Origin of the sequence: Catenulispora sp. EB89 (assembly GCF_041261445.1) — a bacterium.
Taxonomy (GTDB): Bacteria; Actinomycetota; Actinomycetes; order Streptomycetales; family Catenulisporaceae; genus Catenulispora.
The window spans coordinates 114,736-172,034 of record NZ_JBGCCU010000020.1 but is presented as its reverse complement, the minus strand read 5'-3'; the positions used below and the strand labels follow the sequence as shown (position 1 = coordinate 172,034).

General features: G+C 70.9%; 51 protein-coding genes and 2 pseudogenes (2 of these 53 only partly in view). 26 read left to right on the top strand and 27 right to left on the bottom strand.

Annotated features, from left to right (window positions below):
• Positions 1-947, top strand: the 3' portion of a protein-coding gene (locus tag ABH920_RS34415) for a GNAT family N-acetyltransferase (RefSeq protein WP_370353424.1). Its footprint begins 10 nt before the window's first position; 947 of the gene's 957 nt are visible here — the last part of the coding sequence; its start codon lies off the left edge, out of view; it ends in the stop codon at positions 945-947.
• A gap of 179 nt (positions 948-1,126) precedes the next feature.
• Positions 1,127-2,440 (top strand): cysteine--1-D-myo-inosityl 2-amino-2-deoxy-alpha-D-glucopyranoside ligase, encoded by a 1,314-nt coding sequence (gene mshC, locus ABH920_RS34410; protein WP_370353423.1) that lies wholly within the window; start codon positions 1,127-1,129, stop codon positions 2,438-2,440.
• Between the two features lie 22 nt (positions 2,441-2,462).
• On the opposite strand, the gene ABH920_RS34405 is transcribed toward mshC, so the two are convergent.
• The gene (locus ABH920_RS34405) at positions 2,463-4,040 is read right to left on the bottom strand and encodes an MFS transporter (protein ID WP_370353422.1); all 1,578 of its coding nucleotides are present in this window, start codon (positions 4,038-4,040) and stop codon (positions 2,463-2,465) included.
• A 23-nt stretch (positions 4,041-4,063) separates the two neighbouring features.
• On the opposite strand from ABH920_RS34405, the gene ABH920_RS34400 reads away from it, so the two are divergent.
• Positions 4,064-4,936, top strand: coding sequence for a winged helix-turn-helix transcriptional regulator (locus ABH920_RS34400; RefSeq protein WP_370353421.1), 873 nt, complete (start codon positions 4,064-4,066; stop codon positions 4,934-4,936).
• A gap of 201 nt (positions 4,937-5,137) precedes the next feature.
• On the opposite strand, the gene ABH920_RS34395 is transcribed toward ABH920_RS34400, so the two are convergent.
• Positions 5,138-6,046 carry a PAC2 family protein gene (locus ABH920_RS34395; protein ID WP_370353420.1) on the bottom strand — a complete coding sequence of 303 codons (909 nt, stop codon included), beginning with the start codon at positions 6,044-6,046 and terminating at the stop codon, positions 5,138-5,140.
• Between the two features lie 323 nt (positions 6,047-6,369).
• Positions 6,370-7,743 (bottom strand): C39 family peptidase, encoded by a 1,374-nt coding sequence (locus ABH920_RS34390; RefSeq protein ID WP_370353419.1) that lies wholly within the window; start codon positions 7,741-7,743, stop codon positions 6,370-6,372.
• 334 nt (positions 7,744-8,077) lie between these two features.
• Between ABH920_RS34390 and ABH920_RS34385 the strand changes: the two genes are divergently transcribed.
• The 3 genes from ABH920_RS34385 (at position 8,078) to ABH920_RS34375 (ending at position 10,215) form a co-directional block, all read left to right on the top strand.
• Positions 8,078-8,590 carry a SigE family RNA polymerase sigma factor gene (locus tag ABH920_RS34385; RefSeq protein WP_370353418.1) on the top strand — a complete coding sequence of 171 codons (513 nt, stop codon included), beginning with the start codon at positions 8,078-8,080 and terminating at the stop codon, positions 8,588-8,590.
• Between the two features lie 32 nt (positions 8,591-8,622).
• Positions 8,623-9,546 carry a hypothetical protein gene (locus ABH920_RS34380; protein ID WP_370353417.1) on the top strand — a complete coding sequence of 308 codons (924 nt, stop codon included), beginning with the start codon at positions 8,623-8,625 and terminating at the stop codon, positions 9,544-9,546.
• 279 nt (positions 9,547-9,825) lie between these two features.
• The gene (locus tag ABH920_RS34375) at positions 9,826-10,215 is read left to right on the top strand and encodes a hypothetical protein (RefSeq protein WP_370353416.1); all 390 of its coding nucleotides are present in this window, start codon (positions 9,826-9,828) and stop codon (positions 10,213-10,215) included.
• A gap of 19 nt (positions 10,216-10,234) precedes the next feature.
• On the opposite strand, the gene ABH920_RS34370 is transcribed toward ABH920_RS34375, so the two are convergent.
• Together ABH920_RS34370 and ABH920_RS34365 are read right to left on the bottom strand one after the other, a co-directional pair.
• The gene (locus ABH920_RS34370; RefSeq protein ID WP_370353415.1) at positions 10,235-13,561 is read right to left on the bottom strand and encodes a CHAT domain-containing protein; all 3,327 of its coding nucleotides are present in this window, start codon (positions 13,559-13,561) and stop codon (positions 10,235-10,237) included.
• A gap of 45 nt (positions 13,562-13,606) precedes the next feature.
• Positions 13,607-14,566, bottom strand: a complete 960-nt coding sequence (locus ABH920_RS34365) for an NAD(P)H-quinone oxidoreductase (protein WP_370353414.1) — start codon at positions 14,564-14,566, stop codon at positions 13,607-13,609.
• A gap of 92 nt (positions 14,567-14,658) precedes the next feature.
• On the opposite strand from ABH920_RS34365, the gene ABH920_RS34360 reads away from it, so the two are divergent.
• Positions 14,659-15,246, top strand: a complete 588-nt coding sequence (locus ABH920_RS34360) for a TetR/AcrR family transcriptional regulator (RefSeq protein ID WP_370353413.1) — start codon at positions 14,659-14,661, stop codon at positions 15,244-15,246.
• A gap of 23 nt (positions 15,247-15,269) precedes the next feature.
• Positions 15,270-15,938, top strand: a complete 669-nt coding sequence (locus ABH920_RS34355) for an HAD family hydrolase (protein ID WP_370353412.1) — start codon at positions 15,270-15,272, stop codon at positions 15,936-15,938.
• A 36-nt stretch (positions 15,939-15,974) separates the two neighbouring features.
• Here the strand turns inward: ABH920_RS34355 and ABH920_RS34350 are convergent, their stop codons facing one another.
• From ABH920_RS34350 to ABH920_RS34320, 7 genes and pseudogenes are all read right to left on the bottom strand, one after another.
• Positions 15,975-16,118 (bottom strand): hypothetical protein, encoded by a 144-nt coding sequence (locus tag ABH920_RS34350; RefSeq protein ID WP_370353411.1) that lies wholly within the window; start codon positions 16,116-16,118, stop codon positions 15,975-15,977.
• Positions 16,119-16,151: 33 nt separating this feature from the next.
• The gene (locus tag ABH920_RS34345; RefSeq protein ID WP_370353410.1) at positions 16,152-16,436 is read right to left on the bottom strand and encodes a hypothetical protein; all 285 of its coding nucleotides are present in this window, start codon (positions 16,434-16,436) and stop codon (positions 16,152-16,154) included.
• Positions 16,437-16,440: 4 nt separating this feature from the next.
• Positions 16,441-16,812, bottom strand: coding sequence for a hypothetical protein (locus ABH920_RS34340; protein ID WP_370353409.1), 372 nt, complete (start codon positions 16,810-16,812; stop codon positions 16,441-16,443).
• Between the two features lie 164 nt (positions 16,813-16,976).
• Positions 16,977-17,465 (bottom strand): annotated as a pseudogene (locus ABH920_RS34335) (transposase); the annotation flags it as partial.
• Between the two features lie 26 nt (positions 17,466-17,491).
• Complete coding sequence (locus ABH920_RS34330) at positions 17,492-17,629, bottom strand: hypothetical protein (RefSeq protein WP_370353408.1); 138 nt, start codon at positions 17,627-17,629, stop codon at positions 17,492-17,494.
• A 94-nt stretch (positions 17,630-17,723) separates the two neighbouring features.
• Positions 17,724-17,966, bottom strand: a complete 243-nt coding sequence (locus ABH920_RS34325; RefSeq protein WP_370353407.1) for a hypothetical protein — start codon at positions 17,964-17,966, stop codon at positions 17,724-17,726.
• Positions 17,950-18,480, bottom strand: coding sequence for a hypothetical protein (locus ABH920_RS34320; RefSeq protein WP_370353406.1), 531 nt, complete (start codon positions 18,478-18,480; stop codon positions 17,950-17,952). The genes ABH920_RS34325 and ABH920_RS34320 overlap by 17 nt, the downstream gene beginning before the upstream one ends.
• Positions 18,481-18,664: 184 nt before the next feature.
• On the opposite strand from ABH920_RS34320, the gene ABH920_RS34315 reads away from it, so the two are divergent.
• On the top strand, positions 18,665-20,158 hold the full coding sequence (locus ABH920_RS34315; RefSeq protein WP_370353405.1) for an MFS transporter: 1,494 nt from the start codon (positions 18,665-18,667) through the stop codon (positions 20,156-20,158).
• A gap of 112 nt (positions 20,159-20,270) precedes the next feature.
• Here ABH920_RS34315 and ABH920_RS34310 read toward each other — a convergent pair whose 3' ends face one another.
• Entirely contained in the window at positions 20,271-23,231 is a 2,961-nt protein-coding gene (locus ABH920_RS34310; protein WP_370353404.1) for a PKD domain-containing protein, read from the bottom strand.
• A gap of 221 nt (positions 23,232-23,452) precedes the next feature.
• On the opposite strand from ABH920_RS34310, the gene ABH920_RS34305 reads away from it, so the two are divergent.
• Together ABH920_RS34305 and ABH920_RS34300 are read left to right on the top strand one after the other, a co-directional pair.
• Complete coding sequence (locus ABH920_RS34305) at positions 23,453-24,265, top strand: phytanoyl-CoA dioxygenase family protein (protein WP_370353403.1); 813 nt, start codon at positions 23,453-23,455, stop codon at positions 24,263-24,265.
• Complete coding sequence (locus tag ABH920_RS34300; protein ID WP_370353402.1) at positions 24,262-25,245, top strand: AraC family transcriptional regulator; 984 nt, start codon at positions 24,262-24,264, stop codon at positions 25,243-25,245. Before ABH920_RS34305 ends, ABH920_RS34300 begins: the two co-directional genes overlap by 4 nt.
• Here ABH920_RS34300 and ABH920_RS34295 read toward each other — a convergent pair.
• Positions 25,242-25,742: a metallophosphoesterase gene (locus ABH920_RS34295; RefSeq protein WP_370353401.1), complete on the bottom strand. Its 501-nt coding sequence runs from the start codon at positions 25,740-25,742 to the stop codon at positions 25,242-25,244. The genes ABH920_RS34300 and ABH920_RS34295 overlap by 4 nt on opposite strands.
• Before the next feature lie 47 nt (positions 25,743-25,789).
• On the opposite strand from ABH920_RS34295, the gene ABH920_RS34290 reads away from it, so the two are divergent.
• Together ABH920_RS34290 and ABH920_RS34285 are read left to right on the top strand one after the other, a co-directional pair.
• Complete coding sequence (locus ABH920_RS34290; protein ID WP_370353400.1) at positions 25,790-26,638, top strand: DMT family transporter; 849 nt, start codon at positions 25,790-25,792, stop codon at positions 26,636-26,638.
• 74 nt (positions 26,639-26,712) lie between these two features.
• Positions 26,713-27,978, top strand: coding sequence for a cytochrome P450 (locus ABH920_RS34285; RefSeq protein ID WP_370353399.1), 1,266 nt, complete (start codon positions 26,713-26,715; stop codon positions 27,976-27,978).
• A 7-nt stretch (positions 27,979-27,985) separates the two neighbouring features.
• Here the strand turns inward: ABH920_RS34285 and ABH920_RS34280 are convergent, their stop codons facing one another.
• The gene (locus tag ABH920_RS34280; protein ID WP_370353398.1) at positions 27,986-28,555 is read right to left on the bottom strand and encodes a TetR/AcrR family transcriptional regulator; all 570 of its coding nucleotides are present in this window, start codon (positions 28,553-28,555) and stop codon (positions 27,986-27,988) included.
• Between the two features lie 94 nt (positions 28,556-28,649).
• Here ABH920_RS34280 and ABH920_RS34275 point away from each other — a divergent pair, with 94 nt between their 5' ends.
• Positions 28,650-30,116, top strand: a complete 1,467-nt coding sequence (locus tag ABH920_RS34275) for a DHA2 family efflux MFS transporter permease subunit (protein ID WP_370353397.1) — start codon at positions 28,650-28,652, stop codon at positions 30,114-30,116.
• A 9-nt stretch (positions 30,117-30,125) separates the two neighbouring features.
• Here ABH920_RS34275 and ABH920_RS34270 read toward each other — a convergent pair whose 3' ends face one another.
• Together ABH920_RS34270 and ABH920_RS34265 are read right to left on the bottom strand one after the other, a co-directional pair.
• Entirely contained in the window at positions 30,126-31,307 is a 1,182-nt protein-coding gene (locus tag ABH920_RS34270; RefSeq protein ID WP_370353396.1) for an AAA family ATPase, read from the bottom strand.
• 123 nt (positions 31,308-31,430) lie between these two features.
• Entirely contained in the window at positions 31,431-32,594 is a 1,164-nt protein-coding gene (locus ABH920_RS34265) for a hypothetical protein (RefSeq protein WP_370353395.1), read from the bottom strand.
• Between the two features lie 330 nt (positions 32,595-32,924).
• Between ABH920_RS34265 and ABH920_RS34260 the strand changes: the two genes are divergently transcribed.
• Positions 32,925-33,689: a G1 family glutamic endopeptidase gene (locus ABH920_RS34260; protein WP_370353394.1), complete on the top strand. Its 765-nt coding sequence runs from the start codon at positions 32,925-32,927 to the stop codon at positions 33,687-33,689.
• A gap of 80 nt (positions 33,690-33,769) precedes the next feature.
• Here ABH920_RS34260 and ABH920_RS34255 read toward each other — a convergent pair whose 3' ends face one another.
• Together ABH920_RS34255 and ABH920_RS34250 are read right to left on the bottom strand one after the other, a co-directional pair.
• A complete protein-coding gene (locus ABH920_RS34255) occupies positions 33,770-34,720 on the bottom strand; it encodes a hypothetical protein (protein WP_370353393.1) in 951 nt (316 codons plus the stop codon).
• 184 nt (positions 34,721-34,904) lie between these two features.
• A complete protein-coding gene (locus ABH920_RS34250; RefSeq protein WP_370353392.1) occupies positions 34,905-35,879 on the bottom strand; it encodes a helix-turn-helix domain-containing protein in 975 nt (324 codons plus the stop codon).
• A 58-nt stretch (positions 35,880-35,937) separates the two neighbouring features.
• On the opposite strand from ABH920_RS34250, the pseudogene ABH920_RS34245 reads away from it, so the two are divergent.
• Positions 35,938-37,104, top strand: a pseudogene (locus ABH920_RS34245) (MFS transporter); the annotation flags it as partial.
• Between the two features lie 66 nt (positions 37,105-37,170).
• Here the strand turns inward: ABH920_RS34245 and ABH920_RS34240 are convergent.
• The 5 genes from ABH920_RS34240 to ABH920_RS34220 are packed head-to-tail and all read right to left on the bottom strand — an operon-like array spanning position 37,171 to position 41,461.
• Complete coding sequence (locus tag ABH920_RS34240; protein ID WP_370353391.1) at positions 37,171-38,106, bottom strand: sugar kinase; 936 nt, start codon at positions 38,104-38,106, stop codon at positions 37,171-37,173.
• Complete coding sequence (locus tag ABH920_RS34235) at positions 38,106-38,747, bottom strand: bifunctional 4-hydroxy-2-oxoglutarate aldolase/2-dehydro-3-deoxy-phosphogluconate aldolase (RefSeq protein WP_370353389.1); 642 nt, start codon at positions 38,745-38,747, stop codon at positions 38,106-38,108. Before ABH920_RS34235 ends, ABH920_RS34240 begins: the two co-directional genes overlap by 1 nt.
• Positions 38,748-38,755: 8 nt before the next feature.
• Positions 38,756-39,901 (bottom strand): galactonate dehydratase, encoded by a 1,146-nt coding sequence (gene dgoD, locus ABH920_RS34230; protein ID WP_370353388.1) that lies wholly within the window; start codon positions 39,899-39,901, stop codon positions 38,756-38,758.
• Positions 39,898-40,629 (bottom strand): FadR/GntR family transcriptional regulator, encoded by a 732-nt coding sequence (locus tag ABH920_RS34225; RefSeq protein WP_370353387.1) that lies wholly within the window; start codon positions 40,627-40,629, stop codon positions 39,898-39,900. Before ABH920_RS34225 ends, dgoD begins: the two co-directional genes overlap by 4 nt.
• Positions 40,630-40,675: 46 nt before the next feature.
• Positions 40,676-41,461 (bottom strand): SDR family NAD(P)-dependent oxidoreductase, encoded by a 786-nt coding sequence (locus ABH920_RS34220; protein WP_370353386.1) that lies wholly within the window; start codon positions 41,459-41,461, stop codon positions 40,676-40,678.
• 127 nt (positions 41,462-41,588) lie between these two features.
• On the opposite strand from ABH920_RS34220, the gene ABH920_RS34215 reads away from it, so the two are divergent.
• The 10 genes from ABH920_RS34215 (at position 41,589) to ABH920_RS34170 (ending at position 54,945) form a co-directional block, all read left to right on the top strand.
• Positions 41,589-42,632, top strand: coding sequence for a substrate-binding domain-containing protein (locus ABH920_RS34215; protein WP_370353385.1), 1,044 nt, complete (start codon positions 41,589-41,591; stop codon positions 42,630-42,632).
• Between the two features lie 5 nt (positions 42,633-42,637).
• Entirely contained in the window at positions 42,638-44,437 is a 1,800-nt protein-coding gene (locus ABH920_RS34210) for a sugar ABC transporter ATP-binding protein (RefSeq protein ID WP_370353384.1), read from the top strand.
• On the top strand, positions 44,434-45,480 hold the full coding sequence (locus ABH920_RS34205) for an ABC transporter permease (RefSeq protein WP_370353383.1): 1,047 nt from the start codon (positions 44,434-44,436) through the stop codon (positions 45,478-45,480). The genes ABH920_RS34210 and ABH920_RS34205 overlap by 4 nt, the downstream gene beginning before the upstream one ends.
• The gene (locus tag ABH920_RS34200) at positions 45,477-48,050 is read left to right on the top strand and encodes an NPCBM/NEW2 domain-containing protein (protein WP_370353382.1); all 2,574 of its coding nucleotides are present in this window, start codon (positions 45,477-45,479) and stop codon (positions 48,048-48,050) included. Before ABH920_RS34205 ends, ABH920_RS34200 begins: the two co-directional genes overlap by 4 nt.
• A 233-nt stretch (positions 48,051-48,283) precedes the next feature.
• A complete protein-coding gene (locus ABH920_RS34195; protein ID WP_370353381.1) occupies positions 48,284-49,714 on the top strand; it encodes an ATP-binding protein in 1,431 nt (476 codons plus the stop codon).
• 87 nt (positions 49,715-49,801) lie between these two features.
• Positions 49,802-50,290, top strand: a complete 489-nt coding sequence (locus ABH920_RS34190; protein ID WP_370353380.1) for a heme-degrading domain-containing protein — start codon at positions 49,802-49,804, stop codon at positions 50,288-50,290.
• Between the two features lie 67 nt (positions 50,291-50,357).
• Positions 50,358-51,836 (top strand): FAD-dependent monooxygenase, encoded by a 1,479-nt coding sequence (locus ABH920_RS34185; RefSeq protein WP_370353379.1) that lies wholly within the window; start codon positions 50,358-50,360, stop codon positions 51,834-51,836.
• A 27-nt stretch (positions 51,837-51,863) separates the two neighbouring features.
• A complete protein-coding gene (locus ABH920_RS34180) occupies positions 51,864-52,403 on the top strand; it encodes a DUF4240 domain-containing protein (protein WP_370353378.1) in 540 nt (179 codons plus the stop codon).
• A gap of 63 nt (positions 52,404-52,466) precedes the next feature.
• Entirely contained in the window at positions 52,467-53,450 is a 984-nt protein-coding gene (locus ABH920_RS34175) for a GNAT family N-acetyltransferase (RefSeq protein ID WP_370353377.1), read from the top strand.
• A gap of 61 nt (positions 53,451-53,511) precedes the next feature.
• Positions 53,512-54,945, top strand: coding sequence for a PQQ-binding-like beta-propeller repeat protein (locus tag ABH920_RS34170; RefSeq protein ID WP_370353376.1), 1,434 nt, complete (start codon positions 53,512-53,514; stop codon positions 54,943-54,945).
• A 23-nt stretch (positions 54,946-54,968) separates the two neighbouring features.
• Here the strand turns inward: ABH920_RS34170 and ABH920_RS34165 are convergent, their stop codons facing one another.
• The 3 genes from ABH920_RS34165 to ABH920_RS34155 all read right to left on the bottom strand — a co-directional run.
• Positions 54,969-55,892, bottom strand: a complete 924-nt coding sequence (locus ABH920_RS34165) for a hypothetical protein (protein ID WP_370353375.1) — start codon at positions 55,890-55,892, stop codon at positions 54,969-54,971.
• 79 nt (positions 55,893-55,971) lie between these two features.
• A complete protein-coding gene (locus tag ABH920_RS34160; protein WP_370353374.1) occupies positions 55,972-56,301 on the bottom strand; it encodes a hypothetical protein in 330 nt (109 codons plus the stop codon).
• A 286-nt stretch (positions 56,302-56,587) separates the two neighbouring features.
• On the bottom strand, positions 56,588-57,299 hold the final stretch of the coding sequence (locus tag ABH920_RS34155) for a carboxypeptidase regulatory-like domain-containing protein (RefSeq protein ID WP_370353373.1). The gene runs 3,488 nt beyond the window's last position; the window shows 712 of its 4,200 coding nt (coding positions 3,489-4,200); the start codon falls outside the window, past its right edge — the gene reads right to left on this strand; the stop codon is at positions 56,588-56,590.

The following is a 57,299-nucleotide window of genomic DNA, read 5'->3' as shown; positions in this document are numbered from 1 at the left end:
CTCCGGAATTGCTCGCGGCACATCAGGCGCGGCGTGCGGCATTCGATCCGTTGTTGGCGCGGTCGGAACCGCTTCCCCCGCCCGGGAAACGGGATACGGCACTGAGCTGCCCCGGCGGCGTGGCGCTGGTGCGGAACGTGGACAGCGATCCGGACACCTGGGGCTACACCTTCTTCGCGGCCCACGAGAGCAAGCTGGTGCCGAAGGTCGACGGACCCGGCGCGTTCGCCGAGCTGTTGGATCTGTGGGCCGAGCAGGACGAGTTCCGGCCGGGCCCGGACAGCATCGCCACCATCACCTGGCCCTCGCGCGACACTGAGATGTCGCGGGCCTTGGTCGAGCGTGGATTCACGCCGCAGGCGATCCTCGCGGTGCGGCTCGCCGGGCAGCCGATACCCGGGCCGTCGTTCCCCGGGAACACCGGCTCCGGCGTCGTGGTCCGGCGCGCCAAGCCCCGGGACACTGAAGCCGTGACCCGGCTGTGGCTCGAGCAACTGCGCTGGGACGCGCAGTTCGGTTACGTCGCGATCCGGCCCTCCACCCCGTCCGGCCTGGCCGAGCAGGTCGCGCAGGCCGTCGGCGGCGAGGAGAAGCGGGCCTGGATCGCCGAGCGGGACGGGGCGGCGGTCGGGCTGATCGTGGTCCAGCCGCCGGAGAACGCCAGCTGGGCCGCGCACCTGATCCGCGTCGCTCCGGCCGCATACCTGAACTGCGGAGCCGTCACGGCGGGGGAGCGGGGCGGCGGCGTCGGGAGCGCGCTGGTCCGCCACGTCCACGCCGAGCTCGACGCCGAGGGCATCGGCGCGGTCCTGCTGCACTACACGGCCACGAATCCGCTGTCCGTGCCGTTCTGGAGCCGGTGCGGATACCGGCCGCTGCTGACCGCCTGGACCCGGGGGACGGTCGGACCCGGCGGAGCCGGCGAGACCGGCGAGACCGTTGGCTGAGACGCGCTGAGACGCCCCGAGTCCGTCCCTCGACCTCCCGCCGCCTCTGGAACAAACGCCACCCTTCGCTCCGTTGCCCCTGGTGCCTGCCCTGCCCGAGGGCGGCAGGCTGCGGCTCCGTGCCGCCGTCCGCACCCGCACCCGGCACCGTCCGCGCCGATCCCGATAGGATCATCCGCATGCACGCATGGCCCGCCCCCGAGGTTCCTGACCTGCCCGGTCACGGCTCTGCCGTCCGGCTCCACGACACCGCCGCGCAGGGCCTGGTGCCCACGCCGGCGGCGGCCCCCGGCGAGGCGGCCCGCATCTACGTGTGCGGCATCACGCCCTATGACGCGACCCACATGGGACACGCCAACACCTACCTGGCCTTCGACCTGATCCAGCGGGCGTGGCTGGACGCCGGGCACCCGGTGTCCTACGTGCAGAACGTCACCGACGTCGACGACCCGCTGCTGGAGCGCGCCCTGGCCACCGGCCAGGACTGGGTCCGCCTGGCCGAGTCCGAGACCGCCCTGTTCCGCGAGGACATGACCGCGCTGCGCATCCTGCCGCCGCAGCACTACGTCGGCGCGGTGGAGTCCATCCCGCTGGTCGTGGACCTGGTCGTGAAGCTGCTGGAGCGCGGCGCCGCCTACGACGTCGACGGCGACATCTACTTCTCGGTCCACGCCGACCCCGCCTTCGGTTCCGTGGCCCACCTGGACACCCCCGAGATGCTCACCACCTTCGGCGAGCGCGGCGGCGACCCGGGCCGTCCCGGCAAGAAGAACGCCCTGGACTGTCTGCTCTGGCAGGCCGAACGCGAGGGCGAGCCGTCCTGGGAGCCCGGCGAGGCGGCGCGCGCCGCCGGCCTGAAGCCGGGCCGCCCCGGCTGGCACATCGAGTGCGCCGCGATCGCCCTGGAGCACCTGGGCATGGGCATCGACCTGCAGGGCGGCGGCAGCGACCTGGCCTTCCCGCACCACGAGATGGGCGCCTCGGAGGCGCAGGTGGTCACCGGCGAGCGGCCCTACGCGCACACCTACGTGCATTCCGGCATGGTCGGCCTGGACGGCGAGAAGATGTCGAAGTCCAAGGGCAACCTGGTCCTGGTCTCCAAGCTCCGGCACGCCGGCGTCGACCCGATGGCGATCCGCCTGGCACTGCTGGCGCACCACTACCGCACCGACTGGGAGTGGACCGACGCCGACCTGGCCGCCGCCGAGGTGCGCCTGGCGCGCTGGCGCGCGGCGGTGTCGCGGCCGGACGGCGTGCCGGCCGACGACGTGCTCGCCGCGGTGCGCGAGCGGATCGCCGACGACCTCGACACGCCGGGGGTGCTGGCGGTGATCGACGGGTGGGTGGCCCGGCAGGAGGCCGCGGACGCTGCGGATTCCACGTCGGCTTCGGCTTCCACGTCGGCTTCCGCTTCGGCTTCGGCCGAGCGGAACATGGCAGCGCCGGGCCAGATCAGCCGGATCACCGACGCGCTGCTCGGCGTAGCGCTCTAAGCAGTTTGCCTTCGGGCTCCCCTCACCCCTCAGCGATGTCTCGCCGCGCGCGGATCGGACTGGTCAGCACCACCGCCGGCACGGCGAGAGTCGCGGCGGCGGTCCACCACAACGCCGCGCGCGGCCCGTACCAGGACGCGACGGTCCCGGCGGCCAGCGCGCCGACCGGGATCACGCCCCAGGAGACGAAGCGCACCGTCGCCATCACCCGCGGCAGCAACGCGGTCGGCGTCGCGATCTGCCGGTAGGTGCGCGTGACGATGCTGGCCACGACGACCGTCCCGGCGAACGCGGCGTTCCCGAGCGCGAACACCCCCGCGGCCCAGCCGTGTCCGGCCAACGGCATCAACGCGTAGCCGAACGGCAGCGCCAATGACGCGAGGAGCAGCGCCCGCCCGGTCCCGATCCGCCGCGTCAGCCGCGGCGTCAGCGAGGCCCCGAGCAGACTCCCCAACCCCTCCGCCGCCATCATCGCCCCGACCCACGCGGCACCCAACCCGAGCGTGCGCACCAGGAACAGCGGCGTGAGCGCCATCAACGCGCCGCAGATGAAGTTCATGGACGTCGCGATCCACAGATTCGCCCGCTGAACGGGCTCGCGGATGAGGAAGTGCCAACCCTCCCGAATCGAGGCGCGCACAGTCACCCGGACCGCACCCGGATCGGCGACGACCTTCGGCGGCCGCGGCACGTTCCACAGCAAGAGCGCTGATATCAGGTAACTGACGACGTCCACGACGATGGCGACCGCCGCCCCGACCGCCTGCACCAAAGCCCCGCCCAACGACGGCCCGGCGAGCGTCGTCACCGCCTCGGCCCCCGAGGTGAGGCTGTTGCGCGCAGTGAGCTCCTCCTTGTCCACGAGGAACGGCAGCATCGTGGCGTTCCCGACGTCGAAGATCACCGACGCCACCCCCACGACCAGCGCGACCACCACCAACTGCGTCACCGTCACCGAACCGAACCACCACGCCAACGGCACCGAAGCCAAAGCGAGCGCCCGCACCAGATCCATCGCCACCTGCGTCCCCCGCAACGGCAGCCGCCCGACGAGCACCCCCGCAGGCAACCCCACGACAGCCCACGCCGCGTATCCCGCCGCGGCGACGGCGCCGACCTCGAAGCTGGTCGCGTGCGCCGCCGCCAACGCCGTCAGCGGCAGCGCGACGGTGGTCACGGCGGTGCCGACGCGGCTGACCGTCGAGCCCGCGAAGTAGCGCCAGAACCAGGAGCGGGTGGCGTCCGGTGGCGCGCTGGGCGGCGGTGCGGCGCTCGCGTGATCCGGTGGGGCGCTGACCTGCGGTGCGGCGCTCGCGTGATCCGGTGGGGTGCTGCGCGGCGGTGCGGCGCTTGCGCGATCCGGTGGGGTGTTGGCCTGCGGTGCGGCGCTCGCGTGATCCGGTGGCGCGCTGGCCTGCGGTGCTGCGGCCGTGTCGCCTGCGTGTGCCCTGTCCGGCGGCGGGGCCGTGCCATCTGGCTGTGCGCTGGCCGGCTGTGTGATGGCAGACCGTGTGCTGTTCTCGCTGTCCGTCTGCGCGTCGGCGCTCACGTGTGCCCCTCCCCAGAGTTGGTTCCCATTGTGAACTGACTGAGTTCCCATTGTGAATCGACTATACTGGCCCCGTGAAGTACACCCGCATCGCGGACACCGACTGCTCCATCGCGCAGGCGCTCGACGTCGTCGGCGACTGGTGGACGCTCCTCGTCGTGCGCGATGTCGCCGGCGGCGTCACCCGCTTCTCCGACCTCGCCGACGAGCTCGGCGTCAGCCGCAAGGTGCTCACCGAGCGGCTGGCGATGCTCGTCGAGCGCGGCGTCCTGGAGCGGCGTCAGTACTCTGATCGCCCGCCGCGCTTCGAGTACCACCTCACCGACGCCGGGCGCGGGCTGCTCCCGGTGCTGATCGCGCTGCAGAACTGGGGTGCGCAACACGTGATGGGCGACGGGACACTCACCGGCACCTCCGAACCCGCCTCCGCCGAGGCGCGCCGGGTCCGGGCGCTGGTCGGCGCCGGTATTCCGGCGCTGACACTCCCGGCCGGCGACGGCACGCCGACCGATCCGGTGTCCGCCGGCGCCAAGTGGACGGTCCTGTACACCTTCCCCGGCTCGCCGTCCGTCGAGCCCGGCCTGGCTCCCGGCTGGTCCGACGTCCCCGGCGGCCCCGGCTGCACGCTCGAAGCCCGCACCTTCCGCGACCGCCTGCCGGACTTCGTCGCGGCCGACGCCGCCGTCATCGGGGTCTGCACGCAGCGTCCCGAGCAACTGGCCCGGTTCGCCGAAGCGGAGAACCTGCCGTTCCCGCTGCTGTCCGACCAGGCGCTCGATCTCGCCGCCGCCCTCCGCCTGCCCACGTTCCGGGCCGCCGGCGCCGACCGCCTCAAGCGCGCGACGCTCATCGTCGACGCGTCGCGCACCATCCGCGGCACGCTTTACCCCGTCCCGGACCCGGCGGCCTCCGTCGACGAGGCGCTGCGCCTCATCGCAGGATTCTGAGGTACCTCAGACGAAAGCGTGCCGCGGCCGGCTCGCGATCCGAACGATCCGGATGATTCGAACGTTCCGAACGTTCCGGATCCCTCGCGAGCCGGCCGCAGCGCGCACGGCCTTCAGTCCAGCAGTCCATCAGTCCAGCGGTCTTTCAGCCCAGCAGCCCGGCGGCCCCAGCTCGGTTTCCCGCTGGCCGCCGAACAGGCCCTACCCCTCCTCCGACGACCCCCGCCGCCGCTCCTGCCGTCGCAGATACCGCTCGAACTCCCGCGCGATCGCCTCGCCGCTGGCTTCCGGCAGATCGGCGGCGTCCTCGTTGTCCCGCTGCTCCTCCAACGTCCGCACGTACTCCCCGACCTCGGCGTCGTTCTCCGCCAGCTCGTCCACGCCGGCCTCCCATGACTGCGCCTCCTCGGCCAGCCGCTTGGTCGGCACCGACAGGTCGAGCACGTCTTCCAGCCGCCGCAGCAGCGCCAACGTCGCCTTCGGCACCGGCGGATGCGCCACGTAGTGCGGCACCGCGGCCCAGAACGACATCAGCGGGATGCCCGCGAAGTGGCACGCCTCCTGGAACACCCCGGTGATCCCCACCGGGCCCTCGTACGTCGGCGGCTCCACGTCGAACAACGCCTGGTACGCCTCGTCCGAGCTGGTCCCGGTCACCGGCGTGGCCCGGGTGTGCGGCACGTCGGCCAGGTACGCGCCCAGCGTGATGACCTGCCCCACCCCCAGATCCCGCGCCAGCCCCAGGATCTCCTCGCAGAACGACCGCCAGCGCATGTTCGGCTCCACACCGTGCACCAGCACCAGATCCCGCGGCTCCTCATGAGCGTCCCCGGGCAGCAGCCGCGCCGGCGCCCGCACGACGGAGAACCGCGTCGTCGGCCAGACCACCTGCCGCCGATCCTCCACCGAAGCCACTATCGGCCGATGCACCTGGTAGTCGTAGTAGTCCTCCCCGTCCAACGCCGCGAACACCCGCCCGCCCCCGGCATAGGCCTCGGCCAGGTGCTTCACCGCGTTGGAAGCCGCCTCCCCGGCGTCGTTCCACCCCTCGAACGCGCAGATCGCCACCGGATCCACCAGGCCGGGCACATCGCCACTGAATTCGATCATCGACCTGGCCTTTCGCCTTGTGCGAACCTGTCGTTCGAGCCGCCAGGGCCGGCATCCCGCGTGGTGTCCGGGTTGAGGTCTTCTCTGGTCAGCATGGTCGCCCCCTCGAGCCGTCGTCGCACCGCTTTGCGGTTGGGCCGCAGGTGGTCATCCAAAAGGCAGTGCACGTCTCAAGCCTACTGGGCCAGGGGTTCGGGGGGCTGTTCGCAGCGGTCGGCGGGGCGGAGGTGGCGATGGTCACGTCGGCAGTGCCGACGACTGAGGCCTCCCGCGCGGCCGGCGCGGGAGGCCTCGATCAGCGCTCATCCCCAGGGGATCAGCTCTCAGCCCCAGCTATCGGAAGGCCAGCTGGGGTTGCGCGGATCGACGACGTCCGGCAGCCCCTTGTCGTGCGGCTTGATCAGGTACGCGACGCCGCCGGAGCTGTACCCGGGCTTCCCGTCGGCCTTCGTGAAGTTGGTCCGCAGCCACACGTTCTCGAACGTCCGGCGCGGATACACCGTGTACACCCCGGCGTCGGTCTGGGCGGCCGGGTCGTTCACGATCACGTCGCCGGTGTCGGTGAAGCCGATGACGAGCCACAGGTGCCCGTTGCTCGCGTAGCGGCCGTTCTCCGCCAAGGTGAACGACTGCGCGGTCACGATCGGGAACCCGGCCGCGATCAGCACTTCCAGCTCGGTCATCGAGTTCAGCCGCACGACCATCGCGTCCAAGCCGTACGACGCCGCGTACGCACAGGTGAACGGCCAGTTCCCAGTGCCCTGATACCCGTAGTCGTAGCTGTACCGAGCCGCCTGGTCCACCGCCGGGTCGGCATAGCTCGGATCGATCCAGGACAGCTGATCGGCCGTGGGCTTCTTGCCCCAGTACTCGACCACCATCTCCGTCGACGTCGGGCTGCACCACGCCTCACCGCCGCCGCCGTACACCGGGTACTGCCCGTCGTGCACGTACTGCGCGTACGGCTTGACCGGCAACGTGACCCCGGTCGCCGGTCCAGGCGTGCTGGCCGGCACCGTGGTCCGCGTGGGGACGTCGGACGCGGCCGCGCCGATCTGCCAGACCCGCGGCGTCACCGGCGAACCGGGGTGGCGCAACAGGGTCAGGCGCAGCTGGTAGGCGCTCATCGAGTGCCCGGTTTCGCTGCTCCAGGTGTCGGTGTCGACCTCGCCGTAGGTGTTGCTCTGGCCGTTGACGGAGGTGCGGTTGAGCTCGCTGTCGTCGAATGCCCAGATCCCCATCACCCAGGTGTCGACGTGGCCGTCCTCCATCGTGGCCAGGAGCTCCACCTTCAGGAACGTGCCCTTCGGCGTGTCCGCGTTCCAGTGCGCGGTCAGCTGCGTGGCGCCGAAGTCCAGCCGACGCAACGGGGAGGTCCAGGTCGCGTACTCGTACTCCGTGGTGGTGTTCAAATAAGGGTCGGTATACGACGTGGTCCCCACTGCCTCCGCGATGACGACGCCCAACCGCGGCCCGGGCAGCTGCAGCACGCCGTCGGACGTCCCGCACTGGAAGTCAGCATGCGTGGTCCACCGGTCGAACCGGACCCGTGCCTGGTCTGTGTCCGTTGCTGTAGCGGTGTTCTTTGCCGCAGCGGTGGTCGCTGCTGCCGCCGTCCCGGCTCCCGTGATCCCCAATGCCCCCACTACCGCCGCGCCGACGACGGCCCCGCCGGTGAGTACCACCCGCCTGCTCACCGAACCGCCCGCGTCCTGTCGATCCGATGGAGAGTTCGCTGACATCTGTCCTCCAAGTCCCCGCGCCAGAATGCCGCCATCGTTCCGGGCGTGTTTGCTCGGAACGATGTGTTGAATCATGTTGAATCCTAGCTCGGTGACATGATCGGAAGTAAGTCAACGGAGAATCCTGACGGATACGCGCCAATGATCTTGGAATGTGACGGCGCGCCACCCGCTATGCCTGATAAATCCCCGCCGAGACCTCCCACCCCCGAACCGTCGTCTACTACACCGAGAGGGGATGCCGGTCCGCGGCGGGCATCCCCACCGGACGACCACGGGGAGGACAGGCTTGAGCGTCGACACGGAGTTCACCGCCTATGCCGTCGCTCGTGCCCAGCGCCTCCGTGACACGGCATACCTGCTGTGCGGAGACTGGCACGCCGCGCAGGACCTGACGCAGGCCACGTTCGTGAAGCTGTACCGGGCCTGGAAACGGGTCGAGCGCAGCGAGAGTATCGACGCCTACGCGCGCCAGGTCATGCTGCGCACGTTCCTGGACTCGCGGCGGCCGAAGCGCTCGACGGAGCGGCCCATGGCCGACGTGCCGGAGGGTGCCGCGCCGGTGGGCGGCGATCCCGCGCTTCGGGTGACGCTGCTGGCGGCGTTGGCGCGGCTGCCGATCAACCGCCGGGCGGTGTTGGTGCTGCGTTTCTGGGAGGACCAGAGCGTCGAGGCCACGGCCGCGGCGATGGGGCTTTCCGGCAGCGCGGTCAAGACGCTGACCCAGCGGGCGCTGGCCGAACTGCGCGAGGTCCTGCGGGACGACAGCGCGTTGGCCGAGCTCGACTTCCTCCTGGTCTGACGGCCTGAAACCACTTCACGGAGCGAGGAACGATGATTCCGGAAGACTCGATGCGCGAGCGCATCACCGCGGAACTGGAGGCGACGCGCCCGCCGCTCGGCGACCTGGTCGCCCGGTCCGCCGCCGAGGGGCGGCGGCAGAAGAGGCGCACGCGGATCGGCGCCGGCGCCCTGAGCGCGGTCGGGGTGCTGGCCGTCGCGGGCGCCGTGGCGCGGTTCGCGCCGTCCTCGCCGGCCCCGGCCCACGACGTCGGCTCGGGCTCGAGCTCGGGGGCCGCCCCGGGCGTCCACCCGACCGCCACGACGCCGACGAAGGCCCTGGGGAAGACGTCGGGCGGCACGTCGTCGTCGCCCGAGCCGACCACCCCGACCGCCCCCACGACCCCCACCACCCCGACATCCCCGTCGTCGCCGACCACGACCAGGCTGCCGGTCTCCTCGATCGTCCAACACGTCGATCCCGGCCCCGTCACCCTCGCCAAGGGCTTCTACCTCAGCTACGGCACCAGCTCGATGTCCTGGTGGACCTACGAGGGCGGCCTGACGATGCAGTACGGCGGCTCCAACACCTGGGGCTCCGACTTCGTCGGCGGCGGCATCTCCGATCGGCTCGTCACCGGCATGTACGTCGGCGACAAGGACATCGTGGCGGCCGCCATGACCGTCGACGGCAAGGTCTATCCGGCCACCGTGGTCAAGGTGAACGGGAGCCACGGCTGGTGCGGCCTCTATGTGCTGCGACCGTCGGGGACGACGTCGTGGAACACCTTCCGGATCGACGTCTACGACAGCAGCGGCGCACTGGTCGCCACCTCCTTCAGCGGCGATACCACGGGTCCGCCGCCTACCAGCCAGCCGACCGCCCCGCCTCATGGGGCGCCGCCGTACACCGACATCCCGCTCGGCACGCCGTTTCCCGGGGCGACGAGCGTGCCACCGCCCGGCGGAGGCACGTGACAGGCAACTGAGACGGGGCCCGGCGGCGGCAGCCGCCGGGCCCTACCTGTTTTCCCTACAAGGAACCAAGGGAACGCGCGGCGCACAGCGCGCGTCCAAGGTGGCATGATGCGCCGAGGTTCAACCCAATGGATAGTCGCATTCGGAGTCGCCCTGACCGTTGCAGGGTGTTCCGCAGCCGCTGCGTCGCCGACCGGCAGTGCCGGCAATACGAGCAGCACAGGCAGTACGAGCAGTACGAGCAGTGCCGGCAGCAAAGGAACCAGCGGTCCCGCCCCCGTGCCGGCGACCGCGTACCTGAGGGTCGTCCAGAACTACAACGTGCCCGTTCAGAGCACACGTACCGCCGGTCCCTATTCGCTGACCTACGACGTCACGGACAAGAAGGTCATCGCCCGGCTGGCCGCGATGATCAGCGCTCTGCCGGTGGCACCCGACCAGAACATCGCGGTTCCGTGCACATCCTCGATGGGGCCGGCCTACGAACTGGACTTCCGGGACTCGAAGAACGCTCCGGACACCGCCGACGCCGCGATCGTGTGCTTCGGCGTGGACGTGACCGTGGGTTCCCACCTGGAGCCGACCCGAACCATGGGACCGATGGGCGACACTCACTTCCTGTCGGAGGTCGAGGCGTTGTTGGATCCTTTTATGCCCAAGGCCGGCTAGGCGGTCGGGCGGCTGACCACTAGGCCCCGGTGTGCGTGTGCGCCGCCCACAACGCCGGGTCGTCCGGGTACCGGGCGCGAAGGGCACGGATCGCGTCGTGCAGCGCGCGGGCACTCGTATCGGTCCGTGGCGGAAGCGTTCCGCCGCTGGTCAGGCGATCGTAGAAGGCGGTCGCCAGGTCGGCGGCGACCTGGTCGTCGACCGACCACAGCGTGCCGATCACGTGCCGGTAGCCGGCGAGCTGGAACGCCCCGGTGAAGTGCAGGAACTGGTCGGACAGCCGCACCGGCGCGATCCCGGTGTCGCAGGCCGACAGGTAGGCCAGATCAGCGGTCAGATTCAGGTGGCTGACGTCGTCCAGGGTCAGCGGCGCGACGTCGTGGTCGGTCAGGATGAGGTGGCTGCGCGCCGGATCGGTCCGGTCCGCGTGGCCGTGGCACGCGAAGTGCGCGATCTGGTAGCCGGGCAGCGCGTCGAGCACGCCGGCCCGCGACGGCCGCAGCAGCGGCCTGGCGTCCGGGACCATCCGCAGCAGTGCCTGCGTCTCGGTGACGACGCCGGGCAGCCGCGCGCCGGGCGTGTCGGGCACCGGGACGATCAGCGTCGCCGGAATGCTGCGCCGGGGCCGCTCCCGCTGGGCGAGCGCGCCGATCGTCGTCGTGTACGACGACACGACGCGGTCCAGGACGGACAGCGCGGGCGACGGTGATGGCGACGGCGACGACGGCGCCGACCCCTGCTCGCGATCGCCACCGGAAGCCGACCGGTACCGGCCGGCGGCGTGGAACGGCAGGAAGGACAGCACATGCGCCGGGCACCACCACAGCCGCGGCCACTCCTGTCCCTCCGGCGGCGTACCGGTGAAGCCGAGGTGATCCAGCACAGGCGCCGCCGCGACCTCCCACAACCACTCCAGGACGTCGACCACCTCGTCCCGAACCTGTCGATGCTTCTCGGGGGACAGATCGCGCCGCAGCGCCGCACGGCCGGCCCCGGCAAGCCGCTCCGCCTGCCTGGCCGCCTCCACGCGATCGAGATCCGGGAGCCGAACCAGCTCCACAGGGGCGCTGCGGCCAGGACCGTCGCCGTTGCCATCGCCGGTCAGGACCAGCGCGTCAGAGCGGAACAACCCAGCGCTGATCATCACGACCGGCCCACTCCTCGCGAGCCGCGAAAGCTGCTCGATCCGCGGCGGACGCTGAAAGCCCTCGAACCCCGGAACCCCTCTGATTCGATCGAGTAGTGCTCCAAGCTCTCGATACGCCGCCCGCGCAAGCTTCGGCGAACTCAACTGCGTACGCACCCGAGCCAAATCCGCCGCCCACCCCGGCGCCGCCGTCCGCAGCCGCTCCAACTCACCGCTGCGCTGGTTCAGCGTGTCGGCCGCGAGCACACCACGCGTGCGTTCCAGCAACTCCACAGCCCGCGACGGCTGCCCCGCCGACAGCGCGGCGCTCGCCGCCTGCCCGGGCAGATCCACGAGCTCTCCCAGACGATGCGCACGGTCGGCTTCCGTGACCCCGTCCAGGGTCAGAACCTCCGCCAACTCCACGGCCCGCTCGATGGCCGCAAGAGCGGCCTCTCCGTCTTCAAGACGTTCGGAGATGGAGGCCAGATGCATGTAGCTCTGTACGCGCATATCCAGCGGCACCATGGTGGAGTCGGCAATCTCCTGGCTGTAGCCCCGAGCCTCCCTGAGAAGTTCGCTATCGGACCGGGCCATGGAGAGCCCTTGAAGCGTCAGCCCGAGCTCGCCGATGCACTCCTGGCGCACGGGATGGTCCGCCGGGATGGCCGCCACGCTTTCCCGCAGTATGGAGACCGCCTTAACGAGCTCACTCTCATCTCTGCTGTGCAGGTAACGCACGCGGTACAGGCTGCCGAGGATCGCCAGCCGGTGTCCGTACGCGATCGGCTCGGTCCCGGTGTCGACCGCCTCCTGGGCGGTCTCGATCGCTTCGTCCAATACGCGCACGTCCTTGGTGCACAGATAGAGCTGCCTGAGCCGGCGCGCGAGAGTGCTGAGGTAGCGCGGGCGATTGAGCAGCCCCGGCGGCGTCATCGCCAACACCTGTCGGCTGATGCGTACCGACTCCTCCAGAACGCTGAGCTCTTCGGTGCGTTCGTAGAGGGCGTGCAACGACGCCGCGAGCTCATCGAGCTCGACGTGGGGAGCGCCCTGGTCGGGCCGCTTCGCGGCAATCGCTATACGAAGGGTCTCGATGGACTCCTCAAGCGCGTGGAAGTCGCGGGTCAGGTCGTACCGCACACGGAGAAACGTGCCGAGCCGATAGAGGTACGGGGAATCGGCTCGAACGCCTCCTCTCCGGCTCTGCACGTCTGTATCGACGGCCTCGCGCAGATACTCAAGAGCCTCATCCAACCGATCCACATCACCGGTCGCTTCCGCCATCTCAGCCAGGGCGTCACCCAGAGCGGCGACACTCGTTGCCCTGTTCGGGTGGCCCGGCGGCGACACGGAGACAGACTCTTTAAGGAGTGTCAGTCTCTCGTCCATATACGACTGCTCGTCGGTGGATATGTACATGAACTTCAGAACCCTGGCCAGGATGTTGATCCGCTCTGCGCGCCCGGCATCATCGCGCGGAGTTATAGCTACCGCCTCCCGGCACGTCTTTAGGGACTCCTCCAGAGCGCTCATGTCGTTCGTGGCCTGAAAGCGCGATCGCAGCAGCGAACCGAGCACGGTGAGATAGACCGCATAGGAGACGTGCGTAAGCGGAATCTCTCTGAGTACTTCGCGCACGTACCGGATCGCCTCATCGAGGTACGTCAGCGTATACGTGCGCGCATAGAGTGCCTTGTTGATGTCGGAGCCGAGCCCCGCGTGCAGATAGCGATCCGGATGCCCGGACGGGACCACCTTTAGCGCCGCCTCCACTAACGCGAGCGCGTCCAGAAGTGGCTGCGTATCGGCGCTGCGCTCGGACTCGGTGATCAGGGCCGTGGCCCGCGCGGCAAGCCCGAGCGGGTCAGCGGCCGGAACGGGATCCCTCTGGAGGTGCACGAGGACCCTCTCCCGCAACTCCTGCGGCACGACTCCCGCCACGAGCCCATGCATGCGCGAGAACATCCGCACCGCCTCGGCCACCTCACCTTCGGCGCTCCGACCGTCCGGCGCGCGTCCGGCCCCGATGGCATTCGCGCACGCCCACCGATACCGCCCGAGTGCGATGGTCGCAGTGGCGTCCGGATAGGGCCCCGTCGCCGTCTGCAGAGCCTGTGCCGCCCGCAGCGCCTCCGCGTCGAGGATCCGCGCAGGCGCTGACCGGGCGTCTTGAAGCCGTCGCTGGAGCTGTTGGAGCGCATCGTCGCGAGCTGACACAGCCACCTCCCCGCCTCGCCTGCCGTCTGACGGACCACGGTACCGTCAGCCGTTGACCAGGATGATCTTCCCCGTGTGCCCGCCGGCCTCCATCAGCCGGTGTGCCTCCGCGGCCTCGGACATCGGCAGCGTCCGGTCGACGACCACCTTCACGGCGCCGTTCTCGATCATCGGCCACACGTGCTTCTGCACGTCGGCGATGATCTCGGCCTTCTGCTCCTTGGACCGGCTGCGCAGCGTCGTGCCGATCACCGACAGCCGCTTGTACAGCAGCTCGGTGAGGTTGAGCGACGCCTCCAGGCCGTCCTGGAGGCCGATGACGATCAGCCGTCCGTCGGCGGCGAGTGAGCGGACGTTGCGGTCGAGGTACGCCCCGCCGATGACGTCGAGGATGACGTCGTAGGGTCCGTGCTCGGCGAAGTCCTCGGTGCGGTAGTCGATCGCCTGGTCGGCGCCCAGCTCCCGGGCCAGTGCCGCCTTCTCGGGGCCGCCGACCGTGGTGACGACCCGGGCCCCCAGCGCCTTGCCGATCTGGACCGCCGTCGTCCCGATGCCCCCGCCGCCGCCGTGGACCAGCAGCGCCTCGCCGGCCTGCAACCCGGCGGTCAGCACCAGGTTGGACCACACCGTCGCGGTCGCCTCCGGCAGTGCCGCGGCCTCGGTCAAGCTGACGCCGCGCGGCACGGTCAGCACCTGCCCGGCGGGAACGGCGACCTTCTGGGCGTAACCGCCGCCGGTCAGCAGCGCGCAGACCTCCTGGCCCACCTCCCAGCCGGTGACGCCGTCGCCGACCGCGCCGATCCGGCCCGACACCTCCAGCCCCGGATACGGCGAGGTCCCCGGCGGCAGCGGGTACAGCCCGTAGCGCTGCATCACGTCGGCGCGGTTCAGGGCGCTGGCGGAGACGTCGATGACGACCTCGCCGGCGGCCGGCGCCGGGTCGTCGACCTCGGTCCATTCCAGCATCTCCGGGCCGCCGAATTCCTTGATCACTACTGCTTTCACGACTGTTCCGATCGGGGGGCGAAGGGTATGATGTTTGCAGTGCTTACATTAGCCAATCAATGTGAGCACTGCAAACATGGAAGAGGTGTCTCATGTCACGCGCCGAGGTCCCCTACCACCACGGCGACCTGCGCGCCGCCTGCGTGCGCGCCGCGCGGGAGCTGCTGGAGGAGGACGGCAGCGCCAGCCTGTCGCTGCGGGCGGTGGCGCGCCGCGCCGGCGTGTCCGCGACGGCCCCTTACCGGCACTTCGCCGTGCGCGAGCAGCTCGTCTCCGCCGTCGCCGCCGAGGGCTACCGCGAACTCGGCGCACAGCTGCTCGCGGCGAACCCGGCGCCGGCGACGCCGCAGGACCTCGTCGAACTCGCCGTCGCCTACGTCCGCTTCGCCCTGGAACGCCCGGCCCTGTTCCGCGCCATGTTCGCAGAACCCTGCGACCCCACCAGCGAGGAGCGGGTCGCCGCGGTGGCCGCCGTGTCGGAGTACTTGCAGGCCATCGTCCACACCGTCTTCCCCGCCGCAGACCCCGGTCCACTCTCCACGGCTGTATGGGCACTGGTGCACGGGCTCGCGTTTCTGCACCTTGACGGCAAGCTCGACGCCTCCACGCCCGAGGCTGCTGCCGAGCAGGTCCGCGCGGCCATCAACGCGATGCTCGCCATCTCTACGTCTCTGCACTGAATCGCCATCCGTATGATCACCGCATGCGCTTCGCTTTCTTCGACCTCGACGACACCCTCGTGGACGCTCGGTCAGCCCTGCGCGCCTGGTCCGCGGATTTCGCCGCAGAGTACGTAGTCGGCCGCGAAGACGCGGCTTCCGACGTGTTCGAGCTCGTGGACGCCGCTACGAACTGGCCGGCGTTCGTCGCCGATGCCCGCGAGCGTTACGGCATAACGGCGCCGGACGACCAGCTCATGGCGCACGTCGCCGCCGTCTACCCGGGCAAGTTCGTCCTCGAACCGCAGGTACGGCACGGCCTGGCGGAGCTGCGCGCGGCCGGCTGGCTGCTCGGCATCGTCACCAACGGCACCACCCTCGTACAGCAGGCCAAGGTCGACAGCGTCGGCCTGCGGGAGCACGTCGACGTGGTCGTCGACTCCGAGGCCGCCGGCCACCGCAAGCCGGACCGCCGCATCTTCGAGCTCGCGGCCGCCGAACTCGGCGTGGACCTGGGACCGCACGGCTGGATGGTCGGCGACCGGCTCGACAAGGACGTGGCCGGGGGCGCGGCCGCCGGACTCCGGACCATCTGGATCTCCCAGGACGGTCCGGACCCCGATCCGCCACGCGAGGCGGCGATGCGGCCGACCCGCACCGCCGCGTCCATCACCGACGCGTTCGCGATCGTCGGCGGATCGGGTCCGGCCTGATCGCCCGCTTTTCGCGGCGCCCTACGCTTCGGCGCCCTACACCGCAGCAGCCGCGCCGGCATCCACGTCCAGCGCCGCCTCCACCACGGCCGGGTCCGAGTGCCGACGCAGGGCCGTGACAGCCGTCCGGCACCCCGTCGGCCAGCGCAGTTCAGTGCCGACCGCGTCCACCAGATGCACGGCGATCAGCCCGGCGTCCGGATCGAGTAATAGTCAAGACTTGTGGATGAAGCTCGGCCGGTAACGCGCTCCGTAGATGCCTGTCCAGCAGTGTCGGCAGAAGATGTTGTCGTTCGTCTCGTCGAGATGGACCTCGGCGCGGCGTGGAAGATCCCGGATTGCGTCGAAGCGGAGTGGGCCGGACATCGAGCAGTAGTAGCCGCCTTGGGACGGCCGGAACGCTGCCGTGGACTGAGGGTCCAGTAGCAGCCGGTTCCCAGCCGCCGCGAGGGCCTGGACCAGCGGAAGGAGGTGGCCGTATCCGTCGTCGTCTGTCATGGCATCACTCGGCTTCGGGCAGTTTCGCGATGTAGAGCAGGGCGTGGGCGCGTCCGGGCCAGGCCGTGTCGGGTCGGCCGACGTGGATCTGGGTGAGGATGCGCGAGCGCTGGTCGGGTCCGCCGCCGAGGAACACCTCGAGGTCGTCGGTGATGTGCTGGGTGTCTTCTTCCACCTCGGGCGTGCGGTCGGCGACGGCGAAGTGGAGACCGACGGCGTCCGGTCGCGGCTCGACGGCGATGCCGAGGATGTCCGGTCCGATCAGCCCCAGCGCGGCTTGTCCGGTCATGAGCAGCAGGTAGTTCCGCCGCAGCAGGGTGCGTTCCTCGGCAGCGGTGAGATGCGGGTTGTAGTACTGCTGGGCGGGGTGATCCACTCCGGCAGGGTATCGGTCCACTTGCCTGAACAGGGACTCCGCCATCATGCGGCGGCCCGGGATCCGGCGCCACAGGTGACCTTCGTCCGCAACCTGACGGTGGAGAAGGCGGACTCGATCGGGTTCGTGGTGCGCAGGTGAACCCAGTGCTCGGCCGGGAAGTCTTAGAACGCCAGCAGCACGTCCTCGTTGTCGACGATCTTCGCCACGGCCTTGGGAACTTCGCCGAGTACTGCTTGTCGAAGGCCCGGATCGCCGTGGCGGCGTGTTCCTGGTCTTCGGCGTTGTAGATGTCGGCGATCGCTGCCTTCGCCGCCGGCTGCGCGGACTTGGGAAGACTGTCCAAAAACGTTGGCGGTCTTGTGGACCCAGCACCTCTGTTCGCGGGTGTCGGGAAACACCTGCCGCAACGCCTTCCAGCACCCGAGCGCGCCGTCGCCGACTGCGAGGATCGGTGCGCGCATCCCGCGCCGTTTGGCATCGCGCAGCAAGCTCGCCCACGACTCGCCGGACTCCCGGTAGCCGGAGTCCATGGCTATCAGCTCTTTGCTGCCGTCGGCGCGGACACTTATGAGAACCAGCACGCGGGCCTTCGCCTCGTCCAGGCGGACCTTCAGATGGACGCTGTCGGCCCACACGTAGACGAGTCGGTCTTCGACAGATCGCGGGTCTGGAACACCTAGTGGTCATCGGTCCACTGGGCCGTGAGCCGGGTGACCGTGGCCGCCGATAGGCCTGGGGTCGAGCCGAGGAACTGCTCCAGGGCCGGGGCGAAGTCGCCGGTGGACAGGCCGTGCAGATACAGCAGCGGCAGCACCTCGGCATCTTCGGGGTCTTCCGGGCCCAGGGCGGCAATATCGCCGAGGCGAACCGCGTGCGCTCCCCGGTGGCCTCATCAACCCGCTGGTCGTTCACCCGCGGGGCCTTGACCCGCACCCGCCGGCACTGGTGGTCATGGTGCGCTCGGTGTCGTGGCCGTCGCGCACCACCAGTCGCCGGCCATGCTCAGCGCGGACTTCGGCCAGCTCGGCCAGGTAGGCGTTCACCTCGGCTTCCAATGCGGCGGCCAGCATCCGCCGCGCCCCCTCCCGGACGATCTCGTCGATCAACGAACCGTTCGGCGTCATCCTGTCGGCATCAACTACCGTAAGCATGGGCGTGCCATCCCGACCGACGCGCCAACGTCGGCAGCCGCTCGGCGACCTTCGCCGAGCACACCGGCAGCAGCTTGGCGGTGTCGGTGTCGCCGAGCCGGTCGCGGGAGGACTCGGCGAGCCGGTCGGCCAGGTCGGTCCGCTTGGCGGTGCCGACCAGGCGGATCAGGGTGCGGCGCCAGTGCGGGGAGGCGTCGTCGACGGTGGCCAGGATCGCCGCGTCGGCCTCGGCGTCGGGGCGCGCGACGCACGCGTACAGGGCCAGGGCCCTGATGCGGTGCAGCGGGTCGTGCAGCGCGGCGATCACCCGGTCCGACCGGTGCGCGGCCATGGCCGTCTTCAGGCCGAGCTCGCGTTCGTAGGCGCCGCCGGCTGCGAACGCGTCGAGGACGGCGTCCAACGCGGCGGGATCGGCGCTGAGCCGGGCGGCCTCGGTGGCGAGGCGGCGCGCGCGGGTCGGGTAGTCGAGGGGGTCGAGCACGGCGAGGAGATCGGCCGCGGCGGAGTGGGACATCAGCCCATGATGCCCGGCGTGGTGCGTCGGGCGCGTCTGAAATAGCACCTACCGGTTCGGGGCGGCGACCGGCGCGGCGACCCGTGCGCGACCGGCGCGGCGACCGACCCCGTGACCGCCCCGGCCACCGTCGCGCGCGGCAACCTGGTTGGCGTAGTCGCCGTCCTTGATCAAGACTGGTCGCATGCATCCGCGGCGCTGGCACATTCTCATGGCTCTGAGCGTCGCGCTGTGCACGGTCAACATCGGCACGCTGGCCCTGAACATCGGCCTGCCGAGCATCGGCGTCGCGATGCGGGCGACGACCAGCCAGCTCCAGTGGATCACCGAGACGTACGTCCTGGCGCTCGCCGCCCTGATGATCACCATGGGCTCGCTGGCCGACCGCTTCGGCCGTCGGCGGCTGCTGGTGGCCGGGCTGCTCCTGTACGGCGTGGCCTCGGCGGGCGGCGCCCTGTGCCACGCGCCGTGGCAGCTCATCGCGGTGCGCGCGGTGCTCGGCGCGGCCGGGGCGATGATCATGCCTGCCACGCTGTCGATCGTCCGGAGCGTCTTCCCGCCCGAGGAGATGGTCAAGGCGATGGCGGTGTGGACCGGCGTGGTCAGCGCGGGGGTGATGCTCGGGCCGATCGCCGGCGGGGTGCTGGTGGAGGCCTGGGGCTGGCCGGCGCTGTTCTGGATGAACGTGCCGCTGGTCGCGGGCTCGCTGCTGGCCGTCGCGCTGGTGGTGCCGGAATCGCGCGCGGCCGGGCGGCGTCCGCTGGACCCGGTGGGCATGGTGCTGGGCGCGGCCTCGACCACCGCGCTGGTCTACGCGGTGATCCAGGCTCCGCACGCGGGCTGGCTCAGCGCGCGCACGCTGGGGACGCTCGCCGGCGGCGCGGCGGGCTTCGTGCTGTTCCTGTGGTGGGAGCGCCGGACCGCGTACCCGATGCTCGACCTGACGCTGTTCCACAACCCGCGCTTCTGGGCGGCGAGCATGGCGGTGACGATCGCGTACTTCGCGCTCATGGGTACCGCCTTCCTGCTGACGCTGTACATGCAGACGGTCCAGGGCCACAGCCCGGTCGGCTCGGCGCTGCGGCTGACCCCGATGGCGGTGGCCGCGGGCCTGTCCGCGGCGGCGGCCGAACCGCTCGTCCACCGGTTCGGCACCCGCGACGTCGTCGCCGGCGGCCTGGCCGTGACCACCCTCGGCATGCTGGTGTTCTCCACGGTCGGCTGGCGCAACAACGAACCGCTGGTCCTGACCGGCCTCGGCGTGCTGACCCTGGGCCTCGTAGCCGCGGGCATCGCCGCCAGCGAGTCGATCATGAGCTCGGTCTCGGAGGACCAGGCCGGCTCCGCCGCGGCGGTCGACGAGACCTCGATCGAACTCGGCGGCACCCTCGGTGTCGCGATCATGGGCAGCGTCTACGCGGCCGGCTTTGCCGCCGGCCTGACCACGGCCGCCCGATCCCTCCCGGCTGAGCTCCGCAAGGTCGCCACCGAATCGATCAGCGGCGCGATCGAAGCCGCGGACCGTGTCGGCGGCCCGCTCGGCGCCGACTTCGCCGCGACCGCTCGGGCCTCGTTCCTGGACGGGACGCAGACCGCTGCCTGGATCGGCGCGGGGGTGGCTTTCGCCGGGGCTTTGCTGACGGTGCGGTTTCTCCCCGGCCGGGAGTCTGCGCGGTAGCCCCCGAGCCGCGATCGGGTTCGCCAACGAGTCGGGGCGACCGCGAACTTCTCGCGGCCGCCCCGGGGCGTTACAGGGTCCTGCTGTTAGCTACCGATCCTCGTACCAGGGCCTAGCTCGGGCTCCCCATGCACGCGTACGGAGCCCCGACCTGCGCCGGAACCGACGTCACCCCCGGCGGCAGCGCGCCGTGCAGTGCGTAGTACGCCAGGTCGGTGGTGATCGCCTGGGTGTCGGCGGCCGTGGCGCCCGCGGCGTTGATGAAGTTGCCGGGGCCGACCTGGGCCAGGGTGTTCACCGGATCGACGCCGTAGGAGAACGGCGTTCCCGGGCCCGGCAGGTCCGAGGGGTTCGCCCAGTTGCACACGTTGCTGTACAGCGCGCGCACCGCCGGGGTGCCCACCGCGTACACCAGGTAGTTGCCGTCGAGCGTGTCCGCCCACGCCACCGCGAACGAGGTGGTCACCTGCTGGGCGGGCAGGCCGGCCGCGGCTGCGGAGGCCTGGGCGGTCGTCGCGTCCGCGGCGTCGGCCGCGTACAGGACGATCTGGTTCGCCCAGCTCGCCGGGGCCGTCGGCAGCGCCGGCGCCGCGTGCCAGGAGCCGGACGGGTCGCCGCTGCGCGCCCCAGCCGTCTCCTCGCTGAGGGTGCCCGCGTTCGTCAGGTACAGGTTCGAGGGCTGCTCGTCGACCTGGTACGCCATCGCGCCCGCGATGCCGTCGGCCGTGCCCGGCAGGGTCTTGCTCTGCCAGCCGGTGCCGTCGTTGTACGTGACCGCCGGTGCGCCGGACGCCGTCAGGTAGAAGACCTCCATGCCCAGCGGCGCGCTGACGCTGGTCTCGGTCAGCGTGCCGGGAGGCTGCGGGAAGTCGCCGACGTTGGCCGGCAGCACCGAGGGCAGCAGGTAGGTCGTCGCCGCCTTGCCGCCGGCCGCGGTGGGCGAGCCGGGCAGGGTGGACGGCTTCCACCAGGACCCGTTCTGCGTGGCCTCGCCGAGGGTGCCGTCAGGGGCCGTGTAGAAGACCTCTGCCGTACCCGCCGCCGTTGTCGCCGCGGCCAGGCTGCTGCCCTTGGCCGCGAAGGCCGCCATCGGCACCGTGATCCAGGTCGGGCCGATGTCGGTGCTCGACGTCACCAGGCCGCCCGGGCCGATCCCGAGGATGACCGGGCCGTTCGTGGTGTCGGCGAGAACCAGCGAGCCGGGCTGCGCGACCGGCGCCGGGTCGAGCACCTTGGTGCTCCAGCCGGAGGCCGACTGCACGTCCGCGGACAGCTGTCGGTGGTTGTTGACGAAGAAGACCTCGGTGCCGCCGTCGGCCGTCGTCGTGGCGTTGACCGCCCCGCCGGCGATCGCCGTGCCGGGCAGCGCCTGAGTCTGCCAGCCGCCGGCGGTCTGCGAGGTCTCGGCGAGCGAGCCGTTCGCGGTGCGGTAGAAGGCGTGCGCCGTGTTTACGGAGGCGTTCGCCGCGTCCGGGTAGGTCAGGGCCGTGATGTCACCGGTGGCGTCCGGGGTTCCCGGGACGGCCCACTGGATCCACTGCCCGCCGTTCCAGTAGTCGACCGCGAGGCCGCCGGCCGACCGGGTGAACGTGTACTGCACCACCGGCAGCGGGTCGTACCAGATCTGGTCGGTCGGTGCCGACGCGACGGCCGCCGAGGCCGCGACCACCTGGATGTTCTTGCGCACCGTGGTGGTGGTGCCGAAGCTGGAGGTGATCGTGACGGTGGCCGTGTACGTGCCCGGCTCGCTGAAGACGTGCGTCACGTCCGCGCCGGTCTCGTTGGTCATCCGGGTGTCGCCGAAGGTCCAGTAGTAGCCGGTGATCGTGCCGCCGGGCACCGAGCCGGAGGCGTGGAACTGCGCGGTGGCGCCGTCCACGGCCACGGTCGCGGCGTCCATGGCGCCGGCCGGGTTCGGCTGCTGCGCGGTGGTCGGCGGGGTCACCAGGGCCCACTGCTCGCCCGGGCTCTCCACACTCGCCGCGAAGGCCGCCAGGTCCTTGATGTTCTGGTCGTACTGGACGTCCACGGCCGCGTCGCCGGAGAAGTCGCCGTTGACCATGTTGATCGTGCCGTCGGCGTTGATGCCGGAGATCAGCCCGACGTGGTCGGCGAAGCCGTTGGGCAGGCGGCCGGGGCGGTAGAAGAGCACCGCGTCGCCCGGCTCCGGCGTGCCGGTGTCCGCCTGCGGGTTCTGCCCCTGGTGCACGGCCCAGGTGTGGAACGAGACCGCGCCGGCGTTGAGCGTGTTCATGTCCGCGGTGACGCCGGCCTGCTGCCACACCCACTTCGCGAAGTCCGCGCACCAGGTCTCGTTCTGGTTCCGGACGTTGAACGTGGAGTTGTAGCCGCAGCCGTCGCTGTTGGACGAGAAGCCCGCGACCAGGGTGCTGTACGGGTCGCAGTCGATGGTGTTGAAGTTCGGCACCGGGGGATCGGTCTGGACTCCGACCTGGCTGAGCGCGATGTCCGCGATCTTCTGGCCGAGCGGCGTCGCGTCCGTGGCGGCGGCGGGCTTGGCCGCCCGCGCCTTGGCGGCCGCGGCCTTCTCGGCCGGCGCGGAGCCCGAGCACACGCCCGGCGCGGAGATGTTCCAGGCGGTCTTCAGCGCCGCCGGCAGGCCGGTCGCGCAGCCGTACAGCCCGGTGCTGACCAGCCGCCAGCTGCTCCCGGTCTGGACGAAGACGCCGGTGTTGGCGTCCTGCAGGGCGACGGCCTGCTCCGGCGTGGCCGAGTCGGCAGCGTCGAAGGCGGCGACGGCCCAGGACTGGCCGTCCGCGGTGCCGGTGTGCAGGGTGCCGGCGCGGATGCCGGCGATCGCGTCGCCGCCGACGTGCCGTCCGGCCGCGAAGGCCCGGGTCAGCGTCGCCGCGGTGGCCGTGGTGGCCGTGGTGGCCGTGGTGGCCGAGGCGGACGAGGCGGACGAGGCGGCGGGTGTGGCGGTGGACGGCGTCGCGGGGTTCTGCGACGAGTCGGCCGTGGCGGCCGGGACCGTCGCGGTCGCGAGTGTGAGAGTGGTGAGTACGGAGACGAGTACCCGTCTCCTCAGGGGGCCTGAACGTGTGCGTGACATGGGCGGTGTCCCTCTCAGCCCGACGGAGTCAACCTTCTGCGTAGGGTGGAGCGACTGAGAGGGTATCGCGGATTGGCGTGGAGTGGTGTGGACTGATGTGGAGCCGGTGTCCTCGGGCTGATCTGACCGCGCTCAGCCGAGGGCGTAGCCTGTCCGGATTCCCCACCTCCGTGACCGTCGGGCCGCTCTGCAAGCGCCAGAGCCCCGCCTACCTTCGAGACATGGCCGAACAGCACATGCAGACCGTCACCGAAACCGCCGCTCCCGCCGCCGCGCGGTACCCGATCACCGACGCCGATGTCCGTTTCTACCGCGAGAACGGCTACCTCCTGGTCAAGGGTCTCCTCGACGGCGACGAGGCCGCCGCGATGCGCGAGGAGTGCCACGGCCTCCTGGGGCGCCTCAACGAGACCGACGACCCGACGTGGGGGAGCGCCCGCGAGGCCGCCGGCGCCGCCGCCACCCGGCTGCGGCACTGCCACGACACCCAGTTCCACTCCGCCGCCTTCGCCAGGCTGCTCGTCGACCGCCGCTTCACCGACACCGCCGCGGCGCTGAACGGCAGCCCCAACCTCCAGCTCCACCACACCAAGATGTTCGTCAAGCCGCCGGAGAACGGCTCTCCGTTCCCCATGCACCAGGACCACCCCTTCTTCCCGCACGCGAAGGACACCGTCGCCGCCGCGATCTTCCACTTCACCGACGCCGAGGAGGAGCGCGGCTGCGTCCGCGTCGTGCCGGGCAGCCACCACAACGGCCCGCTGGAGCACATCGAAGACGGCAGCTGGCACTTGGCGCCGGACCAGTGGCGGCTGGACGATGCGGTGCCGTGCCCGGCGGAGGCCGGTGACGTGCTGTTCTTCACCTACCTCACGGTGCACGGCTCCGGGCTCAACACCTCCGACCAGGAACGCGTCACGTGGCTGGTGCAGTACCGGGACCCGGAGGACCGGCCGACCACCGACGACCACCAGTGGTCGCTCGGGCAGGGCATGATCCTGCGCGGCGTGGATCCCACGGCGCGCCGGCCGTGACTGCCGACGCCACGGCGGACGGGCTGCGCCTTTCGGGCGCGGCCCTGCGCCGGCTGCGAGCCGAGCGGGTCGGCGTCCGACTCGCCGGCCGCCGGATCGAGTTCGTCGACTGGGGCTTCTACGCCCCCGAGCCGTGGCGCAACTTCCCCCACGTCCACTCCTGCTACGAGCTCTGCTACACCTACGCGGGGCGTGGCACGTTCCGCGTCGGCGGTGTCGACCACGCGATCGGCCCGGGAGAGCTGTTCCTGGCCCGGCCCGGCGACGTCCACGACATCGTGGCCTCCGACGACGATCCGATGGGCATCGTGTTCTGGTCGTGGGCCGTGCTCCAGGACGCGGCCGGTGCGAAAGCTGGGGCCGCTGCTGGCCCGACCGCCGAGGACGACCGCGACGCCGCCGATCTCATGGAGGCCTTCACCACCGGCGACGACCGCATCGCAGTGGCCGCCGACGGTCCTGTTCCCCGCATTCTGCTGCTGCTCGCCCGCGAAGCGTCCGACCCCGGACCCGGCAGCGCGGAGATGATCAGCTCCCTCGCCTCAGCGCTCGTCCTGGCCGCGGCCCGCGCCCTCAGCGACCCGTCGTCCCACAGCCTGCCGCGCCACCCCGCCCGGCTCGCTCCCGCGGCCCCCGGCGCCCCGACCGTGACGACGATGATCCGCTACCTGCGCGACAACTACCACCGCCCGGTGCGCATCCGCGAGGTCGCCGCCCAGGTGCACCTGAGCGAGCGGCACGCGGCGCGGCTGTTCCGCGAGTTCGCCGGGTGCACCGTGCACGCCTACCTGGCCCGGTGCCGGCTGGAGGCCGCCGCGCAGCTGCTCTGCGACCCCGGCCACCACGACACCCCCATCGCCGCGATCGCCCGCTCCTGCGGCTACCTCGACCGCCGCCACTTCACCGAGTCGTTCCAACGGCATTGGGGCCTGTCCCCGGCCGCTCTTCGGGCCCGCGGCGGTACCAAGCACCTTCCTTAGCGAGGCGGCAGGTCGTGCAGGCGCACATCGCTGAGCCGGCCGTCCTCCACGGCGGCGGTCATGAACGTCGCAAAAGGCTGCCGACGCCGGTCGGTCGGCGAGCCGGGGTTCAGCAGGCGCAGGCCGCCGGGTGCCTGACTGTCCCACGGGATGTGGCTGTGCCCGAACACCAGGACGTCGGTGTCAGGGAACTGCGCCGCGCACCGCTGCTCACGTCCCTGCGCCGGACCGGTCTCGTGCACCACGGCGAACCGGCACGACGCCAGCTCGACCCGCGCCACCAACGGAAGCCGCTCCTGCAAGGCCGGGCCGTCGTTGTTCCCGTAGACCGCGACCAGCCGCTTCGAGCGTTCCTGGAACAGGTCGAGGGTGGCGGTGTCGACCCAGTCCCCGGCGTGGAACACGACGTCGGCCTCGTCCAGCGCGTCGAGCAGCGGCGCGGGCAGCGCCTTGGCACGGGTCGGGAGGTGGGTGTCCGTGGTCAGCAGCAGGCGCACGCGTGTCTCCCGTGGCGAGTCGTCTTTGTTCCGTCATGCTATGACATGTGACGATTGCGGTGGCAGTGACGGCAGCGCTCTTGGCCGCCCTGGCCTTCGCGGTCGCCGCCGTGCTCCAGCAGTCCGCCGCCGCGTCCGTCCCCGAGACGCGATCCTTGCACCCGAGTCTCATCGTGTCCTTGCTCCGGCGTCGGGTATGGCTCGCCGGCGCGGCGCTGGACGTCGCCTCCTTCGGCATCCAAGGCGTGGCGCTCGCGTTCGGCCCGCTGGTGCTGGTGATGCCGCTGGCGTCGACCGACCTGCTGTTCGCGCTGCCGCTGCTCGCCTGGCGCCGCGGTCGCCGGCTCACGCGCGCCGAGATGGCCGGCGCGGCGTGCACCGCCGGCGGCATGGCCGCGTTCCTGGTGGCGTTGCCGTCCGTGACGGGGACGGCCGTGCCGGGGCTGGCGGACTGGACGCTGGTGCTGATCGCCGTCGTGGCGGTGGTGGCCTCGCTGCTCGCGGTGGGGTTCCGGACGTCCGGCAAGGCCCGGACCGCCTTGTACGCGGCGGCGGCCGGGATGCTGCTGGCGTTGCTCGACGCGCTGACCAAGAGCACGGCCGACCTGTTCCGCAACGACGGCTGGGATACGTTGGGGCACTGGGAGCCGTACGCGCTGATCGCCGTCGGCGTCACCGGACTGCTCCTCGTCCAGAGTTCCTACCAGGCCGGTTCGCTGGCGATCAGCCTGCCGGTCATCGACACCGTGGAGCCGGTCGGATCGGTGCTGATGGGGGCCGTCGTGTTCCGGGAGCCGCTGGCCACGTCGTGGGCGCTGGTCGGCCAGGCGGCGGCCGGGGCGTTGGCGATCGCCGGGATCGTGATCCTGAGCAGGTCGTCGCTGGTGCAGGCGTGACAGCGGTCTGGCCAGAGTCCTGATCCACTAGGCTGATCCGGTCTTTACCGCCGTGCGCAAGATGGAGTTCCCTCGTGACCGTCAAAGACGCGGACATCGCCCGCGCGCTCGTTCCCGTTCTCGGCGCCGACCACGAGGCGGTGGCCGAGCGGCTGCACGCCGAGCCCGGGGGCGTGCACTGCGCGCGGCTCGCGGGCGGGGAGCGGATCTGGGTGGTGAGCCGGTATGAGGACGTGCGGAATCTGCTCGCCGACCCGCGGCTGGCGCTGAACAAGAAGGCCTCACAGGCCGGTTACGAGGGGTTCGGGCTGCCGCCGGCGCTGGAGGCGAACCTGCTGAACCTGGACGGCGAGGACCACGCGCGGCTACGGCGGCTGGTGTCCTCGGCGTTCACCGCGCGGCGGGTGGAGGGGCTTCGCGAGCGGATTCAGGGGCAGGCGGACGCGCTCATCGATGCGCTGGCCGCTGGTGATGGTGATGTCGCAGGTGCTGATGCTGGTGCTGATGCGGGCTCCGGCGTGGCGGACCTCGTCAGCGCCTACGCCGCACCGCTCCCCATCGCAGTGATCTGCGACCTGCTGGGCGTCCCCGGCGAGCAGGGCGCGACGCTGCGCGGCCACACCCAGGTCCTGCTCGCCCCCGGCGAGTACGGCCCGGAGCAGGTGGCCGGAACCATGCGCGGCATCATCAGCCTGCTGTCCGGCCTGCTCGCCGCCAAGCGCGACGAACCGGCCGACGACCTGCTCTCGGCCATGATCGCGGCCCGCGACGGCGCCGACCGCCTCTCCGAGGACGAACTGCTCTCGCTCGCCTTCCTGATCCTGTTCGCGGGCTACGAGAACTCGGTGCACGTGATCAGCGCAGCCGTGGCCCGCCTCCTCACCGACCCCGCCGCCGCCGACGCGGTGCGCGCCGAACCGGACCCGCACACCCCGGGCATGACCACGCTGGTCGAGGAGGTACTGCGGCGCGACCAGCCGGGGACCACCGCGATCCGCCGCTTTCCGACTGAGGACGTGGCGCTCGGCGACGGCGTCCTGATTCCGGCCGGTGACACCGTTCTGCTGTCGGTCAGCTCCGCGAATCGCGATCCGCAAGCCGCCGGGAGTCCGGGGACGTACGCGGGTCACGTCACCTTCGGCCACGGAGTGCACTACTGCCTCGGCGCGCCGCTGGCCCGCCTCGAAGTACGCATCGCACTACACACGCTGCTGACCCGACTCCCCGACCTGGCCCTGGCCGCGCCGTCGGAGGAACTGGTCTGGCGGTCGAGCCACCGGCAGCGATCGCTCGCCGCGCTTCCGGTCACGGTAGGGAAGGTGCTTCCGCGCTCCTCCTGACCAGAGCTCACCGCACCAAAGGCAGGAAGATCGTGTCGACGATCTCCTCCAGGACGTCGTCGGGCGCGGGGGAGTAGGTCGTCAGCAACTCGTGCCGCAGCAGGTCGAACGGCAGCGTCCGGACGCGCTCGGTGAGGCGGTCGGCCTTGACCTCGCCGCGCTCGACGGCGCGCTCGAAGATCGCGTCGACGGCCTGCTTCCGGCCGGTCGCGGCGGGGTCGCGCAGGTCGCCGGTCCCGGCTCCGGTCTCCTTGTGGTAGCCGGCGAAGTAGCTGCTCATCGCGGTGACGAGCTCGACGCTGGTGGCGTTGATCTCGCGCAGGAGCGTCAGGACGTCCTCGCGGAGGCTGCCGGTGTCGGGGGCCACCAGGATGTTCTTCTGCAGGACGCGGGTGAGGGTCGCGCGGACCAGGGCGTCGCGGTCGGGCCAGCGGCGGTAGAGGACCGGCGGGCTGGTGCCGGCCCGCTTGACCACGGCGTCCATGGTGAAGCGCGCGTAGCCGACGGCGGTGAGTTCTTCCCAGGCCGCGTCGAGCAGCGCGTTCTCCAGGGTGGCTCCGCGGCGGCGCTCCGGCATCGTGGCTCCCTCGTTTAGATAGAGTTGCGTATCTAATCGTAGCGGCTTAGTCTGAGCTCCGTAAGATAGATCGCTGTATCTTAAGGAGCCACCGATGAGCGCCACCCCTGCCCGGCCGCCCGTGCCGGACCGCATCGACCCCGCCCTGCGGCGCCTGATCTTCACGCTGATCGTCGGGGCGCTCGCCGTCATCTTCGACACCACGATCATGAGCGTCGCGATCGACAGCCTCGCCGGGCAGCTGCACACCTCGCTGGCCACCGTGCAATGGGTGACCACGGCCTATCTGCTCGCGCTGTCCGCGACGATGCCGGCCGTCGGTTGGGCCCAGGCGGTGCTGGGCGGCCGACGGCTGTGGATCCTCGCGCTCGGCCTGTTCTTCGCCGGCTCGATGCTGTGCGCGGCGGCGTGGAACGCGCCGAGCCTGATCGCGTTCCGCGTGGTCCAGGGTGTCGGCGGCGGCGTGATGATGGTGCTGATGGCCACGCTGATCATGCAGGCCGCCGGCGGTCGCACCATCGGCAGGATCATGTCGCTGATCACCGTGCCCACCGCGCTGGGGCCGGTCATCGGACCGGTGCTCGGCGGTGTCATCCTGCACCTGGGGGACTGGCGGTGGATCTTCCTGTTCAACGTCCCCTTCTGCGTCGTCGGCGGATACCTCGCCTGGCGCAACCTGCCGCACGACGGACCCCGTCCCGGGACGCGTCCGCGTCTGGACGCCGTCGGCATGGCGCTGCTCTCGCCCGGGGTCGCCGCGGTCATCTACGGCCTGACACAGCTCGGCGGTTCCGGCGGGCTGGCCAGTGCCAAGGCCGGGCTGCCGCTGTCGATCGGGGTGGTGCTGCTGGCCGGGTACGTCGCCTGGGCCCTGCGGCGCGGCGCGGACGCCCTGCTCGACATTCGGCTGTTCCGGCACCGGTCGCTGGCCTCGTCCTCGGCGCTGCTGCTCCTGGCCGGCGCCGCGCTCTACGGCGCGATGCTGCTGATGCCGCTGTACTGGCAGCAGGTTCGCGGCGAGTCGGCCCTCGGGGCGGCGCTGCTGCTGATCCCGCAGGGCCTCGGCACGCTGCTTTCCCGGTCGCTGGCCGGGCGGTACATGGACCGGTTCGGGGCGCGGCCGATCGCCGTCGCCGCTTTCGCCGTCACCTTCGCGTCCACCGTCCCGTTCGGCTTCGTCACCGCCACGACCAGCAACACGGTGCTGATGGCCGTCCTGTTCATCCGCGGCCTGGGGCTCGGTGCCGCCATGATCGCGCTGATGGGCGGCGCCTATGTCGGGTTGCGGCGTGACCAGATCCCTGCCGCGTCCAGCATCAGCCGCGTCGCGCAGCAGGTCGGCGGGTCGGTGGGTACTGCGGTGCTCGTCATGATCCTGCAGCGTGCCACCGCCGGTGCCCACACCGTGTCCGCTCGGGCCGCGGGATTCGGCGACGCCTTCTGGTGGGCCGCCGCGTTCACGGCCGCGGCGGTGCCGCTGTGCCTGCTGCTGCCGGGACGCGCCGCCGCCGAAGCGCAGGATCCGGAAGCGGTCGCGGCGGAGGAGCTTGCTGAAGTCTGAGCGGCCCGTTCACCGCTTCGGCCAGAACCACAGCGGCGAATCCAACAGACCCTGCCCCGGCAGCACCGTCTCCCCGTTCACCTTCTCCAGCTCGACCAGCCCCACATCCCGCCGCAGCTCCGAAGCCGCGCGGCCGATGGCCCGGATCAGGCCGTCGGCGTGCGAGACCACGATGATCTGGCTCCGCTCCGACACCGCCGCGATCAGCGCCCCCAGCGGTGCCAGCAGGTCCGGGTGCAGGCTGGTCTCCGGCTCGTTGAACACCAGCAGGTCCGCCGGGCGCGGGCTCAGCAGTGCGGCGGCCAGCAGCAGGTACCGCAAGGTGCCGTCGGACAGCTCCGGGGCGCCGAGGGGGCGCAGCAGGCCGTTCTGCCACAGCTGGAGCGAGAAACGGCCGTCCGCCTCGACCTGCACCTCCAGGCGGCTGCCCGGGAACGCGCCGTCGATCGCCTCGTCCAGCTCCGCGCGGCGGCCGGTGGCCACGATGGTCTGCAGCGCGGCGGCCAGGTCGGAGCCGTCGTGCGCCAGCACCGGGGTGCGGGTGCCGATCTGCGGGGCGCGCGCCGGGGCGTCGGCGTCGGTGCGGAAGTGGTCGTAGAAGCGCCATGAGCGGATGCGGTCGCGGACCCGGAACAGTTCCGGGGCCGCCTCGGGGTCGGCGAACTCGCTGAGCATGCTGTCGAACTGCTGGATCGGGTACGGCTTCGGCGCCCATCTGCCGTCCGCGCCGCGGATCTTGACGACGTCGTTGTGCCGCTCGATCAGCGAGGTCGCCGGGCGCAGCACCGGACCGCTCCACACCGCCTCGGTCTTGATCGCCGGGTCCAGGTTGAACTTCGCCGCCTCCGGCTCGCCGCTGGGTATCGGCAGCCCGAGGTCGATCGCGTAGCCGAACTCGTCGCCGCCGAAGCCCAGCCGCAGCCCGACCGGCACGCTGCGCACCGTGCCCTGCGCCCGCTGCCCGGGCTTCGTGCCCCGCTCCGGCCCGGCCCACAGCGTGGAGCGCAGGCCCCCTTCGCGCGCCAGCGCCGCCACGGCCCCGTTGCGCGAGACGTCGGCCAGCAGCCGCACGGCCCGGTACAGGCTGGACTTCCCGCTGCCGTTCGCGCCGGTGACGACGGTCAGCGGGCCGACCGGGATGCACAGGTCGCGCAGCGAGCGGTAGTTCTCGACGGCCAGCGTGGTGATCACGGCTTCGACGGTAGACGAAGCCGCTGACAACCGCTTGACCGTGCTCCCGCCGACGCGGAACACGCCGGCGGGAGCACGGCTGTCAGCCGATCAACTCCGGCTCACCCGTTGCTCACCCGTCGCTCACCCGTTGGTGCTGAGGAAAGCCTGCGTGTTGCCCAGCGCTATCAGGGTGCTGGTCGGCGCCGCGGCGAGCTCGGTCAGGGCCCCGCTCAGGCTGGGGACCGCGACGTTGCTCCATGCGGTCCCGTCCCAGTGCTGGAGCGCCGGATTGGCGGTGCCGGGCTGGAACCCGAGCGCCCAGGCGTCGGTCGGCGACAGCGCGGCGACGCTGGACAGGCCCTGCGGCGTCGCGGTGCCGGACGGCGAGGACACCACGCTCCAGGCGGTGCCGTTCCAGTGCTCCAGGAGCTGCTCGCGCGGCGCGTGCCGGCCGAAGCCGGTGATCGTGCCGACCGCCCAGACGTCGTTCGCCGAGGTGGCCGCGAGCCCGTCGACCGCCACCTCGTTGACGCTGACGCCGTTGAGCACCGTGAACTGCGGCGTCGGGATCACGCTCCACGCCGTGCCGTCCCAGTGCTCGACGACCGCCGTCTGCGACCCCGAGTTGGACGCCACCCACACGTCCGAGGCCGAGTTCGCGACGATCGCGTTCCACGACGGGACGCTGTGCTGGATCCCGTTGGAGGTGTAGGAGTCGGGGTTCGGCACGATGCTCCACGCCGTGCCGTCGAAGTGCTCGATCAGGCCCACGAACCCGCCGACCGAGGAGTCGAAGTGCTCGCCGGCCGCCCAGACGTCGTTCGGGGACGTCGCGGCGACCACGTTCAGGGTCTCCTGGCTGCTGGCGGCCGCCTTGCCGCCGGGCGCGGTGGCCCAGCGCGTGCCGTTCCACTGCTCCAGCAGCGCCGAGTAGGTCCCGGCGGTGTTCTGGCTGTAGCCGGCCGCCCAGGCATCGGAGGGCGAGATGTTCGCGACACCGTTGAGGATGTCGACGTTTCCGGTCGGGCTGGGCGTCGGCGTGACCTTCCACGCGGTGCCGTTCCAGTGCTCGGCCCGCGTGGCGATGACCGTGTTCGCGTTCAGGTAGTCGACGCCGACGGCCCAGGCGTCAGAAGCCGATTTCGGGGAGATGGACATCAGCTGCATCGTGCCGGAGTTCACCGGCGGTATCGGGGTGAAGGTCGTGTCGGCTCCTGCCGCCTGCGCCGTCATGGGGCTCATGACGAGCACCGCGGCGGCGCTGAACCCCGCCACGGTCGCTGCGAGGGCACCTGGTCTTCTCATCGTGCCGATCCTTCCGATCGTCAGTTGCCGCTGCGCCGTCCGACGCGGACGGCGCCCTGGCACGACCGACACGATGCTGGTGCGCGTGGGGTTCGGCGGGCTGGTGGGATCGGGCGGGATTTGGCGTGAAATCCACGTTGCCGGGCCCGCACGACGCTTCAGGGGGAAGTCGTGCTGGACGGTCATGGAGCGGCCCCTTTTCAGCGTGAAAACGTCAACGTGCCGACATCACGCGCTTTACCCTCCCTTGGTTTCCAGCGGCAGGGTATTCGGCCACTCTCCCTTATAAGCCTGCTGCGATGGGCGCCACCCCCACGTGAAAGGAACATTATGGCAATATCCGGATACCGGGTCGGCTTGGCATGCCTCGCCGCCGGCAGCTCGGTGCTTCTCGCCGTGACGCTGGCCGGCCCCGCCTCGGCCGCCTCGCATGCCTCGCACACCAAGGCCCCCGCCACCTTCCCGCACTACAACCACGCGCGGCCGGGCAACCACAAGGTGCACGACGACCAGATCTGGGGCGGGTACGCGGACACCGGCAACCAGTTCACCTCGATCAGCGGCTCGTGGACGGTGCCGACGCTGGACTGCTCGTCGGTCCCGGACAGCTCGGTCTCGCCGTGGATCGGCATCGACGGCTACGGCACCAGCACGGTCGAGCAGATCGGCTTCGACCAGGACTGCCAGGGCGGGGTGGCCGGCTACTACCCGTGGGTGGAGATGTATCCGGCGGACTCGATCTACTTCACCGAGACCGTCAACGCCGGCGACCAGATCACCGCTTCGGTGTCGGTGAGCGGCAGCTCGTGGACGCTGACCGAGAGCGACACGACGCAGGGCTGGTCGAAGACGTTCAACGAGACCGGTGACGACCAGCTCGGCTCGGCCGAGGCGATCGTGGAGGACCTGGGGAACGGCATCGGGCCGGTGGCGCCGTTCGGGTCGGTCACGTTCACCAACCTCGTCGCCAACGGCCAGCCCCTGGACCAGGCCGGGACGGTCAACTCCACCGACATCGAGCGCGGGAACACGCCGCTGACGCAGAACTCGCCGTTGTCGAACGGGAGCTTCAGCATCAGCTGGCTGAGTTCCTGACCTCTGCTTTTTCCTCCCTCGGGCTCCCCTTCCCTCCCTCGGCTTTCCTCTCTCGCCCCGGTGCCCGGGCCGCGTCCCCGTCACGGCGGCCCGGGCCACTCCCAGCGCACCCCGATGACGCAGGGGTCGAGGTCGACGCCCATGGCGCAGGCCCGGTCCCGTTCGTCCAGCGTCAGGACGCGTTCGGTCTCGACGGCATCGGCGTCCTCCGTCCCGGAAACCGTGAACTGCACGCAGCGCGCGGGCAGCGCGGGCCGGGTGAACTCGACGTCGATGACGTGCTCGCGCATCGGCAGCCGCAGCCGACGGCTGGTCTCGCGGTCGCCCGGGTACGGCGGCGTGAACTCGACGACGTACTCCATGACCAGCAGCTCGCCGCGGTTCAGCGGCCGCGGCAGCCGCAGCTCGGCGATGGTCAGCCCGGCCTCCGGCCTTGAGCGCACGGCGCCGAGCGTGCACCCGCGCAGCGGCCGGATCACCGGCGCACTGCCGTCGGCGGCCTGGTCGATCACGATGGCGGAGCGCACATCATTCGTGGCGGCCCGAACCAGCGCCCGGGAGTAGAGCTCGCGCAGCCGCCGGTCCGGCCCGACGGTGAGCCGCTCGTACTGCGACAGGCGCACGAGCAGGTCGTCGGACCCGGTGTCGAACTCGCTGAGCATCCCGGCGATCGGATCCCACCCGCGGTAGACCTCCACCAGATCCGGCGCCTCGGCATACGCCATCCGCCCCCGCGCCCGCCGCGGCCCGACCAGCGCGGCAAGGGCACCCGGCGACACCCTGACGATCTCCTCCAACCGCCCCAACGCCGCGATCGACGCGGCGCGCTCGGGCTGCCGCCGCCCCGACTGCCAGCTGCTGAGCGTGGCCAGGCTGAGCGGCGTGCCGTACTGCTGAAGGCGGTACTGGATGCGGTCCAGGCTCAGGCCGCTCGCGGCGATCGCGGCCCGCAGCGCGGCGGAAAACGGGCCGGAGGCGAGGAGACGAGAGAGGTCGGCGCGGCTCCCGGGCTCACTTCGCGCCGGTGCCACCTGGACGCGCCTCCTCATGGCCCTGATTCACCGCCGTCACCGACGATCCTTCCGTCGGGCTGTGCGTGCGAAACGTGGGGAGCGTTCACCGCCGCGTGGCCGGTCGAGTGCCATCCAGCGCTCTACCCTCGCGCTGCTCAGCCCACGAGACGACCAGCCCCACGAGACGACCGGTCCGCGAGCATCAGCCCGCGAGCCGATCCCCATCATCCGTCCGCCGGTAGACGACCCGCCGCCCCACCCGCGTGCCCTCGATCAGCCCCGCCTCGCGCAGCACCGTGATGTGGCCGCCGGCGGTGCCCAGCGAGACCTCCAGCGTCGTCGCGAGTTCCGTGGTCGTCGCCGGGCGGCTCAGCTCCAGCAGGATCCGTGCTCGGACCGGGCCGATCAGGCGCACCAGGGCGCGCACGCGGTCGTCCGCGGGGCCGCCGCCGCGCTCCGCGACGCCGCGCGCCGGGTACACCAGGGCGAAGCTGTCCGGTGGGACCTCGCACAGCCAGGTGCCGCGGGCGAGGGTGACCGGGACGAAGAGCATTCCCTCCGGTCCGACGACGCGGTCGGCCATCGGCCGGTGGCTGAAGCGGATCGCGTCCTCGCCGACCCACTCGCTGCGCTTGTTCATGTTGCCCAGCGCGTTGGACCAGCCGTAGACCGCCACCAGGCCCGCGCGGTACGTCACCTCGCGTTCCAGCAGCGCGCGGCGGCGCGGCCAGTCGGGCCGGACGTGGTCGCGCCAGACCGTGTCCAGCAGCTGCGCGCAGCGCTCGGCCCAGCCCGTGCCCTCCAGCCAGTCCAGGCCGCCGGCGATGTCGGTGTGCTGGTCGCTCGCCTCGAGCTGCGTGCGTATCTCCGGGTCCGAGAAGCGGCGGACGGCGTCGAGCTCCTGCGCCAGCGTCGTGCGCATACCGCCGGTCGGGGGCAGCGTGACGAAGTCCGGCAGCCAGCTCGCCGTGACCAGCAGGCGCACCAGCCCGGCCGCGAACCGGTCGGAGGCCACCCGCGCGCGGAACGTCGCGGCGTGCCGCTCGTGCCACGACGCCAGCCACGGGTCGGTGCACGGATTCGTCAGCATCCGCAGCGCGCCGAACGTCTCGGCCAGCGGCGACAAGGCGAAGCGCGACCTGGACAGGGCACGCGGCGACAAGCGCAAGAGCGTCATCTTTCGCCTCCATCCGAAGGGTTAGCATTCCACAGCACGCGCTCGGACACTCGCGGCCATGCCCGAAAGCCCCGCCGGCCAGTCCGAGCCCCACTCCCAACCTCCGCACCGCCTCCTCCATCGCCGTGACTTCCGCTACTTCTTCACCGGCCAGACCGTCTCCCTGCTCGGCACCTCGATGTCCCCGGTGGCCCTGGCCTTCGCCGTCCTCAACGCCTCCCACGACCGGGCCGGCGACCTCGGTATCGTCCTCACCTCGCGGATGATCCCGATGCTGGTCTTCCTCCTCGTCGGCGGCGCGACCGCCGACCGCTTCGCCCGCCGCACCGTCCTGGTCTGGGCGAACCTCGGCTCCGGTCTGACCCAGGCCGCGGTCGCCGCGCTCCTGCTCACCGGCCACTACTCGCTGATCCTGGTGGCCCTGCTCGAACTCCTCAACGGCGTCCTCGCCGCCTTCACCACGCCGGCCCTGCGCGGATTCCTCCCCGAGCTCGTCGAACGCCACCAGATCCAGCGGGCCAACGCCCTGCTCAGCTCCTTGCGCAACGCCACGAAGATCTTCGGCCCGAGCCTGGCCGGCGTCCTCGTCGTCGCGATCGGCAGCGGCGCCGCCATCGCCTTCGACGCGGCGACCTACCTGTTCGCGGCCGTCTGCCTTCGGATGTTGTCCCTGACCAGCCGCCCGGAGAAGGCGCAGCGAAAGACCGGCATCCTGGCCGACATCCGCGACGGCTGGCGCCAGTTCGTCGGCTTCCGCTGGGTCTGGACCGTCTCGGCGACCTTCTGCCTGCTGAACCTGGTCCAGACCGGCACCTGGCAGATCCTCGGCCCGGAACTGACCAGGAAGACCAGCGGCGCCGCCGCCTGGGGCCTCGTCCTCAGCGCCCGAGGCGTCGGCCTGCTGGTCATGAGCACGCTCCTGACCAGGCTGACCATCCGCTACTTCCTCGCGCTGGGCCAGCTCATGAGCGTGCTGATCGCCATCCCCCTGCTGGTCCTCGGCGCCGGCCTGCACGCCCCGTACCTGATCGCCGCCGCCTTCGTCGCCGGCCTCGGCTCGGCCGTCGCGAGCGTCAGCTGGGACACCTCGCTCCAGGAGCACGTCCCGCCGACCGCGCTGTCCCGGGTGTGCTCCTTCGACGACCTGCTCTCCTACGCCGCGATCCCGGTCGGTCAGCTCAGCGTCGGCCCCCTCGCGTCGGCGTTCGGCGGCTTCCGCGTCGCGACCGTCGCAGGGATCGTCTATGTCGCCGTAGCCTGCTTCCCGCTGGCGTTCAGATCGGTACGGCTCCTACCGCACGGTGGTCCCGGCGGGCTCGTCGAGCAGAGCGAGGTCGGCACGAGTGGGCAAGCCCTCCCAGTCGCCGGCGGTGGCGACGGAGAACGCGCCGACGGCGACAGCGCGGCGCAGCCGCTGCTCGGCGGGCAACCCGTCGAGCAGACCTGACAGATAGCCCGCGACGAACGCGTCCCCGGCGCCGACGACGTCGACCACCGGCACCGTGTGTGCGGGCACTGACACGGTGCGGCCGTCGGCCGTGGTCACGCTGGCTCCGTTGCCGCCTCGCGTGACGACCACTTCGCGGCCTCCCAGTACTCCGGTCGTCGGCGCCACCAGATGCAGCTCATCGCTGGAAGCAATGAGCACATCAGCAAGCTCAGCCAACGGGAGCAGCACCTCGCGCGCACGCTCCGGCGGCCACAACCGCGACCGGTAATTGACATCGAAGCTGACCGTCACGCCCAGCTCACGCGCGCGCCGAGCCGCGACCAGCACGGTCTCGGCGGCGCTCGGGCCGAGCGCCGGCGTGATACCGGTCAGATGCAGCACCCGCGCCCCACCATCCAGCGCGGCCAGTACATCACCGGGCTCCAGCGCAGAGCCGGCCGAACCAGCCCGGTGGTAGTCCACCCGGATCAGGTTCCCGAGCCGATGCTCCCGAGTCATCAGCCCGGTCGGCCGACCGTCCCGATCCACGCGTGCACAGGTGATATCGACGCCTTCAGCACGAAGCGTACGCAGAACCAGTTCCCCGACCCCGTCGTTCCCGACCCGGCCGACCCACCCGGCACGATGCCCCAACCGCGCCAGCCCGATCGCGACCGTCGATTCGGCACCCGCCGCCGACAGTGTCATCGCCGAGCCGAGCCGAATGGGTCCGGCGGCGCGCAACGCGCCCATGGTCTCGCCGATGGTTAGGACGTCCAACCCGGCCGCAGACGTCATCACCGTTCTCCTCCGACCGCCGAGACCGCCTCGGCCATACCGACCCGCCAGGCGGCAGCACGCCGCCGCAACTCCGCCACGTCCCCGCCCTTCGCCGCATCGCCGACCAACGGCGATCCGACCCCGACCGCCACCGCCCCCGCAGCCAGATACTCCCGAGCGGCATCCAGATCGACCCCGCCCACCGGCACGAACGGCGTCCCCGGAAACGGATCCCGCAAAGCCCTGAGATACCGCGGCCCACCGACCGACGCCGGAAAGAGCTTCACCGCGTCAGCACCGAATTCGCCCGCTGCGATCACCTCACTCGGCGTCAGAGCGCCGACGAACATCGGCAGTCCGGTCGCCGGTCCGTCGCGCAGATCGGCACCGAGCCCGGGCGTCACCAGAAACCCAGCGCCCGCGTCAGCAGCGCGCCTCGCGTCCTCAGCGGTGACCACCGTCCCGGCCCCGAGGTCGGCCTCGGCGCCGAGTTCCACTCGCGCCTGCTCGATCACCCACAAGGCATCCGGCGTCGTCAAGGACACCTCGACCGTGCTCAGCCCTTCCTCGGCCAGCACCAACACCGTGCGCAGCGCGGCATCGCGGTCCGTGCCCCGCACGATGACCAGGGTCCGAAACGGTATTTCGGTCAGATCCATGGGAATCCTCACCATTCCGCGAACGACCCGTCCGCATGCAGCCACACCGGATTCCGCCACCGATGCCCGGTCTCGTCGGCCCGCCGCACCGCGGCCTCGTCGATCTCGATCCCGAGCCCCGGCCCGGTCAGCCGCGCGATATGGCCGTCCCGCACCCGCAGCGGCTCGGGGTCGAGCAAGTAGTCGAACATCTCGTTGCCCTTGTTGTAGTGCAACCCTAGGCTCTGCTCCTGGATCAGGAAGTTGGGCGTGGCGAAGTCCAACTGCAGGCTCGCCGCCAGCGCGATCGGCCCCAGCGGGCAGTGCGGAGCCATCGCCACGTCGTACGTCTCCGCCGCCGCGGCGATCCGCCGCAGTTCGGAGATCCCGCCGGCGTGCGAGACGTCGGGCTGCGCCACGGCTATGCCGCTGGGCAGCACGTCCCGGAAGTCCCACCGCGAGTACAGCCGCTCGCCGACCGCCAGCGGCACGCCCGAGGACTCGGCCAGCGAACGCAGGTCCCGGCTGTGCTCGGGAAGCACGGGCTCCTCGACGAACAACGGTTGTAAGGGTTCGAGCATCCGCAGCAGCCGCCGCGACATCGCCGTCGACATCCGGCCGTGGAAGTCCACGACCACGTCCCGATCCGGCCCCAGCGCCTCGCGCACCGCCGCGACCCGCGCGACGACCTCCTCGGTCCGCGCCGGGGTGTCGATGTGCCGCATCTGCGCCGAGCCGTTCATCTTCACCGCTGTGAACCCGGCCTCGACCTGCTCGCGGGCCAGCTCCGCGACCTGCGTCGGCCGGTCGCCGCCGATCCACGCGTACACCCGCGCCCGCTCGCGCACCGGCCCGCCGAGCAGCTGGTGCACCGGCACCCCGTAGGCCTTCCCGGCCAGGTCCCACAACGCCTGGTCGATCCCCGCGACCGCCGAGGACAGCACCGGGCCGCCCCGGTAGAAACCGCCCTTGGTCAGCACCTGCCAGTGGTGCTCCAACCGCAGCGGGTCCTCGCCGAGCAGGTACCCGGACAGCTCGGCCACGGCCGCGCGGACCGTCTCCGCGCGGCCCTCGACCACCGGCTCGCCCCAGCCGGCCAGGCCCTCGTCGGTGCCGATGCGCAGGAACAGCCAGCGCGGCGCGACCAGGAACGTCTCCAGCGATGTGATCTTCATGCGGTCTCTTCCCGGTCCGGTGAGCCGATCAGCTGCCGCAGGTCGGTGACCGCCTTGGCGAGCAGTGCCTCGACGGCGCGCGCCGCCGCCTCGGGGTCCCGCGCGGCGATCGCGTCGACCACCGCGCGGTGCGCCGGGACGGCGTCGTCGGCCCCGTGCTCGGCTCCGTGGTCCGCGCCGTGCACGAAGCTGTCGCGCACCCGCAGGCCGGCCTCGATGACCACTTCCATCCCGGTGAGCAGCTCGTTGTGCGCGGCGGCCAGCAGCGCCCGGTGGAAGGCCAGGTCGGCCTCGACGGTCGCCGGGACGTCGCCGTCGGCGGCCTCCATCTGCTCGATCGCCTCGACCAGCGCGGCCAGGTCCTCCTCGGTGCGCCGGCGGGCCGCCAGCCTCGCCCCGGCCGGCTCGACGATCGCGCGGACCTCGGCCAGGTCGTCCAGGAAGCCCTCGTCCGGGACCCCTTGCCCGCGCCAGCGCAGCACGTCGGCGTCCAGCAGGTTCCAGTCGGCGCGCGGCCGGACGAAGGTGCCGCGTTTCTGCCGCGAGTCGATGAGGCCCTTGGAGGCCAGGACGCGCAGCGCCTCGCGCACCACGGTCTTGCTGACTCCGAGCTCTGCCTCGATCCGGTCGGGGTACAGCAGGTCGCCGGGGGCGTTGTCGCCGCGCACGATCCGCTCGCCGATCACGTCGACGGCCTGACCGTGCAGGCCGCGTACGTGCACACTCATACTGGGAAACCCTTCCGCTGCCCGGCACTCACTTCGCCGGTGGCTGTCATGACGAAGCTTTGACGACGGACCAGCCACCGTCCACGACCAGGTTCGCGCCGGTCACGAAGGAGGCGTCGGCCGAGGCCAGGAACGCCACCGCCGCGGCCACCTCCTCGGGGCGCCCGAAGCGTCCTGCGACGGTCTCCGCGACGCTGGCGGCCCGGCCCTCGGCGTCGACGCGGTCCCACGCCGCGGTCAGGATCGGGCCCGGCAGGACCGTGTTGACCCGGATCCGCGGGCCGTACTCGACGGCCAGCTGCCGGCCCAGCGCGCACAGCGCGCCCTTGGCCGCGGCGTAGGCGGGATGGCCGGGCAGGCCGATCAGCGCGTGCACCGAGGAGGTGAGCACGATCGCGCCCTGATTCTCCCCGAGCATCCCGGCGAAGGCCCGCACGCCGAGCCAGGCGGCCTTCAGGTTCACGCCGAGCTGTCCGTCCCACTCGGCCTCGCTCAGCTCGTGCGCCGGTTTGACCACCACCCGGAACGCGTTGCTGTGCAGCACGTCCAGCCGCTTGTAACGAGCGTGTACATGTTCTGCCAACGCGTCCCACATGGCGGCGCTGGCAACGTCCCCGGACCAGTACTCGGCCCGGCCGCCGGCTTCGGCTGTATCCGTCGCCGTACTGATCTCCTGGACCACCGCGCGGCCCGCGTCGTCGGCGACGTCGACGGCGATCACCGCCGCACCCTCGGCGGCCAGGCGCCGCGCGGTGGCCGCGCCGATGCCGCCGGCCGCCCCGGTGACCACGGCGACCCGGTCGGTGAAGCGGCGACAGGTCTGTTCGTTCACGAGGCCACCCTACCGAAGAGAATTAATAATGCAATAATCTTGACGCACGCCGACGCGGCTCCTACATTCGCTCCACGAGCGGAGCCTCCGCTCATCAGGCATCTCCTCGCCTCATCGGAGTGAGAACATGAACCTCGCGCGTGTCCGCGGCTCGGCCGCAGTGCTCGGCGTGGCGGTGGCGCTGTGTGCGACCGCCTGCTCGACCGGCAAGTCCACCACGGCGGCGGCCTCCTCCGGCGCCCCGGTCACCGGCAAGATCACCCTGACGTACCTGCAGAAGCAGGGCGACCAGCAGTACTTCATCGACGAGGCGAACGGGGCCAAGGCCAAGGCCGCCCAGCTCGGGGTCGACCTGAAGGTCGTGAACCTCGGGGACGACGCCAACCAGACCGTCAGCGACGTGCAGGCCGCCGTCGCGCAGAAGAGCAGCGGCCTGATCATCGTGCCGCCGGACCCCTCGGTCGGCCCGCAGGTGGTGCAGCTGGCCAAGGACGCCGGCATCCCGCTGCTGACCTCCGACGACCAGGTGTGCACCTCCGGCCCGGACCCCGCGTCCTGCCCGACGGCGAACCTGGTGCCGCGGGTCGGCTTCAGCGGCACGCAGATGGGCACCGACGTCGGCAAGAAGGCCGCCGACCTGTACGCCAAGGCCGGGTGGAGCGCCGCCGACACGCGCACCATCTCGGCGTGGAAGCAGGACGTGACCGTGTGCACGGACCGGGTCAAGGCCGCCAAGGCGAGCTTCGCCGCGGGTGCGGGCGCCGGCGTGCAGAACATCGACGTCGCGACCGACAACACCCCGACCGGTGCGCAGGACAAGGTCGCCGCGACGATCACCGCCAACCCCGGCGTGAAGCACTGGGTGATCTGGGGCTGCAACGACGAGAACGTCCAGGGCGGTGTCACGGCGCTGCAGAACGCCGGCGTCTCGGCGGACAACGTGATCGGCGTCGGCCTCGGCGCGTACCTGGCGTGCAAGGACTGGGGCAGCTCGCAGCCGACCGGGATGAAGGCGGCGCTCTACATCAGCGGCAAGGACATCGGGTCGCTGGCCGTGCAGACGATGTACGACAAGCTCAAGAACGGCAAGGCCTTCCCCCAGGAGGCTGACGCGCCCACGACCATGGTCGACGCCACGACCTGGCAGTCCGCCGGCGTGAAGTGCAGCTGAGGCCGGTGGACAGCCCCGACGGCCCCAGCACTCAGGGTGCTGGGAGCGGACTCGCGGCCGAGGCGATCTCCAAACGCTTCGGCCCGGTCCGGGCCCTGCACGACGTCACCGTCACCTTCCCGGCCGGCCAGGTCACCGCACTGATGGGGGAGAACGGCGCCGGCAAGTCGACGCTGCTGCGCATCCTCACCGGCGACCAGCGTCCGACCCAGGGCCGGATGTCCCTCGACGGCCAGGTCCTGGACCTGCACTCGCCGCAGGACGCGCACCGCGCGGGCGTCCGGCTGATCCCGCAGGAGCCGGAGATCATCCCGCACGTCTCCGTTGCGGAGAACGTCTACGCCGGAGCGCTGCCACGCCGCGGCCCGCGCGGTTTCGACCGCGCGGGGCTGCGCCGCCGCGTGCTCGCCGACCTGGAGCGCCTGGGCTTCGCCCAAGCGCTGGACCCGGACCTGCTCGGCTCGCAGCTCACCCCGGCCCAACGGCAGCTCGTGGAGATCATGCGGGCCCTGACCGGGAGCACGCCGGCGCGCGCCATCGCCTTCGACGAGCCGACGTCGTCCTTGTCCGAGCACGAGGTCGAGGCGCTGTTCGCGCTGATCCGGCGGCTGCGGGACCAGGGCATCGCCGTCATCTACGTCTCGCACCGGATGAAGGAGGTGTTCCAGCTCGCCGACCGCGTCGTGGTGCTGCGCGACGGCGAACTGGCCGGCGCCGCGCCGGCGGCCGACGTCGACGAGACCGCGCTGGTGCGGCTGATGGTCGGGCGCGACCTGTCGCAGCTGTTCGTGCGCGAACACGCCGCCACCGATCGCGTGGTGCTGGACGTCTCGCAGCTGACCACGAACGACGTCCGCGACATCAGCCTGCGCGTACACGCCGGCGAGATCGTCGCACTGGCCGGCCTGATCGGCGCCGGCCGCTCCGAACTGGCGCTGGCCCTGGCCGGCGACATCCCGATCCGCTCCGGCCGGATCCTGATGGACGGCAAACCGCTCCGCCTGCGCGGCCCCCGCGACGCCATCCGCGCCGGCATCGGCCTGGCCCCCGAGGAACGCAAAGCGCAGGCACTGTTCGCCCAGCGCACCATCCGCGACAACACGACCCTGGTCAGCCTGCACCGACTGCGTCGCTGGCGCTTCGTCAAGCGCCGTGCGGAGAAGGCCCTGGCCCAGGAGTACGCCGATCGGCTGCGGGTCCGCGCGCCCTCCATCGAGGCCGAAGTCAGAACCCTGTCAGGCGGCAACCAGCAGAAAGTCGTCCTGGCCCGCTGGCTGGCGCGCAAACCGGCGCTGCTGATCCTGGACGAGCCGACCCGCGGCGTCGACGTCGGCGCGAAGGCGGAGATCTACCAGATCATCGCCGACCTGGCCACGGCCGGCACCGCGGTCCTGGTGATCTCCTCGGAGCTGCCCGAGGTGCTGGGGCTGGCCGACCGGATCCTGGTGATGCAGAACGGGCGCATCACCGGGGAGCTGGGGCGGGCCGAGGCCTCGGAGGAGAAGATCCTCGCGTTGGCGATGGCTGATGATCTCGGCGGCTCGGCTCCCGATTCCGCCGGCACCTCGGCCAGCGACAGCAACTCCGGCACGCCCGGCGGTTCCGGCAGTCTGCGGCCTGACCTCGCCGATACCGCAGATGCTGCCGGCGCCTCGGCCAGCGGCAGCAGCCCCGGCCGGCAAGACAGCTCCGGCGACCTTGCCGAATATCGCAGCTCGCCGCCCGACCCAGCCGCCTCCGCCCCCACCACCCCCGCGCCGATCCGCGAGTCCGCCGGATCCGCCCCGGAAGGCAGTCCCCGATGACCACCACTTCCCCCTCGACACTCGGCCAGCGAGCCGAGGAACCTCCCGCCGCCGCTACTCCCGCGAGCCGCCTCCGCGCTGCCGTCACCCGCGCCGGCGCGCAGAGCCTGGGCCTGATCGCCGCGCTGGCCTTCGTCCTCATCCTGTTCGGCTCGCTCAACTCCAACTACCTGAGCTGGCAGAACATCCAGGTCATCGCCGAGGCGGTGACCATCTCCGGGCTGCTGGCCGTGGTGCAGACCGTGGTCATCATCCTCGGTGCGCTGGACATCTCGGTCGGCTCGCAGGCCGGCCTGGCCTCCGTCACCAGCGCCATGGTGTTCACCAGCGCCGGGTCCAACGCGTTCGCGGGCATCGGCGCGGCTATCGGCATCGGCGCCGTGATCGGCGTCGTCAACGGCGCGATCATCGTCTACGGCCGGGTCAACGCCGTCATCGCCACCCTCGCGGGCCTGGCCGCGTACAAGGGCGTGGCGCAGCTCGTCTCCGACGGGCGCGCGCAGGGCTATGTGCTCAACGACAGCATCTTCGTCTTCCTCGGTCGGGGCAAGATCGCCGGGCTGCCGGTCATGGTGTGGCTGCTGCTCGCGGTCGCCGCCGCCGTCCACGTCCTGCTGAAGTACACCGACATCGGCCGCAACATCTACGCCATCGGCGGCAACGACACGGCCGCCCGGCTGGCCGGCATCAACCTCAACAAGTACATCCTGGCCGTCTACGCGCTCTCCGGCGTCGTCGCGGCGGTCGCCGGCATCCTGCTGACCGCGCGCACCGGCTCCGGGCAGCCGGTCTCCGGCAGCGAGGGGCTGGAGTTGCAGTCCATCACGGCCGCCGCGCTCGGCGGCTGCGCGCTCAAGGGCGGCAAGGGCGGCGTCGGCGGCACGCTGCTGGCCGTCGCCCTGCTCGGAGCCCTGCAGAACGGGCTGACCGTCCAGGGCATCAACGCCTTCTGGCAGAACATCGCGCAAGGCGCACTGTTGGTCGTCGCCGTCGTGCTCCAGCAACGGCGCTCTCGCGAACGGGCTGTGGGGTTGCCGGCATGAGGTTGATATCAAAGCTCACTACGTTGGCCGCATCGGCGGCCCTATTGGTCACAGGCGGAACGGCCTGGGCAAGCGCGACCGCCTCCCGACCGCCGTCCCGAACCGCGATCCCCATCAACAACCTGGCCCGCACCCCGTATCAGGGCTGGAACACCTACTACGGCCTCGGCTCGACCTTCACTGAGCAGACGATCAAAGCCGAGGCAGACGCCCTGGTCTCCAAAGGTCTCGCAGCCGCCGGCTACAACTACGTCTGGATCGACGGCGGCTGGTGGAACGGCACCCGCGACACCTCCGGCAACATCACCGTCAGCGCGAGTCAGTGGCCTGACGGCATGCAGGCCGTCGCCGACTACATCCACTCCCGAGGCCTGAAAGCCGGCATCTACACCGACTCCGGCCTCAACGGCTGCGGCGGCGCCAACCAGGGCAGCTACGGCCGCTACCAGCAGGACGTCAACCAGTTCGCGGCTTGGGGCTACGACGCGGTGAAGGTCGACTTCTGCGGCAGCGAGCAGATGGGCCTGGACCCCGCCACGGTCTACGGCCAGTTCCGCGACGCGCTGCTGAACAACAGCAGCCATCGCCCGATGCTGTTCAACATCTGCAACCCGTTCATCCCCGAGACCGGCGCCGCGCCCGGCCGCACCGCCTTCGACTCCTACAAGTTCGGCCCCAGCACCGGCAACTCCTGGCGGACCGACACCGACATCGGCTTCCCGAACAACGTCCAGTACTCCGACGTCCTCCGCAACCTGGACGCCGACGCCGCGCACCCGGAGGCCGCCGGCCCCGGCCACTGGAACGACCCGGACTACCTGGGCCCGGAGCTCGGCATGACCGACGCCGAGGCGCGGTCGCAGTTCTCGATGTGGTCGATCGTCGCGGCCCCGCTGATCATCGGCAGCGACGTCACCAAGCTCTCGGACAACGCCGTCGCGATGCTCACCAACCGCGAGGTGCTGGCCGTGGACCAGGACCCGCTGGGCATCCAGGGCACTGTCCTGACCGGCGCCGCGAACCCCGCGAACCCCGCCAACACCCAGGTCTGGACCAAACCGCTGGCCGGCGGCGACGTCGCGGTGGCACTGCTCAACCGCGGCACGACCCCGCAGACCATCACCACGACCGCCGCGCAGATCGGCCTCCCGACATCCGGCGCCTATGCCCTGCGCGACCTGTGGCAGCACACGACGACCGAGTCGGCGGGCACGATCGCCGCGACCGTCGCCCCACACGGCGTCGTGCTGCTGCGGGTGTCCCGGCACGGCGACCCGGCCACCATGGCCCCCTCGACCGTGCTGTCCCCGGCGACCCTGACCCCGACCGCGCAGGCCGCGCTTCCCCTGGTCGCGCCCGGCGCCTCGTTCCCGGTCTCGGCCACGTTCACCGACAACGGCCGGCTCCCGGTCCAGGACGTGTCGCTTACGCTCGCCGTCCCGGCGGGCTGGACGGCCACGCCGACCGGCTCCGTGACCGCAAGCCAGCTCAAGAGCGGACAATCGATGGCCGCGAGCTGGCAGGTGACAGCCGCCCCGGGTGCCTTGCCGAGCCCGGAGCAGTTGGCGCTGACCGCGAGCTACGGTTGGCAGAGCTCGAACTACGGCGCGCCGAAGTCCTTGCAGACCCTCAGTACCAGTGAGTCGACGCAGGTCCAGGTACCCGCAGCGCCACCCGCCGGCACCGGCCCGCTGAGCCACCACCCCTGGCTCGACGCGGCCAGCGGATACCTCGTTCCCCGCGTCGATCTGGAGGACGCCGGCGGCGGACCGCTGACGATGCACGGCGTCACGTACCCCACCGGCGTCGGCACCGCGTCCGTGTCGACGATCGACTACTACGTCGGCGGCAACTGCACCACGCTCAGCGCCACGGTCGGCATCGACGACTCGGCCGACTTCGACCCCACCGGCGGGACCGTCACCTTCCAGGTCTACGGCGACGGCACGAAGCTCTACGACAGCGGCCTGGTGACCCGCGCCGCGCCCCAGACCATGTCCGTGAACCTGGGGTCCGCGAAGGTGATCAGCCTGGTCGTCGGCGACGGCGGCGACGGCACCTACAACGACCGCGCGGACTGGGGCGGTCTGCAGATCGCCTGCGGCGCGCCGGTCGCGACGCAGCCCGGCGGGCCCTGGCCGTACCTCGTGCCGACCTCCGCGCTGTCCGCGACGGCCACCAGCGCCAACAACGGCTACCCGGCGAGCAACGCGGTGGACGGCCAGGTCACGACCCTGTGGCACTCGCAGTTCAGCCCGGTCCACGACCCGCTGCCGATCTCCCTGACGATCGACCTTGGATCGGTGCAGACGGTTACGGGACTGACCTACCAGCCGCGGCTGGACGGCGACATCACCGGCACGATCACCGGCTACACCGTCGAGGTCAGCAGCGACGGAGCGACCTTCACGAGTGCGGCGTCGCCGGGGACCTGGCCGCAGGACGCCACGCTGAAATCCGTTCAGTTCACACCGGTTTCGGCACGCTATGTACGACTGACGGCGACCGCGGGAGCGAACGGATACGCGTCCGCGGCCGAAGTCGGGGTGGCGGCGCTCCCGGCGGCGTGAGCCGTCCCCGGCCGGCCACACACTAGTCACATCCTGAACACGAACGCAGCGCGGCCGGCCGAGGCTTTCAGGCTCTCGACCGGCCGCGTTGCGTCGCACCAGCCCTCTTCCTCACCCTGCTCACGGTTGGATCTCAGCTCTCTCTCAGCGCGACCCTCCAAGCTCTGCCCATGCACAGGATTGGCGATTGGCTCAATCGGCGGTCGTTCCGATCCCGGATCACCCTTCTGGTTGTGGCGGCGGTGGGGTTCTCGGTGGCCCTGTGCGCCCTGATCAGCTATCTGGCGATCAGCAAGACGATCATGGGCCGGATGGACAGCCAGCTGAAGCAGCGCGCGACCGTCTTCACCGCCTCGCCGCTGGATATGTTCACGCCGACCCTCCTCGACGCCAACCAGCGGCTGCTGGCCGCTTCCGGCTACCAGGAGACCCTGGTCTACGCCGACGGCACCGCGCACGAGCCGGAGAACCTCAAGCTGCAGCGCATCGGCCCGGACGGGCAGGCGGGGCAGATCCTGGCGACCTACCAGGTGTGGGCTCCCTACGGGGCGCCCGAAGTCGCCGTCGCCGCGCAGCAGAGCGACACCTCGCTCCGGACCATCAACTACAACGGCGTGGACTACCGCGTCTACGCCGTCCACAACACCTATGGCGACGGATCCCCGGACAACCCGCAGCCCTCGGCGCTCGTCTTCTCGACCTCGCTGGCCCAGACCGAGTCGGCGCTGAAGACCATCGCCACGATCTCGGTCGTCGTCGGCCTGCTGGGTATCGCGCTCGCGGCCGCCGCGGGCCTGGCGATCGGGCGCGCGGCGCTGCGGCCGGTCGTGCGGCTCTCGCACGCGACCGAGTACATAGCCCGGACCGGCGACCTGGCGCGCCTGCACGTCAACGGTGACGACGAGATCGCGCAGCTGACGCGCAACTTCAACACCATGCTCGAAGCACTGGCCCAGTCGCGGGAGCACCAGAAGCGGCTCGTCGCCGACGCCGGACACGAACTGCGCACGCCGCTCACCTCCATCCGCACCAACCTGGACCTGCTCGCGCAGGTCTCGGCCGCGCCCGACGACGTCCGCCTGCCGGCCGAGGAGCGCGTCGCGCTGCTCAACGACGTACGCGCGCAGATGGAAGAGCTCTCCATGCTCATCGCAGACCTCGTCGAGCTGTCCCGGGACGACCATCCCTCGCACACGATCGAGCACCTGGACCTGGTCAACGTCATCGAACGCGCCGCCGAGCGGGTGCAGCGGCGGGCGCTGAGCGTCAGCGTCACGTACGACTTCCAGCTGGAGCACTGGTACCTCCAGGGCGACGCCACCGCGCTGGAGCGGATGGTGACCAACCTGCTGGACAACGCGACGAAGTTCTCGCCCGAGGCCGGCACGGTCACCGTCACCCTGGCCGACGGCCTCCTCCAGGTCGCCGACCAGGGCCCGGGCATCGCCGAGGAAGACCTCACGCACGTCTTCGAGCGCTTCTACCGCTCGCCGGAGGCGCGCTCCACCCCGGGCTCCGGCCTCGGGCTGGCGATCGTGCAGCACATCGCCACGAACCACGGCGGCCACGTCGCCGCGGCGCGGGCCCCGGGCGGTGGGGCGCTGCTCAGCGTGTGGCTGCCGGGGCGTGCGGCGCGGCTGGAGGAGCCGGTCGCCGCGGTGTGAGCCGGTGTGAGCTGGCGTGAACTAGCGTGAGCCGAGGTCCGCCGCGTCCGGTTGACTGTTTGGCAACGCTGTTGATTAACTCGCCCCGTGAGCGAACGAGCTACGAGCGAACGACCGACGAGCGACGAACTGCTCGCCCAAGAAGAACGCCTGGTCTTCAGCGGCTTCACCCACGACGACGCCTGGGCCCTGGGCTCGCTGCTGGTCGAGCTGGCCCGCGAGCGCGAGCTGCCGGTCGCCGTCGACATCCGCCGGGGCGACCAGCAGCTGTTCCACCACGCGCGGCCCGGCACCAGCCCGGACAACGCGTCGTGGATCGAGCGCAAGACCAACGTCGTGCGCCGCTTCGGCCACAGCTCGCTGCTGGTCGGCCAGCGCCACCGGGACCGCGGGACCACGTTCGAGGACGCCACCGGGCTGCCCGGCGACACCTACGCGGCGCACGGCGGCTCGTTCCCGATCACCGTCGCCGGCGCCGGGATCATCGGGACGGTCACCGTCTCCGGGCTGCCGCAGGTCGAGGACCACAAGCTGGTGGTCGAGGCGGTGCAGCGGTTCCTCGACGGCGGGCACTGATTCCCGGGTCGCGTCGTCGGGACGTTTTCCGGTTGCGGCGTGCCCGGGGGTGTTGTTCATTGGCACCATGCCGGACGTGGATGTCCTGATCGTCGGCGCCGGACCGGTCGGGCTGACCGCCAGGGCGCTGCTCGACCGCTGGGGCGTGCGGACCGTGCTGGTCGAGAAGCACACCGAGCTCTCTCCCTTTCCGCGCTCCCGGCTGCTCAACGTCCGATCGATGGAGATCTTCCGGCAGCTGGGCATCGACCGGCACGTCGCGGCGCGCGCCTTCGCCCCGGAGTACGGCCGGGTCCGCTTCCGCGACTCCTTCACCGGTCCGGACTTCGCCAGCGCGGCGATGATCGGCGTCAACGCGCCGATCGCGGAGAGTCCGGTGATCGGGGCGGTGACGTCCCAGGACCGGCTGGAGCCGACCCTGCTCGACGCGGCGCACTCGCCGATCCGGTTCGGCGTCGAGCTGACCGGGCTGGCCGAGGAGCCGGATGGCGTGCTGGCCTCGTTCGGCGACGGCACGAGCCTTCGCGCGAGCTACGTCCTCGCCGCCGACGGCGCGAACTCCACGGCGCGGGACCTGCTCGGCATCGGCACGGTCGGTCCGGGCGCGCTGGGCTCGACGACCACCGTCATGTTCGAGGCCGACCTGCGGCAGCGCTGCGCCGACGCGCCGGCCGGCGTCTACGTCACGGCGTTCGGATCGATCCTGCCGATGTATCCCGAAGGCGGCTGGGCCTGGATCGGCCAGGTGCCGGAGGGGGCGGACCACCGGGAGCCGCTGGCCCGCACGCTCGGCGACGGGCTGCCGTTCGAGGTGTCGCGCGTGCAGCGCTGGACGGTCAACGCCTTCGTCGCCGAGCACTTCCGCAGCGGCCGGGTCCTGCTGGCCGGCGACGCCGCGCACGCCATCCCGCCGGCCGGGGGCCTGGGCATGAACACCGGCGTCGCCGACGTGCACAATCTGTGCTGGAAGCTCGCGGGCGTGGTGCAGGGGTGGGCTCGGCCCGGGCTGCTGGACACGTACGAGTCCGAACGGTTGCCGGTCGCGCACCTGACCTTGCGCCAGGCGGTCGCGAACGCGCAGCTGCTGATGCAGGCGCAGCAGAAGCGCGTCGAGCAGCTGGCGTCCGGCGACGCCGACGGCGAGATCGAGCTTCCCTGGTCGGAGCACTACTTCGCACAGCTGGGCCTGGTGCTCGGCGTCGCCTATGGCAGCGAGGCCGCCGAGCCGGGCACGGACTACGTGCCGAACACCTCGCCGGGCCATCGGATGCCGCATGTCGACCTCGGCGGCGGCAGGTCCACGGTGGACGCGGTCGGTGAGTGGTTCACGCTGTTCACCGAAGACCCGGCCGACTGGACCGACCGGGCTGAGCTCGGACCGAGCGGCCCGCTGCCGGTGCGGGTGGAGCGGCTGAGCGGCGGCTACGGGACGTTGCTCGTCCGGCCGGACGGGCATATCGGGGCGCGGTGGGACAAGCGGGCGGTCGGCGGCGAGGAGCTGGCGCGGGCTCAGGAGACGATCAGCGCGGCGGGTCTCGTGCAGTGAGGGTTCGACCTGACATGCTGAGCGACCGTGGACACCGCTCAGTTCTGGCACCTGGTGGACCAGGCGCGCGACCGCGTTTCAGACCTCGACGACGCCGAGGCCGTCGCGAAGGAGGCCCAGGCGCTGTTCTCGGCGCTTGAGGTAGGGGATATCACTGCTGCCGACCAGGTGCTGTGGCAGTTGATGGCCGATTCGTTCCAGGACTCGCTGTGGGCGGCGGCTTATGTCATCAACGGCGGGTGCTCCGATGACGGCTTCGACTACTTCCGGGGCTGGCTGATTCTTCAGGGCCGGGAGCTTTTCGAGCAGGCGTTGCGTGATCCGGACTCGCTCGCGGCGTGGCCGGTTGTGGTTCGTGCAGCTCAGACCGGGGTTGATCTGGAGTGCGGGTCCGCGCTGGTCATGACGGCGCGGGCGTTCACGGCCGTCGCCGGTGGGGAGATTCCGGCGTGCGATGCGATCGTCTATCCGGACGCGGATCCGGAGGGGGAGTGGAGCTTCGAGTTCGATGACGCGGAGGAGATGAATCGTCGGCTGCCGAAGCTTTCGGCGCTGTACGAATACTGATTCTCCGCTATGGGCGGTCGAAATCCGTATGACAGTGTGAGCGCCGCTGCCTACAGTCGCCCTATGGCCACCGAAACGTCGAATCCCACTCGCACCTGGCGTCCCGTCGCTCCGGGTGACGCTGCCGCCTTTGCCGTGCTGCTCAACGCGATCGAGGACGTGGACCACTTCGGTGAGTTCTTCGGCGAGGAGGATGTCGCCGAGATGATCGGGGATCCGGTGCTCGACCTCGCACGGGGTTCGCTCGGCGCGTTCGACGGGGACGTCATGGTCGGGTACTCGCTGGCCAAGCACAAGCCGCTCGCGGTGGAGGTGCACCGGGTGATGGTCGAGGGCGGGGTGCATCCGGCGTACCGGCGGCGGGGGATCGGGGCGCGTCTGCTGTCGGCTGGGATCGCGAGCGCCCGGGAGCTGCACGCGATTCACCACCCACAGCTCCGGCTCGCCGTCGATGCTCAGAACAATGAGCAGAACGCGGGCGCGCTGGCTGCTTATTCTGCTGCGGGGATGAAACCGATCCGGTGGTATTCGCAGATGGCGCACGACCTCGGCAACGGCATCGTTGACGTGCCGGTTCCCGCCGGGTTCGTGGTCGAGGCACATTCCGCCGACAACAGCGACGAGTTCCTCGCGGTCCGCAATGAGGCGTTCCTCGATCATTGGGGTGCGGTTTCGATGCCTGCCGAACAGTGGCACAGCACGATGGTCGGGTGGCAGTCGTTCCGTCCGGATCTCAGCTTCCTGCTTCGTGACGGCGCCACTTCTGCCGCCGCCGGGATGCTCCTGACCCACTCGTGGGACTCGGACACCGAGGCCACCGGCATCCGCGACGCGCACTTCATGCTCATCGGAACCCGCAGCGCCTATCGCAAGCGCGGCGTGGCCGGCGCTTTGATCGCGCACGCCGAGCAGGCCGCCAGGGCCGGTGGTTACGGCCAGGCCAGCCTTACCGTCGACTCCGCGAGCCCGACCGGCGCGAACGGCTTGTACGAGCGGGCGGGGTTCGCGGTGACGAGTACGCATGTGCGGTACGCCATCGAGTTCTGAGGGGATTTTCACCTCAGCTGATCTCAACTCGCAGTCATCGCGCATCCGTTAATCTCAGCTCATGCGCGACGATGACGGATACGGGTACGAGTCCAAGAAGGATTCGGTGCTGGGGCTGGCCGGCATCGGTGTCGGTGCTGGTGATGGCGCCGGTGGCGGCGCCGGTGCTGGCGGGCAGCGAACGCGGGTGTTCACGCGGCGCGCGATCCTCTTCGGGATACCGGCGGTGAGCGTCACGGGGGCCGTGGTCCTGGGCATCGTCGCCGAGCACTCCGAGAACGCGCGCCATCAACGGGCCCTGAATTCGCCGGTGAATCCGGGTCCTGCGACGGTCCGCACTCCCGGCGTCCTGGCCGGCCCGGCCGCGACGCCCGCCTGGGCGGTCACGGTGAGCAGCACCGTGACCGCGATCGCGATGGCTGCCGGCAGCGTGTTGCTGGTGGACCGGTTCGGGAACGTGCGGGGCTACGACCCCCAGACCGGGGTCGAGAAGTGGCAGCCGTCGGTGGTGTTCTTCGCCGACGCCGACGCGCCGCTGCTGGTCGTCGGCGACACCCTCTACGGCTACGACGCCGACGGCGACGTCCTGGCCGTCAACACGACGGACGGCACACTGCGCTGGAAGGCCGAGATCGGCACCAGCGGCGTGGACATCGCCACGGTGCAGGGGTCCGCCGGAGCACTGGTCTTCAGCACCGGCTCGATCGAGGCGCCGGCTGGCGGCGGCGCCGTCAGCCTCGGGGCGAACCACGGGAAGCTCTGGGCCGTGGACACCGCCAACCACGGCATCGCATGGACCCTCGACGGACTCGACTACAACCTGGTGGTGGCCGCCTCCGAACCCGCCGGCGTGGTCGCGACCGCCGACGAGATCGCCTACCGCCTCACCGCGTACTCACTGAAGGACCGCAGCGTCGTGTGGCACACGGATGCAGGCAACGCCGAATCCCTCGGACTCCCCATCTCCCCGGCGGCGTGCCTCACGGTCTCCGGCAGCACCTTCTACTGGGGCGCGGACAAGCTCTACGCCCTCGACGCAGCCACCGGCGCGCTGCGCTGGAGCGCCCCCGGCCCGAACCCGGGGGACGAGTACCAGAGCGTGGTCGTGGTGCCGGGGCAGGGCGCGGACGGCGGGGACCTGGTGGTCGCCACCACGACCGGCGCGGGCGGCACGGGCGGCGGCACCATGAGCGCGTTCGACGCTGCGATCGGCGCGGTGCGGTGGGTGCAGCGGGGGAGTGCGAAGTTCGGGCTGAAGACTGCGGTTGTTGCCTCCGCTGCCTCCGCTGGGAGCGCGGGTAGCGCTGGCGCTGGCGTGCTGTACGCAGCCGAGGAGGACAGCGGCTCGCTGTTCGCCGTCGACGCCAAGACCGGCCAGACCCGCTGGACCTTCCACGACGCCACCGCCACCGCCGACCTCACCTGGACGCTGGCCGCGGACGACACCCGGGTGTACGTCGCCTACGGCAAGAATCTGATGGCCTTCGAGCACTGACAGCCGCTGATCGGCACTGCCGCTCACGGCAGGCCGGGGTGGCTGGCGATGAACGCGGACGCCTGCTGGATCTGCTGCGCGACGGATTTGTCGTACTGGTCGAGTGCGGCCTTGTGGGAGGCGATGTACTGCTGGTCGTACCCGCCTTCGACCGCCACCACCACGCCGACGAGGTTGAGCTCCCGCTTGCACGCCAGGTCGGCGCCCGCAGTCGTGACCTCCTCGGGCGGAATGACGACGTCGTCGCCGGCGGGCGTCAACTGGCTCCAGCGCGGGTCGGTGTAGGCGTCCCAGGGTGACGCGTAGTGGAACCCCTTTTGTGCCATGCACGCCGACCACTTCTTGTTCACGTCGGTGATGCGCGGATCGCTCGGCGACACAACGGGACCGTGGTCGGGGAGGGCCCCGGTGTCGTGGGCTATCAGGATCTTGCCGCCGACGGCCGCCAACCCCGCGCCACTACAGCCGCCGGAGGGGACCGGCTTGTCACCGAACGCGGTCGTTGGTTTCCCGGCCGCGTCGACTCCGTCCAGCACGGCTCGCTCGTCGGCCGGCAACTGGTTCAGCAGTGCGGTGTCGACTTCTTGGTGCACCTTCGTGTCGTAGCCCTTCGACGGGTCCGATGCGGGATCGAAGAAGCCGTAGTTCGTGGTGCGGGCGAGGTTCTGATAGATGTCACGCTTCACGTCAGGAGGCTTGGGCAGATCCAGCGAGAAGCCGAAGCCCTGCATACATGCTTCGGTCCCGACCCGTACCGCGCTGAAGACCGCCGTGGCCTGATCCGCGCTCACGGTGTACGGAAAGATCGGACGGGCGATCTGGTCCGGCGACGTGATGGTGGGTATCGGCCCGATCTCGGGCGGCTTGGCCTGGGGGCGTCCGGGGGAGCAGGAGGCAGTGCTCAGACCCAGGACTGTACTGACGGCCGCGATCAGGAACTTGTTCATGGTCCTTTCCTGGGTGCGGGTGCGGGTGCGTACGAGGGTGCGGGCGGGTGGTTGGGAACCCGCCCGCACCGGATCGACGCTAGTTGTAGGTCAGCGTGAAGTTGCCGGTGTGGATGTTGGGCTCGGGCCAGGTCTGCCCGGCCGGAATGTCCTGCGGGCCCGCGCTGGTCTGGAAGACCGCGTGGTAGTCGCCGGCAGACAGTTTCCCGACGTTGTACACGTTGGAGTAACCGACGCCGATTTCGTAATAGCAGTAGACGTTGTCTCCGTAGATCTTGGCGTCCTGAGGGCCCTTGGTGCAGCCCTGGTCCCAGACCACGGCGTTGGCCGTTCCGGCCGACAGCAGGCCGACAGAGGCGGTGAGTGCGGCGACGGCGATGCCCGCCGTCAGGCGTCCCTTGAATCTCATGGATGCTCTTTCCGGTCGGTGTGGTTCTCGGACAACAGAGCTCTGATGGATATGAGTGAACAATGTGGTGACAATAGACGCAACTCATTCGATCAGGTTCAAATCATTTGATCAGATTCGAATCAGATGATGCCCGTGTCGATCGATGGCCGACGGGCGTTCGTGTCCGCACACATGCCGGGAGCTGTTGGCGGAGCGGTGCCCGCACCCACCAACACCGCCCCCACCCACGCCAAAGGCGGGACCCCGCATCCGCGAGATCCCGCCCCGGTACCGCTAAGTCAGCTCAGTCCTTCAACAAAACGAACTTCGCCGTAGTAGTGGCCCCCTTCGTAATAGTCACCGTCTTCACCTGCGGCTGGTACCCGTCCTTCGCCGCGATGACCGTCAACGGGTTGTTCCGATAGTCCAGCCACAGCCCGTACCCGCCGTTGATGTCCGTGTGCAGCGTGTAGTGCGTGGCCCACGTGTCGATCTGCACCGTCGCGCCCGCCAGCGGCACCAGGGCCCCGCTCGCGTCCGTGTACTCCACGACGCCGGTGAGCTTGCCCCAGGTTGCCGGGGGCTTCACTGTCATCGTGATCGGCAGGGCGGTCAGGGGGTAGGGCGTGTCGGTGCTGAGGCCCAGGCTCGCGGTGTACGCGCCTGGTTGGGTGATCGATGTGTCGCTGGCGTCCACGGTCACGTCGAACGTGCCGGAGGCGCCGGGCGCCAGGGTCACGGTCGTCGCGCTCTCCGACAGCCATGGGACGTCGGTGCTGGGGCCGACGTTGTAGCCGGGGAGGACCTGCGTGGTGGCCAGGGGCGGGGTCAGGGTGCCCTGGCCGCCGCCGACTGTGTAGAAGCCGAGTGCGCCGCCGAAGCGGTAGGCGCTGATGTTGGAGTTCGGCAGTGCCGTCCAGGCGTCGGCTGACGGGTCGTAGGCCCAGGCCTGGTTGGTCAGGCCTGCGGCCAGGACGCCGCCGGTGACCACCAGCTTGCCGTTGGCGCCGGTGCCG

Bases quoted from the DNA above. Each gene is read 5' to 3' on its own strand.
- ABH920_RS34250 (WP_370353392.1), bottom strand. From the start codon at position 35,879: ATGACGCTCTTGCGCTTGTCGCCGCGTGCCCTGTCCAGGTCGCGCTTC.
- ABH920_RS34325 (WP_370353407.1), bottom strand. From the start codon at position 17,966: ATGCTTACGGTAGTTGATGCCGACAGGATGACGCCGAACGGTTCGTTG.
- ABH920_RS34160 (WP_370353374.1), bottom strand. From the start codon at position 56,301: ATGAGATTCAAGGGACGCCTGACGGCGGGCATCGCCGTCGCCGCACTC.
- ABH920_RS34205 (WP_370353383.1), top strand. From the start codon at position 44,434: ATGACCACCACTTCCCCCTCGACACTCGGCCAGCGAGCCGAGGAACCT.
- ABH920_RS34395 (WP_370353420.1), bottom strand. From the start codon at position 6,046: ATGATCGAATTCAGTGGCGATGTGCCCGGCCTGGTGGATCCGGTGGCG.
- ABH920_RS34360 (WP_370353413.1), top strand. From the start codon at position 14,659: ATGTCACGCGCCGAGGTCCCCTACCACCACGGCGACCTGCGCGCCGCC.
- ABH920_RS34225 (WP_370353387.1), bottom strand. From the start codon at position 40,629: ATGAGTGTGCACGTACGCGGCCTGCACGGTCAGGCCGTCGACGTGATC.
- ABH920_RS34280 (WP_370353398.1), bottom strand. From the start codon at position 28,555: ATGCCGGAGCGCCGCCGCGGAGCCACCCTGGAGAACGCGCTGCTCGAC.
- ABH920_RS34320 (WP_370353406.1), bottom strand. From the start codon at position 18,480: ATGTCCCACTCCGCCGCGGCCGATCTCCTCGCCGTGCTCGACCCCCTC.
- ABH920_RS34305 (WP_370353403.1), top strand. From the start codon at position 23,453: ATGGCCGAACAGCACATGCAGACCGTCACCGAAACCGCCGCTCCCGCC.
- ABH920_RS34215 (WP_370353385.1), top strand. From the start codon at position 41,589: ATGAACCTCGCGCGTGTCCGCGGCTCGGCCGCAGTGCTCGGCGTGGCG.
- ABH920_RS34315 (WP_370353405.1), top strand. From the start codon at position 18,665: ATGCATCCGCGGCGCTGGCACATTCTCATGGCTCTGAGCGTCGCGCTG.
- mshC (WP_370353423.1), top strand. From the start codon at position 1,127: ATGCACGCATGGCCCGCCCCCGAGGTTCCTGACCTGCCCGGTCACGGC.
- ABH920_RS34310 (WP_370353404.1), bottom strand. From the start codon at position 23,231: ATGTCACGCACACGTTCAGGCCCCCTGAGGAGACGGGTACTCGTCTCC.
- ABH920_RS34265 (WP_370353395.1), bottom strand. From the start codon at position 32,594: ATGAGAAGACCAGGTGCCCTCGCAGCGACCGTGGCGGGGTTCAGCGCC.
- ABH920_RS34185 (WP_370353379.1), top strand. From the start codon at position 50,358: ATGCCGGACGTGGATGTCCTGATCGTCGGCGCCGGACCGGTCGGGCTG.
- ABH920_RS34200 (WP_370353382.1), top strand. From the start codon at position 45,477: ATGAGGTTGATATCAAAGCTCACTACGTTGGCCGCATCGGCGGCCCTA.
- dgoD (WP_370353388.1), bottom strand. From the start codon at position 39,901: ATGAAGATCACATCGCTGGAGACGTTCCTGGTCGCGCCGCGCTGGCTG.
- ABH920_RS34165 (WP_370353375.1), bottom strand. From the start codon at position 55,892: ATGAACAAGTTCCTGATCGCGGCCGTCAGTACAGTCCTGGGTCTGAGC.
- ABH920_RS34260 (WP_370353394.1), top strand. From the start codon at position 32,925: ATGGCAATATCCGGATACCGGGTCGGCTTGGCATGCCTCGCCGCCGGC.
- ABH920_RS34380 (WP_370353417.1), top strand. From the start codon at position 8,623: ATGATTCCGGAAGACTCGATGCGCGAGCGCATCACCGCGGAACTGGAG.
- ABH920_RS34345 (WP_370353410.1), bottom strand. From the start codon at position 16,436: ATGACAGACGACGACGGATACGGCCACCTCCTTCCGCTGGTCCAGGCC.
- ABH920_RS34240 (WP_370353391.1), bottom strand. From the start codon at position 38,106: ATGACGTCTGCGGCCGGGTTGGACGTCCTAACCATCGGCGAGACCATG.
- ABH920_RS34275 (WP_370353397.1), top strand. From the start codon at position 28,650: ATGAGCGCCACCCCTGCCCGGCCGCCCGTGCCGGACCGCATCGACCCC.
- ABH920_RS34235 (WP_370353389.1), bottom strand. From the start codon at position 38,747: ATGGATCTGACCGAAATACCGTTTCGGACCCTGGTCATCGTGCGGGGC.
- ABH920_RS34175 (WP_370353377.1), top strand. From the start codon at position 52,467: ATGGCCACCGAAACGTCGAATCCCACTCGCACCTGGCGTCCCGTCGCT.
- ABH920_RS34355 (WP_370353412.1), top strand. From the start codon at position 15,270: ATGCGCTTCGCTTTCTTCGACCTCGACGACACCCTCGTGGACGCTCGG.
- ABH920_RS34405 (WP_370353422.1), bottom strand. From the start codon at position 4,040: ATGGGAACTCAGTCAGTTCACAATGGGAACCAACTCTGGGGAGGGGCA.
- ABH920_RS34170 (WP_370353376.1), top strand. From the start codon at position 53,512: ATGCGCGACGATGACGGATACGGGTACGAGTCCAAGAAGGATTCGGTG.